At 62.5% G+C, this 56,994-nt stretch carries 55 protein-coding genes and 1 pseudogene (1 of these 56 only partly in view); 46 read left to right on the forward strand and 10 right to left on the reverse strand.

Annotation, left to right across the window (positions count from 1 at the left end; translation table 11 throughout):
- The 9 genes and pseudogenes from AC1RQP_RS39255 to AC1RQP_RS39295 all read left to right on the forward strand — a co-directional run.
- Positions 1–138, forward strand: a pseudogene (locus tag AC1RQP_RS39255) (electron transfer flavoprotein subunit alpha/FixB family protein); the annotation flags it as partial.
- Between the two features lie 87 nt (positions 139–225).
- Entirely contained in the window at positions 226–954 is a 729-nt protein-coding gene (locus AC1RQP_RS39260; protein ID WP_492942989.1) for an autoinducer binding domain-containing protein, read from the forward strand.
- Positions 955–1,140: 186 nt separating this feature from the next.
- Entirely contained in the window at positions 1,141–1,779 is a 639-nt protein-coding gene (locus AC1RQP_RS39265; protein ID WP_492942991.1) for an acyl-homoserine-lactone synthase, read from the forward strand.
- A gap of 33 nt (positions 1,780–1,812) precedes the next feature.
- Positions 1,813–2,349, forward strand: a complete 537-nt coding sequence (locus AC1RQP_RS39270) for a cysteine hydrolase family protein (protein ID WP_492942993.1) — start codon at positions 1,813–1,815, stop codon at positions 2,347–2,349.
- Between the two features lie 454 nt (positions 2,350–2,803).
- The gene (locus tag AC1RQP_RS39275; protein WP_492943128.1) at positions 2,804–3,817 is read left to right on the forward strand and encodes an ArdC family protein; all 1,014 of its coding nucleotides are present in this window, start codon (positions 2,804–2,806) and stop codon (positions 3,815–3,817) included.
- A gap of 30 nt (positions 3,818–3,847) precedes the next feature.
- A complete protein-coding gene (locus AC1RQP_RS39280; RefSeq protein ID WP_492942995.1) occupies positions 3,848–5,542 on the forward strand; it encodes a ParB/RepB/Spo0J family partition protein in 1,695 nt (564 codons plus the stop codon).
- A gap of 1 nt (position 5,543) precedes the next feature.
- Positions 5,544–5,711 (forward strand): hypothetical protein, encoded by a 168-nt coding sequence (locus AC1RQP_RS39285; protein ID WP_492942997.1) that lies wholly within the window; start codon positions 5,544–5,546, stop codon positions 5,709–5,711.
- Positions 5,712–5,876: 165 nt separating this feature from the next.
- The gene (locus tag AC1RQP_RS39290) at positions 5,877–6,029 is read left to right on the forward strand and encodes a hypothetical protein (RefSeq protein WP_492942999.1); all 153 of its coding nucleotides are present in this window, start codon (positions 5,877–5,879) and stop codon (positions 6,027–6,029) included.
- Between the two features lie 1,838 nt (positions 6,030–7,867).
- On the forward strand, positions 7,868–9,046 hold the full coding sequence (locus tag AC1RQP_RS39295) for a calcium-binding protein (RefSeq protein ID WP_492943001.1): 1,179 nt from the start codon (positions 7,868–7,870) through the stop codon (positions 9,044–9,046).
- 121 nt (positions 9,047–9,167) lie between these two features.
- Here the strand turns inward: AC1RQP_RS39295 and AC1RQP_RS39300 are convergent, their stop codons facing one another.
- From AC1RQP_RS39300 to AC1RQP_RS39320, 5 genes are all read right to left on the reverse strand, one after another.
- Positions 9,168–9,815, reverse strand: coding sequence for a helix-turn-helix domain-containing protein (locus tag AC1RQP_RS39300; protein WP_131870224.1), 648 nt, complete (start codon positions 9,813–9,815; stop codon positions 9,168–9,170).
- Between the two features lie 102 nt (positions 9,816–9,917).
- A complete protein-coding gene (locus AC1RQP_RS39305) occupies positions 9,918–10,493 on the reverse strand; it encodes a sarcosine oxidase subunit gamma (RefSeq protein ID WP_492943003.1) in 576 nt (191 codons plus the stop codon).
- Positions 10,486–13,470, reverse strand: a complete 2,985-nt coding sequence (locus tag AC1RQP_RS39310) for a sarcosine oxidase subunit alpha family protein (RefSeq protein WP_492943005.1) — start codon at positions 13,468–13,470, stop codon at positions 10,486–10,488. Before AC1RQP_RS39310 ends, AC1RQP_RS39305 begins: the two co-directional genes overlap by 8 nt.
- Positions 13,467–13,736 carry a sarcosine oxidase subunit delta gene (locus AC1RQP_RS39315; RefSeq protein WP_492943007.1) on the reverse strand — a complete coding sequence of 90 codons (270 nt, stop codon included), beginning with the start codon at positions 13,734–13,736 and terminating at the stop codon, positions 13,467–13,469. Before AC1RQP_RS39315 ends, AC1RQP_RS39310 begins: the two co-directional genes overlap by 4 nt.
- Before the next feature lie 12 nt (positions 13,737–13,748).
- A complete protein-coding gene (locus AC1RQP_RS39320; RefSeq protein WP_492943009.1) occupies positions 13,749–14,999 on the reverse strand; it encodes a sarcosine oxidase subunit beta family protein in 1,251 nt (416 codons plus the stop codon).
- 140 nt (positions 15,000–15,139) lie between these two features.
- Between AC1RQP_RS39320 and AC1RQP_RS39325 the strand changes: the two genes are divergently transcribed.
- The 18 genes from AC1RQP_RS39325 (at position 15,140) to AC1RQP_RS39410 (ending at position 32,721) form a co-directional block, all read left to right on the forward strand.
- Positions 15,140–16,033, forward strand: a complete 894-nt coding sequence (locus AC1RQP_RS39325; RefSeq protein ID WP_492943130.1) for a class II glutamine amidotransferase — start codon at positions 15,140–15,142, stop codon at positions 16,031–16,033.
- Entirely contained in the window at positions 16,033–16,728 is a 696-nt protein-coding gene (locus AC1RQP_RS39330) for a protein glxC (RefSeq protein ID WP_492943132.1), read from the forward strand. The genes AC1RQP_RS39325 and AC1RQP_RS39330 overlap by 1 nt, the downstream gene beginning before the upstream one ends.
- Before the next feature lie 17 nt (positions 16,729–16,745).
- On the forward strand, positions 16,746–18,095 hold the full coding sequence (locus tag AC1RQP_RS39335) for an FMN-binding glutamate synthase family protein (protein ID WP_492943011.1): 1,350 nt from the start codon (positions 16,746–16,748) through the stop codon (positions 18,093–18,095).
- A gap of 33 nt (positions 18,096–18,128) precedes the next feature.
- Complete coding sequence (glnT, locus tag AC1RQP_RS39340) at positions 18,129–19,427, forward strand: type III glutamate--ammonia ligase (RefSeq protein ID WP_492943013.1); 1,299 nt, start codon at positions 18,129–18,131, stop codon at positions 19,425–19,427.
- A 162-nt stretch (positions 19,428–19,589) separates the two neighbouring features.
- Complete coding sequence (locus tag AC1RQP_RS39345) at positions 19,590–20,756, forward strand: transporter substrate-binding domain-containing protein (protein WP_492943015.1); 1,167 nt, start codon at positions 19,590–19,592, stop codon at positions 20,754–20,756.
- 35 nt (positions 20,757–20,791) lie between these two features.
- Positions 20,792–21,400: an ANTAR domain-containing response regulator gene (locus AC1RQP_RS39350; RefSeq protein WP_492943017.1), complete on the forward strand. Its 609-nt coding sequence runs from the start codon at positions 20,792–20,794 to the stop codon at positions 21,398–21,400.
- A gap of 247 nt (positions 21,401–21,647) precedes the next feature.
- Complete coding sequence (locus AC1RQP_RS39355) at positions 21,648–22,904, forward strand: ABC transporter substrate-binding protein (RefSeq protein WP_492943019.1); 1,257 nt, start codon at positions 21,648–21,650, stop codon at positions 22,902–22,904.
- Positions 22,905–22,966: 62 nt separating this feature from the next.
- Positions 22,967–23,860 (forward strand): urea ABC transporter permease subunit UrtB, encoded by an 894-nt coding sequence (gene urtB / locus AC1RQP_RS39360; protein ID WP_492943021.1) that lies wholly within the window; start codon positions 22,967–22,969, stop codon positions 23,858–23,860.
- Between the two features lies 1 nt (position 23,861).
- A complete protein-coding gene (gene urtC / locus AC1RQP_RS39365; protein ID WP_492943023.1) occupies positions 23,862–25,010 on the forward strand; it encodes an urea ABC transporter permease subunit UrtC in 1,149 nt (382 codons plus the stop codon).
- 3 nt (positions 25,011–25,013) lie between these two features.
- Complete coding sequence (urtD, locus tag AC1RQP_RS39370) at positions 25,014–25,757, forward strand: urea ABC transporter ATP-binding protein UrtD (RefSeq protein WP_492943025.1); 744 nt, start codon at positions 25,014–25,016, stop codon at positions 25,755–25,757.
- Positions 25,757–26,452, forward strand: a complete 696-nt coding sequence (urtE, locus tag AC1RQP_RS39375; protein ID WP_492943027.1) for an urea ABC transporter ATP-binding subunit UrtE — start codon at positions 25,757–25,759, stop codon at positions 26,450–26,452. The genes urtD and urtE overlap by 1 nt, the downstream gene beginning before the upstream one ends.
- A 35-nt stretch (positions 26,453–26,487) precedes the next feature.
- On the forward strand, positions 26,488–27,525 hold the full coding sequence (locus AC1RQP_RS39380; protein WP_492943029.1) for an aliphatic amidase: 1,038 nt from the start codon (positions 26,488–26,490) through the stop codon (positions 27,523–27,525).
- Positions 27,526–27,602: 77 nt separating this feature from the next.
- The gene (ureE, locus tag AC1RQP_RS39385) at positions 27,603–28,136 is read left to right on the forward strand and encodes an urease accessory protein UreE (protein ID WP_492943031.1); all 534 of its coding nucleotides are present in this window, start codon (positions 27,603–27,605) and stop codon (positions 28,134–28,136) included.
- 3 nt (positions 28,137–28,139) lie between these two features.
- Positions 28,140–28,811, forward strand: coding sequence for an urease accessory protein UreF (locus AC1RQP_RS39390; protein WP_492943033.1), 672 nt, complete (start codon positions 28,140–28,142; stop codon positions 28,809–28,811).
- Positions 28,812–28,823: 12 nt separating this feature from the next.
- Positions 28,824–29,519 (forward strand): urease subunit gamma, encoded by a 696-nt coding sequence (locus tag AC1RQP_RS39395; RefSeq protein ID WP_492943035.1) that lies wholly within the window; start codon positions 28,824–28,826, stop codon positions 29,517–29,519.
- Between the two features lie 21 nt (positions 29,520–29,540).
- Positions 29,541–31,250, forward strand: a complete 1,710-nt coding sequence (gene ureC / locus AC1RQP_RS39400) for an urease subunit alpha (RefSeq protein WP_492943037.1) — start codon at positions 29,541–29,543, stop codon at positions 31,248–31,250.
- 3 nt (positions 31,251–31,253) lie between these two features.
- Positions 31,254–31,907: an urease accessory protein UreG gene (ureG, locus tag AC1RQP_RS39405; protein WP_492943039.1), complete on the forward strand. Its 654-nt coding sequence runs from the start codon at positions 31,254–31,256 to the stop codon at positions 31,905–31,907.
- Positions 31,873–32,721 (forward strand): urease accessory protein UreD, encoded by an 849-nt coding sequence (locus AC1RQP_RS39410; RefSeq protein ID WP_492943041.1) that lies wholly within the window; start codon positions 31,873–31,875, stop codon positions 32,719–32,721. Before ureG ends, AC1RQP_RS39410 begins: the two co-directional genes overlap by 35 nt.
- A gap of 95 nt (positions 32,722–32,816) precedes the next feature.
- Here the strand turns inward: AC1RQP_RS39410 and AC1RQP_RS39415 are convergent, their stop codons facing one another.
- From AC1RQP_RS39415 to AC1RQP_RS39425, 3 genes are all read right to left on the reverse strand, one after another.
- A complete protein-coding gene (locus tag AC1RQP_RS39415; protein ID WP_492943134.1) occupies positions 32,817–35,060 on the reverse strand; it encodes a nitric oxide reductase activation protein NorD in 2,244 nt (747 codons plus the stop codon).
- 68 nt (positions 35,061–35,128) lie between these two features.
- A complete protein-coding gene (locus AC1RQP_RS39420; protein WP_492943043.1) occupies positions 35,129–35,929 on the reverse strand; it encodes a CbbQ/NirQ/NorQ/GpvN family protein in 801 nt (266 codons plus the stop codon).
- A 307-nt stretch (positions 35,930–36,236) separates the two neighbouring features.
- The gene (locus AC1RQP_RS39425; RefSeq protein WP_492943045.1) at positions 36,237–36,827 is read right to left on the reverse strand and encodes a MarR family winged helix-turn-helix transcriptional regulator; all 591 of its coding nucleotides are present in this window, start codon (positions 36,825–36,827) and stop codon (positions 36,237–36,239) included.
- A gap of 152 nt (positions 36,828–36,979) precedes the next feature.
- Here AC1RQP_RS39425 and AC1RQP_RS39430 point away from each other — a divergent pair, with 152 nt between their 5' ends.
- The 11 genes from AC1RQP_RS39430 (at position 36,980) to AC1RQP_RS39480 (ending at position 46,632) form a co-directional block, all read left to right on the forward strand.
- On the forward strand, positions 36,980–37,498 hold the full coding sequence (locus AC1RQP_RS39430; protein ID WP_492943047.1) for a flavin reductase family protein: 519 nt from the start codon (positions 36,980–36,982) through the stop codon (positions 37,496–37,498).
- A 21-nt stretch (positions 37,499–37,519) separates the two neighbouring features.
- A complete protein-coding gene (locus AC1RQP_RS39435; protein ID WP_492943049.1) occupies positions 37,520–38,989 on the forward strand; it encodes a 4-hydroxyphenylacetate 3-hydroxylase family protein in 1,470 nt (489 codons plus the stop codon).
- A 16-nt stretch (positions 38,990–39,005) separates the two neighbouring features.
- Positions 39,006–39,386, forward strand: coding sequence for a cupin (locus tag AC1RQP_RS39440; RefSeq protein ID WP_135169793.1), 381 nt, complete (start codon positions 39,006–39,008; stop codon positions 39,384–39,386).
- 159 nt (positions 39,387–39,545) lie between these two features.
- Positions 39,546–40,829 carry an ABC transporter substrate-binding protein gene (locus AC1RQP_RS39445; RefSeq protein WP_492943052.1) on the forward strand — a complete coding sequence of 428 codons (1,284 nt, stop codon included), beginning with the start codon at positions 39,546–39,548 and terminating at the stop codon, positions 40,827–40,829.
- A 45-nt stretch (positions 40,830–40,874) separates the two neighbouring features.
- Entirely contained in the window at positions 40,875–41,774 is a 900-nt protein-coding gene (locus AC1RQP_RS39450; RefSeq protein WP_492943054.1) for a branched-chain amino acid ABC transporter permease, read from the forward strand.
- Entirely contained in the window at positions 41,774–42,697 is a 924-nt protein-coding gene (locus tag AC1RQP_RS39455) for a branched-chain amino acid ABC transporter permease (RefSeq protein ID WP_492943056.1), read from the forward strand. The genes AC1RQP_RS39450 and AC1RQP_RS39455 overlap by 1 nt, the downstream gene beginning before the upstream one ends.
- Positions 42,694–43,440, forward strand: coding sequence for an ABC transporter ATP-binding protein (locus tag AC1RQP_RS39460; protein ID WP_492943058.1), 747 nt, complete (start codon positions 42,694–42,696; stop codon positions 43,438–43,440). The genes AC1RQP_RS39455 and AC1RQP_RS39460 overlap by 4 nt, the downstream gene beginning before the upstream one ends.
- A complete protein-coding gene (locus tag AC1RQP_RS39465) occupies positions 43,440–44,132 on the forward strand; it encodes an ABC transporter ATP-binding protein (RefSeq protein ID WP_492943059.1) in 693 nt (230 codons plus the stop codon). The genes AC1RQP_RS39460 and AC1RQP_RS39465 overlap by 1 nt, the downstream gene beginning before the upstream one ends.
- Positions 44,116–44,799 carry a DUF2848 domain-containing protein gene (locus tag AC1RQP_RS39470; protein ID WP_492943061.1) on the forward strand — a complete coding sequence of 228 codons (684 nt, stop codon included), beginning with the start codon at positions 44,116–44,118 and terminating at the stop codon, positions 44,797–44,799. The genes AC1RQP_RS39465 and AC1RQP_RS39470 overlap by 17 nt, the downstream gene beginning before the upstream one ends.
- Positions 44,800–44,823: 24 nt before the next feature.
- Positions 44,824–46,131, forward strand: a complete 1,308-nt coding sequence (locus AC1RQP_RS39475) for an amidase family protein (protein ID WP_492943063.1) — start codon at positions 44,824–44,826, stop codon at positions 46,129–46,131.
- A gap of 48 nt (positions 46,132–46,179) precedes the next feature.
- On the forward strand, positions 46,180–46,632 hold the full coding sequence (locus AC1RQP_RS39480; protein ID WP_492943065.1) for a hypothetical protein: 453 nt from the start codon (positions 46,180–46,182) through the stop codon (positions 46,630–46,632).
- Positions 46,633–46,760: 128 nt separating this feature from the next.
- Here AC1RQP_RS39480 and AC1RQP_RS39485 read toward each other — a convergent pair whose 3' ends face one another.
- Positions 46,761–47,102, reverse strand: a complete 342-nt coding sequence (locus AC1RQP_RS39485; protein WP_492943067.1) for a hypothetical protein — start codon at positions 47,100–47,102, stop codon at positions 46,761–46,763.
- Between AC1RQP_RS39485 and AC1RQP_RS39490 the strand changes: the two genes are divergently transcribed.
- Complete coding sequence (locus tag AC1RQP_RS39490; protein ID WP_492943069.1) at positions 47,101–47,865, forward strand: Gfo/Idh/MocA family protein; 765 nt, start codon at positions 47,101–47,103, stop codon at positions 47,863–47,865. The two genes, AC1RQP_RS39485 and AC1RQP_RS39490, sit on opposite strands and share 2 nt — an antisense overlap.
- Positions 47,866–48,315: 450 nt before the next feature.
- Positions 48,316–48,849 carry a LabA-like NYN domain-containing protein gene (locus tag AC1RQP_RS39495; protein WP_492943071.1) on the forward strand — a complete coding sequence of 178 codons (534 nt, stop codon included), beginning with the start codon at positions 48,316–48,318 and terminating at the stop codon, positions 48,847–48,849.
- 65 nt (positions 48,850–48,914) lie between these two features.
- On the opposite strand, the gene AC1RQP_RS39500 is transcribed toward AC1RQP_RS39495, so the two are convergent.
- Positions 48,915–50,204, reverse strand: coding sequence for an NAD(P)/FAD-dependent oxidoreductase (locus tag AC1RQP_RS39500; RefSeq protein ID WP_492943073.1), 1,290 nt, complete (start codon positions 50,202–50,204; stop codon positions 48,915–48,917).
- A 590-nt stretch (positions 50,205–50,794) separates the two neighbouring features.
- On the opposite strand from AC1RQP_RS39500, the gene AC1RQP_RS39505 reads away from it, so the two are divergent.
- From AC1RQP_RS39505 to fabI, 6 genes are all read left to right on the forward strand, one after another.
- A complete protein-coding gene (locus AC1RQP_RS39505) occupies positions 50,795–50,956 on the forward strand; it encodes a hypothetical protein (protein WP_492943074.1) in 162 nt (53 codons plus the stop codon).
- Positions 50,957–51,216: 260 nt separating this feature from the next.
- Positions 51,217–51,840 carry a TetR/AcrR family transcriptional regulator gene (locus AC1RQP_RS39510; protein ID WP_492943076.1) on the forward strand — a complete coding sequence of 208 codons (624 nt, stop codon included), beginning with the start codon at positions 51,217–51,219 and terminating at the stop codon, positions 51,838–51,840.
- On the forward strand, positions 51,837–53,684 hold the full coding sequence (locus tag AC1RQP_RS39515) for a PHA/PHB synthase family protein (RefSeq protein WP_492943078.1): 1,848 nt from the start codon (positions 51,837–51,839) through the stop codon (positions 53,682–53,684). Before AC1RQP_RS39510 ends, AC1RQP_RS39515 begins: the two co-directional genes overlap by 4 nt.
- 5 nt (positions 53,685–53,689) lie before the next feature.
- Positions 53,690–55,186 (forward strand): bifunctional enoyl-CoA hydratase/phosphate acetyltransferase, encoded by a 1,497-nt coding sequence (locus tag AC1RQP_RS39520; RefSeq protein ID WP_492943080.1) that lies wholly within the window; start codon positions 53,690–53,692, stop codon positions 55,184–55,186.
- Complete coding sequence (locus AC1RQP_RS39525; protein WP_492943135.1) at positions 55,105–56,277, forward strand: acetate/propionate family kinase; 1,173 nt, start codon at positions 55,105–55,107, stop codon at positions 56,275–56,277. Before AC1RQP_RS39520 ends, AC1RQP_RS39525 begins: the two co-directional genes overlap by 82 nt.
- A gap of 4 nt (positions 56,278–56,281) precedes the next feature.
- On the forward strand, positions 56,282–56,994 hold the 5' portion of the coding sequence (fabI, locus tag AC1RQP_RS39530) for an enoyl-ACP reductase FabI (protein WP_492943082.1). 61 nt of this gene lie beyond the right edge of the window; only the first 713 of its 774 coding nucleotides appear in the window; the start codon lies at positions 56,282–56,284; its stop codon lies beyond the right edge, outside the window.

Consider the following 56,994-nt stretch of genomic DNA (forward strand, 5'->3'; position numbering starts at 1 on the left):
CTGGCCGGCATGAAGGACTCCAAGGTGATCGTTGCGATCAACAAGGACGAGGACGCGCCGATCTTCCAGGTTGCCGATTACGGCCTGGTCGCCGATCTCTACCAGGCGGTTCCGGAGCTGACGGAAGAGCTCGACTAAGGGTCGTTCAGCGCACCCGCTTGGCCGTGGACGCTGAAGATCCGCGGAAGGTATGAGCGCATAGTCAGGGGCTCGGCTCGATTCCAGATGAAGCGCACTGAGTACTTGTTCGAGGAGTTCGTTGATGCGCTCCAGACGGCGGAGGACGGTCACGCGTTTGAACGGGTAGCGTCGCGCGTAGCGCGTGGGCTTGGCTTCCGCTGGTTCGCCTATTTGCGCATGGGCGACGGTCAGCCAAGCCTCATCTCATCGTATCCGAAGTCCTGGACCAGCCGGTATTTTCGCCTGAACTACCAGAGCTTGGATCCGGTTGTGCAGCGCGCCCGGGCCGAGCGCGGTGTCTTCAGTTGGGACGCGCAGGGTGCGACGCCGCGGTCGAACAAGGCACAATTGAGGTTCTTCGAAGAAGCGACAACGTACGGGATCAGGTCAGGCATCACCGTGCCGATCAGAGGCGGGTTCGGCCAGATGGCCGCCTTCACCTTGGCAACGGACGATCCGCTGATGCGGCCGGACCACGTGCTCGCCGGTTCGGGCGACATCGTGCAATTTGTCGGAATCTACTTTCACGCACATCTGTCCGATCGGACGATCGCGACCTCGGTCGCAGCCAAAGAGGCGGCGCCCGTCAGTCAGCGTGAGCGGCAATGCCTCGCCTGGGCGGCTCGTGGCAAGACATTGGCGGAGACAGCGGTGCTGATGGGCATCACGCCGCGAACTGTCGAGTTTCATCTCGAGAATGCCCGCCGAAAGCTCGGCGCAGTGACCATTGCGCACGCGGTGGCGCAGGCGGTTCGCCGGGGCTTCCTACCCTAAAACGGAATTCGCAGAGCGGATGCGTCCATCCCAAAAGCTGGAGAGGCTTTTGTCTGGAAGCGGTGCCGTTCGCCTGCTAACACTTGCTTAAACTTCCTGATCCTTCCCACCGACCTGTCAAAAGCCACAGGTGTAGGACGTTCGGGTTTCTGTTCAGTTGAGCTCCCTCTCTTCATGGAGCTCCTCATGCACGTCCTGTCCCTCGACCACCGTCACGCCGGGCCGCACCTTGCGTTGCTCGCAGAGATGTTTCGCCTGCGCCGGCGGGTCTTCAAGGACCGCCTCGACTGGACCGTCTCCGTCTCCGGCGATTTCGAGATCGACATCTATGATGCGCTCAATCCCACGCGTCTCCTGGCGATCTCGGATGCCAACGACGTGCTGGGATGCGTCCGTCTCCTTCCGTCGACGGGTCCAAACATGTTGGCCGATACATTCCCATTTCTCCTCGGTGATGGCCAAGCGTCGCGTAGCGACGACATCCTGGAAAGTTCGCGCTTCTTCGTCGACACCGCGCGCGCCGGCGAGGTTGGTCGAGGCAATCTCAATCGCGTGACGTTCGTCCTGTTCGCCGCAATGATCGAGGCGATGCGCGCCAGAGGCGCGCGAGCGATTGCTACGGTCACGGATATAAGAATGGAACGTATCCTCAGGCGAGCAGGATGGCCGATTGAACGATTGGCGGAGCCGCAGCCGCTTGGACAGACCACGGCGCTTGCGGGACTTCTCTATAATTCCGACCACGCGCTTGCGGCCATGTACTGCCAAGCCGGAATCGAGGGGCCGGTGCTCGTCGTCCCCGGCGCCGAGCGCAGGGCCGCGTAATCGACAGAGCCGCCTGTGGCTCGGGATGCCCCCATGTTGGCCGACCCACACCATAGCTGCATCGTCCTGTTGAATGTCACGCGGCGCGCAGCAACGAGCGCCATTGACGCGCTCGCAGGACGCCGCCGCGCGAATTTGTCTTTGCTCTCGGCATGCCGCGCGTTCTTCGCGATTCCTCAATTTGCGATCGGCGAATACGAACAGACTCTTGTACCGGACGAGATCTCCTCGTCCCTTGAGCATGTCGATATCGACGCGCTGTCCATCTGGCGCGAAAGGCGGCTTGCCGAGCGGCTGGCGCATTTGGATGTCGGCGCGATTTTTCTAGGGGGAGCCTTTCTGGAGGAAGAGGTGTTGATCTCGGCTTTGCAAGGCGCGAGACATGGCTACGACGTCCGGCTGCTCTCGGATCTGTCGATTGCCCGCCATGAGTCTGACCGGGCGCTTGTACTCGCCCGGCTTGCCCATCATGGAATCCTCGCAACCACGCTGCGTCAGGCGTTGTTGGAATGGGCAGCATCGAAAGACGATCGAATGGTGAGCAGGAAAATTCAGGATCTGCTGTCATAGGCCGCCCCCTCAAGCTGTGCTTGCGGGCCAGGCTCTTGTGAACCGAGCCCGCTCCGCGGTCTCGGCCTTCGGCTTCGATCCCTGGCGGAAACACTCCGCTCGTGAATGAGCGGTTGCTTATGTGTCGATGCGGACATGGGGTTCAAACAACGGCGCGGCAGATCTGACGGGACGCTACAGCAGCCCTTTATTGAGCCGGCCGCAGGCGGCCGGCGCGTTTCGTTGACCCCGGTAGGCGGGGTGGGCGGCGCTCCCGTATAGCCCCGAACCGGCGCGCCGCAACCGCGCGTCCTTGCAGTTCGAAATGACGACTTCTTTCGTCGCGCGGTCATCCGCTGTCGCTCCGGCCGTTCCGGTGCATCCCGCCTCAACTGTTCGGGGCTGTCCGGTCGCTCTTCGCCGCCCACCCCGCCTTCCTGGGCAGGGCGCGGAAGGAAAGCGAGAGGAGATCGTCATGTCCAAACGTCCAACGAACAACAAAGCGACTAAGCCGAAAGCGAGCCTCTATGAGGAGATTACAGCGCACATCGTCGCGGATCTTGAGGCTGGCGTCTTTCCATGGGCCCGGCCATGGGGGAGCGGGGGCGAGAATCAGGCATTCGCGTTGCCGCGCAATGCCGTAACGGGCAAGGCCTATTCCGGGATCAACGTCCTGATCCTCTGGGGTCAGCTGTTTGAATGCGGCTTCTCTTCGCAGCGGTGGCTGACCTTCCGTCAGGCCTCGAGCCTCGGCGGCACCGTGCGCAAGGGCGAACACGGTGTCACCGTCTGTTGTGCCGATCGCTTCGTTCCCAAGCGCGAGCAGGGCGGCACGAGACCCAGAGGTCAGGAACAGCCCGCAAAGGAAGAGGCGTCCGTTCCATTCCTTCGCCGATATACCGTGTTCAATGTCGATCAATGCGACAACCTGCCGGATCACTGCATCGCTGAGCGGCCGCCGCTTCCCGAGCGCGAGATCGTGCCACAGGCCGAGGCGCTGGCCGCCGCGACGCTCGCCGATGTTCGCATCGGTGGCGCCAAGGCCTTCTACCAACCGTCGGATGATACCGTCCATATTCCGCCGCAACCTGCATTCTTCGAGCAGATCAACTATTATCGGACGCTGTTTCATGAACTCGGGCACTGGACCGGCCATCCGCGCCGCTTGAACCGCGATCTCTCCGGCGCCTTTGGCTCAAAGCCCTACGCCAATGAAGAACTTGTCGCCGAGCTGACCGCAGCCTTCGTTTGCGCTGCCCTTTGCATCAGACCCTCCGTCCGACACGCCGACTATCTGGGCTCATGGCTGAAGGTGCTTCGCGAGGATAACCGCGCGATCTTCCGAGCGGCTAGCAAGGCGAGCAAGGCCGCCGATTTCCTGCTCGCCTTCGGAGGCGACATCTCCTCCGGCGAGCACGAGGCCGCGCCCGAAGGGCTGGATAACCGGCAGGCGGCAATGCCAGCCGCCGAGATGAGCGCCGCAGGTTAGCTGCGGCCGACGCCGTCCGCGCCGCCAACGGTGTCGGCCGACCGCCGCAGCTGTTGGCCAACACACCCCATCGCCTCGCGACATCGGGCCCTCGACGAGGCCTCACCCCCAACCTGCCGAGCTCATCTTTGCAAACGAGAGGGAACGAACATGGAACTGCGCAACATCGCTCTCAGCGATCTCAAGATCGCAAGCGTCAATGTCCGCCACAGCCGGAAAGCCCCCGACATCTCCGATATCCTGCCGTCGATCCGCCCGCGCGGCGTCCTGCAGCCCCTGCTGGTCCGGCCTGACGGGGAGACGTTCGAGATCGTCGCGGGCAGGCGGCGTTACTTCGCGGCAAACAAGGTCGCCGAAGAACAGGGGACGGCAATCAGCGAGGTCTTGCTGCCTTGCGCGATCGCCGTCGGGGACAACGACGCCGACGCCCTCGAAGCATCCCTGATCGAGAATGTGGCGCGCGCCGGCATGGACGAGCTTGAGGAATACGAGGCCTTCGGCAAGCTCCTGAAACAGGGACGCAGCGTCGCGGACATCGCGCGGACGTTCGGCCAGAGCGAGCGCTACGTCAAACAGCGTCTTGCGCTCGCTTCGCTCCAAAGCGTCATCAAGGACGCCTACCGCAACGGCGACATCGAAGCCGAAGAGCTGCAACTGCTCGCCTCCGCCACGCGGCGACAGCAAAAGGAATGGGTTGCGGCATTTGCGGCCGAGAAGGACCCGACCATTGACGACGGCGCGCCACGAGGGCGGGACCTCAGGCAATGGCTGTTCGGCAGCAACCAGATCGCAATCAGCGTGGCGCGATTTCCGCTCGATACCTACAAGGGCGATGTAATCACCGACCTCTTTGGCGATTTCAGCTACTTCGCCGATGTCGATGCCTTCTGGGTCTTGCAGAATGCAGCCATAGCCGGGCTGAGGGACGAATTGGCGGGGCAGGGCTGGACGGTCACCGTGCTCGACAAGGGAACACGCTTTCCGGCATGGCAATATGACGAAGCCGAGCTGGAGGAGGGCGGCGAAGCCTTCATTGAAGTCCGGACTAACGGCGAGGTCGAGGGTCACCGAGGCTACCGGGCTTATGAAAGCCCGCACGCCGCCGGTGAAGACAGCCGGGATAGCGATGGCAAGCGCGAGACGCTCGCCGCGAAGCCCGAACTCACCAAGGTCGCCGAGAACTATCTGGCGCTGCACCGGCATGCCATCGTTCGCGCCGAGCTGCTGGCCCGTCCCGCCATTGCGCTGCGCCTTGCCGCGGTGCATATGATCGCCGGCTCTCCGCTCTGGAGCGTCAAGCCTGATCCGCAGCGCGCCGAGAAAGAAACGACCGCGGAAAGCTTAGCTGCCAGCTCCGCGCAGGTCGCGCTGACAACTGAACGAGACGCAGTGCTCGACCTGCTCCAGATCGAGAAGAGCTACTACGGCACGCTCACCCGGGGCAACGGCGATGCCCATACCGGGGCAGTCCTGTTCGCCCGGCTGCTTGCGCTTCCGGACGAGGAGGTGCTCAGGGTGATCGCACTCGCGATGGCCGAGACGCTTTCCGCGGGATCGGCGCTGACCGAGGCGGCCGGCCTCGTGATCCAGCCCCACGTCAAACGATGGTGGAAACTCGACGACGCCTTCCTCGACCTTCTAAAGGACCGCACCGCGATCAATGCGCTGGTTGCCGAGGTTCGCAGGCCAGGCGACGGCCGACGGCAACGTGACCGAGACCGCTAAGGTGCAGAAGACCATCATTCGCGACTGCTTAAAAGGCGAGGGACGGGAGCGCGTGGAGGGATTCGTGCCGCGCTACATGGCGTTTCCGCCAAGCCACTACGATCCCAACAAGGCTTTTGAAATCGCCCGGGCGTCGGAGAACATTAATGCTCTGTTTACCTCAATTTAGGCCTGACGATTCGGGCGCGGAAACCCCGTCCGCGCCCGAATCTTGCAGCGTCCGAGTCGCATCTGAGTCAATCCGATGAACAGCAAATTCCGTTAATCGAGAACCGAGCGACTCATCCTATAGCTCGATCAATTGACGGCAGTGCACTGCATCATGGAGTTTACGATGATGAACCCGTTCAAGCTGTTTCCCGAGTCGCAATCCGTAAGGCTCAGCCGGATCTGTATTGCGCAGGTCGTCGTTTGCGCTTCGGCGCTGACCTCCAACGCTGTCCTGCTTTCGAAGATCGTGCCGGCGCTGATCAACGGGTTCAACTGATCGCCCGGTATGTGACAGTAGCGCGGCGCCCTTAGAAGGGGGAAATTCAAAATCAAGAGCCGGACCGTTCCACGCGATACCGCGTTTGACGATCCGGCCTCACAGGTGGCTCGAACCACTCTCGGCCGGGACGCCTCATCGGCTTTACGCAAGCACGTTGCGTCGGCCACGGCGTCACTTGAGACTGAAAGCGGGTTAAGAGAAGAGCTACTTCTTTTTCTTCGCGGCTTTTTTCGCGGTGGTCCTCTTCGCCTTCGGCGCGGTCTTCTTCGCCTTCTTCGCTTTCTTGGCCATGTGCCCTCCGTCAATGCATCAAGCTAAAGGTGCAGTCCGGGAATCGGCATGCACGAAATGATCGTAACATCGAACCTGCGAGATTGACATCGCGGCACGTCGGCGCGCGTGTTGCCGCTTCGAGTCGCCGTATCGCTTCACAGCCTAGGCCTCAGCCATAAGGAGCGGCATGGCGGCCGCGGGCAGCTCTGATAGGTGGTGCGCGTTAGCCAGCTGATGCTAAGGATCAGCGCAAACACGCTGTCCTCGCCCTGGTCTGATGCACCGCAAGACTGGAAGAGAGCTGCCTCCGGGACAACTCAGTCGCCGCGCGCGACGGGCTCACGATAGTCCTCGTCGCTGTTCTCGCCGTGGCAGATCGAGCCCGTCCGATGTCTGTGCCCAGAGGGATGATCCGGAAGTTGGGATGGGTCTCGGCGCTCTTGCCGCAGTTCGGATGACGATAGATGCGGGCCAGTCGCCAGACCTGTCCCGCCTTCTCATCGTAGCTGCCAGCTCGTCTTGTCCCGCCCGACCGGGGTGGCTTGTCCTCTGCCGTTGCCTGCGGGGCCGACCCCCTCATGCGTGGCGAACAGACCTATGGGAAGCGCTCCGCCTGTCAAAACCTTCCCCGCCAGTTTCTTTCCCCGCCGGACAAAAGGTCCGGCTCCTCGCGGGCGCTTCGCTTCCAAAAAAAGCCGTCGGCTCAGGTGCTCCGCATGCGCTGCGCCCCGAAAGTGGGTTCGAAGGCGTTTCGCTTCCCATGACGGTCTCGCCATCGCGAGGGGATCGGCCCCTCGCGGGAACAACAGAAGAGGATAAGACCATGACAGCGATCGGATACATGATCCGTGACGGGATCAGATAAGGCCCGGTGATTGTTTCACTTTTTCAAGCGTCAGGATTGTGGATTGCCGGATTTTTACCACATCCTCCAGCCGTCAGTGCAAATTCCGAGGTCGCTGAAGGGCCAGGAGCCGATGTTCTCAGCAATCAGCGATGCTGTTAATGCTTCTCCATGAATGAGAGCACCGCTTGGTCCTAGGCGATGGGATTGTCTGACGAAACGGTATGGGAGCTTGCCGGGATCTCCACCCTCTAGCTTATAGGCAAGCACGCTTCGAGCTGATCTGCAATCCGATGAAAGAAGCGTGGGCTTCGCTCGCCATTGGACACCAGCGTGGGTGCTGTAATCATCTTCGCCATATCGCAGGTAAAAGCCGAGCGCGGCCGCTTCGGCTTGCGTCCAGTCTAACATTCTGAATCGACATGTAGCGGCAGCGCTTCAACGGAAGCATTGGCCGACAGTTGACGCGCACCCTCCAACTTCTGTCGGGATTGCAGATTGGCAAGACGCCCCCGCTCGTTGATCGGGTTTAGCCAACATGCCCTCTGTTCCTGGCAATATGTGGAATGATAGAGGCCGCGCGGCGGTCGCAATCATGTCCAGTTATCGGCGAATCTCGGTCATCAACCCGAGGTAGCTTTGGCCGTCCGAGCGAAATGCTCGTGTTTCGCGAGGGAGATCCCCGCATCTTCACGTTCTCTTTGAAATTGGAGTTGCCATGCGCCGTCTGCCCAACGACACGATCACGCTGACTATTCCGCAGCTCAGCTTTGAAACCTTGTTCGGAGATCCTGAGTTCCCGTCCAATGCGCATGGCGGCAACGATACCATCACGGTGAACGTCGACGGCCTGACGTTCATCAATCTCGTGGGCGATGCCGCAGCCCTGCTCGATCATTCCCGGGGCGGCAACGATTCACTCACGGTCAACATCGCGGGCGAGAACAACACCGTCATCGTCGACGGTGATGCTCAATCCATGTCCGGCCATTCCAAAGGCGGCAACGACACGGTGACCGGCGACAGCACGGGCTCGGTACGCAACGGCTTCACACTCTATGGCGACGCCGAGGGTGCCATGTCTGACCACGTGCAGGGCGGCAACGACACCGTCATCGGCGTGTTCGGCGGCCGGTCATTGAACACACTGGTCGGCGATGGCGGAACCATGTCCGGGGACACCCATGGCGGCAACGACACTCTGGTCGCTCTCCAGACCGGCCAGACCGGCTCGGCAATTCTGTACGGCGATGCTTTCGGCCTGACCGATAACGCGCACGGCGGCAATGACAAGCTCACCTTCACAATCGGGAGCGAAGCCCAGACCGGAGGTGGGACAATGTACGGCGATGCGGGTGGGCTTTCAGGTGATGCACGCGGCGGGAACGATACCCTCACCGTCGTCGATCTCAACGGCAATCTTCACTTCTATTCCTTCCTGCTGATCGGCGATGCCGATTCCATGTCCGGCAACGCGCATGGAGGCAACGATGTCCTCACGGGCGGATCGTACGCCGACAACGTGGTGGGCGACGCCCGCGCCTACGCTCCAGCTGAGCCAGGTTCGATAACGGGCGGCAGGGACATCCTGAACGGCAAAGGCGGCAATGACGAGATGTGGGGCGGACCGAACAGCGACATCTTCGCGTTCGAAAAGGGCTCGGGCCAGGACCTGATCCATGACTTCAATCAAGGCAATACGATCGTCGGCAGCGCGGCGGTCGAGCACGATTTGATTGACGTACAAGACTACGGCTTTGCGGATTGGGCTGCACTGAAGAGCCTGATCAGCGACGACGCCTCGGGCAATGCCGCGGTTCACCTGACGGCCAGCGATACGATAACGCTGCAGGGCGTCCGAACGGCGGACCTGCATGAGACGGACTTCATCGTCTAGTGCCATGTCAATTGCTGGCGATGGCGGTTGCCGGATCAACTCTATCGACGAACAAGCCAACCGGCACCTGCAGGAGAGTTTGCTGATGCCGCCGCTCGCTGGGGAAGCATGTTGGCGAAGATCACCCGCGTGGATACACGATGATAGACAGATACGTCATGGGCAGCTTGACGAGCCTTTCGGGACCGTGCAACGCGCCGGAATCAAACAGGATGGAATCGCCGGGCCGCAGACGGTAACTGCTATCGCCGTGCCGATAGTCGACCTCGCCAGTGAGCATGTAGATGAATTCCATGCCGGCGTGCTGGAATGCCGTGAAGGGCTCGGCGTCCTCCTTCAACGTGATCATGTACGGCTCGACGACGACGTCGCCGCCGATGACATGTCCGAGCAATTGGTAGACATGACCCACTTTGGTTCCGCGCCGCTCGATCACGACGCCCTGCTTGGCGCGCACGAATGAACAATCGCGTCGCTCTTCTGAGGCCGCAAACAACAGGCTGAGCGGGACGTTGAGCGCCTTGGCGATCGACTGAAGCGTCGCCAGTGACGGAGAAATCTGACCGTTCTCGATCTTCGACAGCATGCCGGCCGAGATGGACGACGCAGCTGATAAGTCGAGCACCGACAGATCGCCGTCCCGGCGCAACTTTCGGATCTGGGCACCCAGGGCGCGTTCGAGGTTGCGGGGATCCTGCGGTGCGTTGGAGCCGGTACGGTATTCAGGCGCCTCGCGTGAGACTGTTTTCGAGCTTTTGGCCCTCGCCATCGGATAGGTCCTTTAGATGAGATTCGGAGCATAGCCCAGGGCCGATCGGCCGGTATACCAGGATTGGACGGCACGCAGCTTCGATGCATTGCCGACAGGCGATCAGTTCCGTGCGAGCCCGAACCCTGCCAGGCTGTCATCCAGCCAGCGACGGAAACTGTCGACAAGGCTGCGGAAGACTGCAATCTCGAAAACCAGTGTACCGTCTTCCAGATCATCCAGCCGCCAGATGATGGCGCCGAGGTGCGAAACGGCTGTCACGGCGACGGCGCCCGGCGCGAATACACGGTTGTGCAGATCGATCGGAAAACCCTTCGCGAGAGCCTGGCCGATCCGCGGCCCGCTGACGCGATGAATGACATAGCAGTCGGTCTGATCGGTCACCGATGCAGCATCGCCGACAGCCTGCTTCAACGAGACGGAAAATCCATTGCCGCCATCGTCCTGCGTCGCGAGCCAGGTCGTGGGCCCGATTCCGAGAAAGGCAACATTGCCGGATGCGCTGCGGCGCGGACCGGGAACGAGATCGATTCCATAGGCGGTCTTGACACGCTGTTTCAATTGCTCGTCCGCGCCGCGCCGAACCATGATGGTCGCGTAGCCGAGATCATTGCGTATCGATACGATGACGCCCGGGTTGGAGGACGCCGCAAAGCCATGATTGAGACGATCAGCCACGCAGCCGCGCTCCTTCCGGATCATAGAAGACGGGAGAACATATCTCGGCCTCGAAATCGGCACCTCGCAGAGGGTCGACGACCCGCAAGACCTGTCCCACGCGTTCTCGGCCGCATGCCAGCAGAGCCAGCGCAATCCAATGGCCGAGCATCGGCGAGAATGCCGACGATGTGACGTATCCCTGATCGTTCTCGAGCTTGACGGCTGCACCGGGCGAGAGCAGGTGAGCGCCGTTGCGCAGGCGTTGCCGGCGATCAATCGGCTTCAACCCGATCACGGCCGGACGGTCCGGATCGACGAGTCCGGGCCGACGCGCAAGCACCTTGCCGATAAAGTCCTTCTTGCCCATCATCCGGCCGAGCCCCAGATCGTGCGCGGTGGTGGTGCCGTTCAGCTCGTTGCCGGCGATGTGTCCCTTCTCGATACGCATCACGCCAAGCGCTTCGGTGCCATATGGAGTGAGGCCGTACCCGGTGCCGGCCTCCATGATCGCGCGGATCGTCTCGTCAGCAAAACGCGCCGGGACCGCGAACTCGTAGCCAAGCTCGCCCGAAAAGGAGACGCGGAACAGCCGCGCCGGCCGCCCTCTCCAGCAGAAATCCGCGCAGGCGAGATACGGAAATGCGGCATCGGATATGTCGATCGCGCCGCCGAGCAGACGATCCAGAAGATCGCGCGCACGCGGTCCGGCAATGGAGAATTGGGCCCACTGCTCGGTGACGGAGATGGCCTGGACGTCGAGCTCGGGCCAGAGCACCTGTCGGGCGTGATCGAGATGCTGCATCACCTTCGCTGCGTTCGCCGTCGTCGTCGACATCACGTAGTGATCGGGCGCAAAGCGGGCGCAGGTACCGTCATCCATCGCGATGCCGTCCTCGCGCAGCATCAGTCCATAGCGCACCTTGCCGACGGGCAGGGTGGAGAAGGTGTTGATGTAGATGCGATCGAGGAAGATACCGGCATCCGCGCCCTGGACGTCAATTTTACCCAAGGTCGAGACGTCGCAGACGCCGACGGCGCTGCGCACGGTCCTGACCTCGCGAGCCACGGTTGAAAGCCAGTCCGCTTCGCCCGCTCGCGTGAACCATTGCGCGCGCCGCCACGGGCCTGCGTCGACGAAGGTCGCGCCGAGCTGTTCGGCCCAGCGGTGGCTCGGCGTCAGCCGGACTGGACGGAAATCCTGGCCGCGATGACGGCCGGCGAAGGCGCCGATCGCGACCGGCGTGGCGGGCGGTCGCGCGATGGTGGTGCCGACCTGCGGCATCGGACGATCCGTGAGCGCCGCCATCATGGCGTGACCGATGACGGCTGCCATCTTGCCCTGGTCGGTGGCCATGCCGAGCGTGGTGTAGCGCTTCAGATGCTCGACCGACGTAAAGCCCTCGCGAGCGGCAAGCGCGATGTCGGCCTGCGTCACGTCGTTCTGGTAGTCGACGAAAGCCTTCGATCGGGATGCTGCGGCTTGCCACAGCGGCTCGCCGGAGATGCTCTCGTCGTCGACGACGAATTCAGGCCGGGCGCCGGATTTGAATCCGGCGGCATCCGCACTGGTCGCCCCGGCAGCCGTCCCTTGTTTCAGCGCTTCCGCCAGCGTCAGTGCGCCGCTCGCGGCGCCGATGACGACGAGATTCCGCGGCAGATCGCCGGGCAGGAAGGCCGAGCGTTCCTCGGACCAGCGCGGACGACCGCCGAGATGGGTCGAGAGCGCGAGGTTCGGATTCCAGCCGCCGCTGACCGCAAGCAGGTCGGACTCGATCGCGATGTCGTCGCCCTTATTGGTCCGCACGCGAATTTGGCTGAGACCATGTGCGCCGCGTGTGTCGACGACGTGTGCGCCCTTCAACAGTCTGGCGCCGATCGTCTGGCTGGAGGCGACCAGCGATGGGGAGATCTCGGATCGTGCATCGACAATGGTTTGGACCTTGACTCCGGCACGCGCGAGGTCGAACGCCGTGCGCCAGCCGTCGTCGCAACTCGTGAACAGGGTCGCCGCCTTGCCCGGCGCCACGCCGTAGCGATTGAGATAGGTGCGCACCGCGGAGGCCAGCATGATTCCGGGACGGTCATTGCCGCCGAACACGATCGGCCGTTCGATGGCGCCTGCCGCAAGAATGGATCGCTGCGCCACGATCTTCCATAGGCGCTGCCGCGGCTGGTGCGCGGGGGGAACGGGCAGGTGATCGGAAACGCGTTCGAGCGCGCCGAAAGTGCCCCCGTCATAGGCGCCGAAGATTGTGGTCCGCAGCATCATTGTGACGTTCGGAAGTGCGCCCAGCTCCTTGGCGGCATATTTGGCCCATTCAACGCCTGAGAGGCCGTCGATCGTGTGGACGTCGTTGTTCAGCCGGCCGCCGGGGATGAAGTCATCATCCGCGATGATGACCCGGGCGCCCGCTCGTCCCGCTGCCAGCGCCGCAGCGAGACCGCCGGGGCCACCGCCGATGATCAGCACGTCGCAAAAAGCGTACGCCTTCTCGTACTGGTCGGGATCAGGCTGCAGGCTGGCCCTGCCGAGGCCGGCGGCACGTCGGATCAGAGGCTCATAGACCCGCTCCCAGAACGAAGCGGGCCACATGAAGGTCTTGTAGTAGAAGCCGGCGACAAACAGGGACGATAACAGCGAGTTGACCGCACCGATATCGTAACGCAGCGATGGCCAGCGGTTCTGGCTCCGGGCCTCGAGCCCATCGAACAGCTCGACGGTGGTGGCGCGTGTGTTCGGCTCACGACGTGCGCCGCTCCGCAATTCGACCAGCGCATTCGGCTCCTCGGAGCCGGCGGTCATGATGCCGCGCGGACGATGATATTTGAACGAGCGGCCGACGATCCTGACGCCGGACGCGAGGAGAGCGGATGCCAGCGTATCGCCCTGAAAGCCCTGGTAGCGCTTGCCGTCGAAGTGGAAGCGCAACGCTCTGCTGCGGTCGATCAGACCGCCGTCGATTCGGTTGGGTTGCGGGGCGCTGATGTCGCTCATGCACGGACCCGGTCGCGGGCAAAGGTGGCTTTGGTGATTTCATGGGTTCTGATATTGCGCTCGACTTCCAGCCAGCTTCGACAGCCGGATGCGTGATACCAGAGTTCGCGATGCAGGCCGGACGGATTGTCCCGCAGATAGACCGCTTCGAAGAATTGGCGGCCGGCGTCGGGGGCGTCGGCAGCCGGCCGCGGGGCGCTGGCATCGCCAAGATAGGCGAATTCGCTGACGTCGCGATTGCCGCAGAACGGGCAGGGAATGCGCATGCCGATCGACCTTCAGTGCAGATTGGGTTGGGCGCCCTGGCCCTTTTCATCGAGCAAATGGCCGCTCGCGAAACGGTCGAGCCGGAAGGCGCGTGCCACTGGATGCGGCTCGTCGCGGGCAATCAGATGGGCGAAGCACCAGCCGGATGCCGGCGTGGCCTTGAACCCGCCATAGCACCAGCCGGCATTCAGATAGAGTCCGTCAAGCGGCGTGTGGTCGATGATGGGCGAACCGTCCATGGACATGTCCATGATGCCGCCCCATGAGCGCAACATCCGCAACCGTCCGATCATGGGCATCAATGCCATGCCGCTTTCGCAGACATCCTCCACGGTCGGCAGATTGCCGCGCTGCGCATAGGAATTGTAGCCGTCGATGTCGCCGCCGAACACGAGGCCGCCCTTGTCGGACTGGCTGATATAGAAGTGTCCTGCGCCGAAGGTGACGACGCCCGGAATCAACGGCTTGACGGCCTCGCTGACGAAGGCTTGCAAGACGTGGCTTTCGATCGGCATGCGCAGGCCGGCCATGGCCGTCAGCCGCGAGGTATTCCCGGCAACCGCAAGCGCGACCCTTGGTGCGCGGATGGTCCCGCGCGTCGTTTCCACGCCGACGACGCGATCGCCCTCACGGATCATCCCGGTAACTTCGCAATTCTGGACGATGTCGACGCCGCGGTCGCTGGCCGCGCGCGCATAGCCCCATACGACGGCGTCGTGACGGGCCGTTCCGCCGCGTCGCTGCAGCAGGCCGCCCTCGATCGGAAATCGGGCATTGTCGAAATCGAGGAACGGCAGCATGCGCCGGACGGCGGTCCGGTCGAGCAGTTCGGCGTCGACGCCATGCAGCCGCATCGCGTTGCCGCGGCGGGCTGCGGCGTCGCGTTGCGCATCGGAGTGGAACAGGTTCAGCACGCCGCGCTGGCTCACCATCGCGTTGTAGTTCAGATCTTGCTCCAGGCCCTCCCAGAGCTGCATCGAGAATTCGTAGAAGGGATTGTTGCCGGGCAGCAGGTAGTTCGAGCGGATGATCGTGGTGTTGCGGCCGGCATTGCCGGAGCCGATCCAGCCTTTTTCCAGCACGGCGATGTTGGCGATGCCGAAATGTCTCGCGAGATAGTAAGCCGTCGCAAGGCCGTGCCCGCCGCCGCCGATGACGATGACGTCGTAGGACGGTTTCGGGCTGGCGTCGCGCCAAGCCGCCGTCCAGCCGCGATGGCCGAGCAGGGCTTGATGAGCGAGACTGAAGATCGAGTAGTGCATGGACAGGATCGCATTGGGGTTGATGGAAGCCGAGCCTGGACCACACTATTCCATATTTCCTGACAAGAAAACATTGTTCTCTATAGTTGACAGCCGTCCGCGCGAAACGTTATGCATGGTTCGCCCGATGGAGAGCAGGCATGTGCGGTATTGTCGGTCTATTCCTCAAGAACCCGGGGCTGTATCCTGAACTCGGGTTTCATCTTGCGGCCATGCTCGGCGTGATGAGCGATCGCGGTCCCGACAGCGCGGGGTTTGCGGTCTACGGCAGTCAGCAAGCGGATCACGTCAAGCTTACGCTGCGCGCAGCATCGGCCGCCGAGATTCGCGAGGCGGTGGCGGCTCTCGGCAAGGCGGGCGCGGGCGATTTGGACGCCGTCTTTCACGACACCCACGCCGTGGTCTCGGTGCCGTTGGCGCGTGAACAAGAGGTGCGGTTGTTGATCGCGCGCGACGGTCGCGTGACGCTGGCCGGCGTGGGCGCCAGAATGGAGTTGTTCAAGGAGGTCGGGCTTCCGGAGCAAGTAGCCAGGCGGTTCGAACTGTCGGGAATGAGCGGCACGCACGGCATCGGTCACACCCGGATGGCGACCGAATCCGCCGTCACGACGCGTGGCGCGCACCCGTTCTCGACCGGAAAGGACCAGTGTCTGGTTCATAACGGCTCGCTCTCCAATCATTGCGGCGTACGGCGTTTGCTCAGCCGGGAAGGGCTGACGTTCGAAACCGACAACGACAGCGAGGTTGCCGCGGGTTTCCTCACCTGGCGCATGCAGCAGGGCGCGTCGCTTGAGCAGGCATTGACGGACAGTCTCGCCGATCTCGACGGGTTCTTCACCTTCGTGGTCGGAACCGAGAGTGGTTTCGCGGTGCTCCGCGACCCCATCAGTTGCAAGCCAGCCGTCATGGCGGAGACCGACGATTATGTCGCGTTCGGATCGGAATATCGCGCGCTCGCCGTACTTCCCGATGCCGGAAGGGCGCGGGTCTTCGAGCCGGAGCCGGCCAGGGTCTACGCATGGGAATTGCGCTGATGCGTTCGGTCGATCTCGAGGAAAGCAGCGTCCGTGAACTGAATGGCGAATTGCATCGGCTCACGCCGGAGACGAACGAGACGCGATGGGTGATCGAGCATCCGCAAGGCAAGCATGCCATCGCCTGCGGTCTCGATGCCCCCGTGACCGTCGAGGTGAAGGGGCATGTCGGCTACTACTGCGCCGGCATGAACAAGCTTGCCACCATCGTCATCGATGGAAATGCCGGCGTCGGGGTTGCCGAGAACATGGTTTCCGGCGAGGTCCGGGTGAAGGGCGACGCCAGCCAGGCGGCTGGGGCGACCGGCGTTGGCGGGTTGTTGGTTATCGAGGGCAATGCGTCGGCGCGTTGCGGCATTTCGATGAAGGGCATCGATATCGTCGTGAAAGGCTCGATCGGTCCGATGAGTGCGTTCATGGCGCAGGCCGGCACTCTCGTCGTGTTCGGCGATGCCGGCGAGGCGCTCGGCGATTCCATCTACGAGGCGCGGCTTTTCGTGCGCGGATCGGTGGCAAGCCTCGGTGCAGACTGCATCGAGAAGCCGTTGTCGGACGAGGACAAGGTCATTCTTCGCGGAGTGCTGGAGAGGGCGGGGCTGCCGGCCGGTTCGGACGGCGGCCCAGACGGTTTCCGGCTCTATGGATCGGCCCGCAAGCTCTATCATTTCCACATCGACAACGTCGATGCTTACTGAGGCAGGACGGCTTCCCGATGAGCGCACAGAGTCCGAAAGCCGCCACCCCGCCGCGATTTTCCGCGACCTTCGATCCGCAGGCCATCGCCGAGATCCAGCGCGCGGCAGCGACCGGCATCTACGACATCCGCGGTGGCGGCGCCAAGCGCAAGCTGCCGCATTTCGATGACCTGCTGTTTCTCGGCGCGTCGATCTCCAGATATCCGCTGGAGGGTTATCGCGAGCGCTGCGGCACCAATGTCGTGCTGGGCGGCCGCTTTGCCAGCAAGCCGATCGAGTTGAAGATTCCGATCACGATCGCCGGCATGAGCTTTGGTGCGCTGTCGGCGCCGGCGAAAGAGGCTTTGGGACGCGGGGCGTCCGCAGTCGGGACCTCGACCACGACCGGTGACGGCGGCATGACTGACGAGGAACGCGGGCACTCGTCGATCCTGGTCTATCAATACCTGCCGTCGCGCTACGGTATGAACCCGGACGATCTCCGGCGCGCGGATGCGATCGAGATCGTGATCGGGCAGGGAGCCAAGCCTGGCGGTGGCGGCATGCTGCTGGGCCAGAAGATCTCGCCGCGTATCGCCAGGATGCGGACGCTGCCGGAAGGCATCGATCAACGCTCGGCCTGCCGGCATCCGGATTGGACCGGACCGGATGATCTCGAAATCAAGATCGAGGAATTGCGCGAGATCACCGACTGGGAAAAGCCGATCTACGTCAAGGTCGGTGCCAGCAGGCCCTACTACGATACGGCGCTCGCGGTGAAGTCCGGTGCCGACGTCGTTGTTCTTGATGGCATGCAAGGCGGCACCGCCGCGACGCAGGATGTGTTCATCGAGCATGTCGGGTTGCCGATCCTCGCTGCAATCCGGCCCGCGGCACAGGCTTTGCAGGATCTCGGCATGCATCGCAAGGTCCAACTGATCGTATCGGGCGGCATCCGCAACGGCGCGGATGTGGCCAAGGCGCTCGCGTTGGGAGCGGACGCGGTCTCGATCGGGACGGCCGCGCTGATCGCGATCGGCGACAACGATCCCGGTCTCGAAGAGGAGTATCGGAAATTGGGCAGCACTGCAGGGGCCTATGACGACTGGCAGGACGGACGCGATCCCGCCGGGATCACGACGCAGGACCCGGAGCTTGCCGCACGGCTCGACCCGGTCAAGGCCGGCCGGCGTCTTGCAAACTATCTCTCGGTGCTGACACTCGAAACCCAGACCATCGCCCGTGCTTGTGGCAAGAGCCACGTGCACAATCTTGAGCCCGAGGACCTCGTGGCGCTGACGCTCGAAGCCGCGGCGATGGCGCGCGTCCCCTTGGCCGGAACTTCGTGGATACCGGGTCATCACGATCCGAAGACGGATCTGGCGTGAACCTGCTCAACGACGAGTAGCCTGGAGACAACGATGTCGACGAAGCTTTCGGATATAGCGCGCGAGAAGGGGATCAAGTACTTCTTAATCTCCTATGCCGATCTGTTCGGCGTGCAGCGGGCCAAGTTGGTGCCGGCTGCGGCGATCGACGGCATGGCCAAGAACGGCGCGGGATTTGCCGGCTTCGCCACGTGGCTCGATATGACGCCTGCCGATCCGGACCTGTTTGCCGTGCCGGATCCCGATACGCTCATCCAGTTGCCATGGCGGCGCGAGGTCGGCTGGTTGGCCGCCGATCCCTGGATGAACGGCAAGCCGGTTGCGCACGCGCCGCGCAACGTGCTCAAGCGCAAGATCGCGGAGGCTGCGGACGCCGGCCTGACGATGAAGACCGGCGTGGAGTGCGAGTTCTTCCTGCTGACCGAGGATGGCCGCGAAGTCTGCGATACCGCCGACCGGCAGACAAAGCCTTGCTATGATCAGCAGGCCCTGATGCGGCGCTACGATGTGATCAGTGAGCTCTGCGACGCCATGCTGGAGCTGGGCTGGCAGCCCTATCAGAACGATCATGAGGATGCCAACGGCCAGTTTGAGATGAACTGGCAGTTCGACGAGGCGCTGGTCACGGCCGACCGGCATGCTTTCTTCAAATACATGGCGCGCTCCATCGCCGAGAAGCATGGCCTCCGCGCGACCTTCATGCCGAAGCCATTCATCTCGCTGACCGGCAGCGGTTGTCATGTGCATGTGTCGCTGTGGAAAGGTGAGCGAAACCTGTTCGAGGACGAAGGCGGCGACCTCGGCGTTTCCGAGCTCGGCTATCATTTCCTCGGCGGCGTGATCAATTCGGCCGACGCTCTGGCCGCTATCCTCAATCCTTCGGTCAATTCTTACAAGCGTATCAACGCGCCGCGAACGGTTTCGGGCGCGACCTGGGCGCCGAACTCGGTCACCTACACCGGAAATAACCGAACCCACCTGATCCGAATTCCCGAGGCCGGCCGTTTCGAGCTGCGGCTCGCCGACGGTGCCGCCAATCCCTACCTGCTGCAGGCCGCGGTCCTATCCGCCGGACTCGACGGCCTCAGCAACAAGCGAGATCCCGGAAAGCGGCTCGACATCAACATGTATACCGACGGGCACGCCGTGACCTCGGCCAAGCGGCTCCCGATGAACCTGCTCGATGCCTTGCGAGCGCTCGAACATTCGAGCGTGCTGCGGGATCATCTCGGGGAGTTCGTACCGGCCTATCTCAAGCTGAAGCATGAGGAGTGGAACGACTACGCCCGCCATCTGACCCAATGGGAGCGAGACAACACCCTGGACTGTTGAGGTCCGAACGAAATGCGTCGTGTCCAAGGTCGTTGCGGGCCGTGAACCGGGCGTTGACGTCATCCCCATTATTCATCATAGACTGGAGATGCAGCAGGGGCGCGATATGGCACCGCGAGAAGAGGGGCGGCGTTGACGGATGCAGCCAACGATCGTGATTTGATGGTGTCAGCCAAAGACCATTCGGACAGTTGGCGTGTTGGCGTGCTGTTCTCGCAGACCGGCGTGACGTCGGCCATCGAGCGCACGCAGCTGAATGCGACCTTGCTCGCGATCGAAGAGATCAATGCCAATGGCGGAGTCCTCGGCCGACCGGTCGAACCCGTAATCTACGATCCCGCTTCCGATCCGAAGAAGTACCGCGCCTTTGCCGAGCGGCTGTTTCAGTTCGATCGCATCAGGATCCTGTTCGGCTGCTACATGTCCAGCACGCGTAAGGCCGTGCTTCCGGTCGTCGAAGGCCACCGCGGCCTGTTGTTCTATCCGACGCAATACGAGGGGTTCGAGTATTCGCGCAATTGCATTTACACCGGCGCGGCACCCAACCAGAACTCGATCCAGCTTGCACGTTTCCTGCTTTCCACCTACGGCAACCGCTTTCTGCTCGTCGGTTCGAACTACGTCTATCCCTATGAATCGAACCGGTTGATGGCGGACTTCGTCGTGCAGAGCAAAGGCAAGGTGCTCGACGAGATCTATGTGCCGCTGCAGGCCAGCCAGGGGGATTTCGACAAGGTCATTGCGCGGATCAAGAAGACCTCGCCGGAGGTGATCTTCTCCACCGTGGTGGGGTCCGGCACTGCGGCGTTCTACAGTGCCTATCGGGCGGCAGGCTTCGACCCCGCGCGCATGCCGATAGCAAGTCTCGCCACCAACGAGGCGGAAGTTGCCGAAATGGGCGCGGAGGTTGCCGAGGGACACATCACCGCGGCACCGTTCTTCGAGACCCTGTCCTCGGCGGCTGCGCGGCGTTTCGTCTCGAGCTTCAAGCAAAAATACGGAGACGACGCGCCCGTGACGGCCGGCGCCGAAGCGTCCTACTTCCAGGTGCATCTGGCGATGCGTGCAGTCGGAAAGTGCGGCTCCGACGATCCGGAACAGGTGCTTGGCAATCTCAGGGATTTCGAATTCGATGCGCCGCAGGGAAGAGTGCGTGTCGATCCCGAAAACAACCACACCTATCTTTGGCCGCGGATCGCGCGGCTGGATCGAAACGGCCGATTTCAGGTCGTGTGGAATCCAGGTGTGCGCGTGAAACCGGATCCCTATTGTGTCGTGCAGAGACTCGACGATTGGTCCGTCGATGACCAGCAACTCATTCGTCCATGATCCCCATGGTTGCCTAGTTGGACGGAGAACCGGGCGTGGCCATTCAAATTCTCCGCGATCTGCGTGGTCTGAGGGTTCATGTCGTGCATCCGCCGGATTCGGAGCGGACCAAGCTGGTCGAGCATCTGCGTCGCATCGGTTGCATGGTGGAGATGCAGTGGCCGGTGCCGGAAAGCTGGCAGGAAGGGGCCGACATCGTTCTGCTCGCGATCGAGCACGACATGCGGACCGAAATGCAGCGCCTGTTGAAATCCGACGTCAATCGTCGGCCGACCCTGATCGCCGTCGTGTCCTACGAGGATCCGTCGACGCTGCAACTCGTGCTCGAGTTCGGCGCCGTCGCCGTCATCGAGCGTCCGATCCGGCCGTTCGGCTTGTTGACCAACATCACCATTGCGCGCAGCCTTTGGATGGAACGTCGTGAAGCCGACAAGCGTGTACGCAAGCTCGAACGCAAGCTCGCGGGCATTCAACGTATCCAGAAGGCCAAGGCGATCCTGATGGATGGCCAAGGATTGAGCGAGGCTGATGCCTACGAAAGCATCCGGCGACAAGCCATGTCGAAGCGCTTGTCGATGGACGACATGGCCTCCGCCATCATTCACGCAAACGAGCTGTTGCAATATCGCGCCAAAGGTGATTAGCTTTCGTCCGTCGTGAAGAGAAAATCTATCGCGACTTTGCCGAACCATCGATGATGCTGGTTCGGCTCCGGCTGAGCAGCCCGAAGGACCCGCGAGGGTCCGTCGGGCTTTTTTGTTTTTCGGGGCGCGTGGTGTTGTCGCCACCTTCGTGTGACGACGCCCGCTTGAGTCTTGGCGATTGTCCGACGGAAGCAGCGTACTTCGGTGCGATCGGAGATCTGTGTCTGAAGCTAATGGGGAGTGTGCAATGGCAGTTGATAGACGTAAATTTCTGAAGGGCAGCGCTTTGGCGGGCGGCGCGTTGATCACATCCCCCTGGGTGTTTTCGACGGGCGCTCATGCCGCGGGCGAGATCAAGGTCGGCGTGCTGTTCTCGCTGACCGGCGGGTTGTCGATCGTGGAGAAGTCGCTGCACGATGCCACTATGATGGCGATCAGCGAGATCAACGCGGCGGGCGGCGTCAAGGGCATGAAGATCGCGGCGATCGCGGAGGATGGCGCGTCGGATCCGAAGACCTACAACGAGAAGGCTTCGAAGCTCGTCATCCAGGATCGTGTGCCGACCGTTTTTGGCTCCTATACGTCGGCCAGCCGCAAGGCCGTGCTGCCGGTGTTCGAGAAACGCAACAACCTCTATTTTTACCCGACTTATTACGAAGGCTTCGAGTGCTCGAAGAACGTCGTCTATACCGGCGCCGTTCCGAACCAGCAGCTCTCGAATTTCATTCCCTGGATCATCAAGACGCTCGGCAAGAAGAAGTTCTTCATCGTCGGATCGAATTACATCTATCCGCGCGAGATGGCCAAGGTCTCCAAGATTCTGATCGAGAAGAACGGCGGCGAATGGGTCGCCGATGAATATCTCGAGCTTGGCCATTCCGAATGGGGTTCGATGGTCAACAAGATCAAGAACTCGGGCTGCGACGTCGTGCTGTCCAACGTGGTCGGCGACTCCGTGATCGCATTCTACCGCGAGTACAAGAACCAGGGTCTCACCCACGACAAGCTTCCGATCTGCGCGACCGTGACCTCCGAGATCGAGATCGCGGCGATGGGCGCCGATTACGCCGTCGGCTCGTACACCTCGTTTCCCTACTTCCAGGCAATCGATACCGACCGCAACAAGGCCTTCATCGAGCGTTATCGGGCCTTCGTGAAGGATCCGAAGGCGGTGACGCACCACGCGCTGGAATCGTCCTATTTCCAGGTCTTCCTGTGGAAGCAGGCGGTCGAGAAGGCCGCCGAGGTCACGCCGGTTGCGATCCGCGAGGCTGTCAAGGGCCAGGAGTTCGACGCGCCCAACGGCCACGTCAAGATCGAAGCAGAGAACCTGCACACCTACCTGACCCCGCGCATCGCGCAGTGGCAACCGGACGGTCAGGGCAAGATCATCGACGCCTACAAGGAGCCGGTGATGCCGCTGCCCTATGTCGCCTATGGCGAGACGCCGACGAACCTCTTCTGCACGTCGAAGGGGCTCGACGCAAGCAAGCTGAAAACCTGACGTCAAGGAAACCCCATCCATCGCGCGGTCTTCCCGTGCGATGGATGATGAGGTGTGTTGCCATGCTCGAAGTTCTGTTCATCGGTCTCAGCCTGGGCTCGATCCTTCTCCTGGTTGCCCTCGGCCTTGCGATCACCTATGGCGCCATGGGCGTTATCAACATGGCGCATGGCGAGATGGTCATGGTCGGCGCCTATGTGACGGTGCTGTCGGGCCTTTGGCTCGGGACAAACATCTTCGTTGCAATCCCGCTCGCTTTTATCGTGACGGCGCTGCTCGGGCTTTTGATCGAGCGCATCGTGGTACGCAAACTGTACGGGCGGCTGCTCGACACCCTGCTGGCGACCTGGGGCGTCGCGATCCTGATCCAGCAGGCCGTGCGGCTGGAGTTCGGGCTCTCGTTCTTCGGCATTCACATCCAGGGACTTGGCCCCGGCCTGCAGAATGTCGATGTACCCGGGATATTGCAGGGAACTCTTCATGTTGCCGGTGCCGATATCAATCGCTACCGGACCTTCATCATCCTCGTTACCGCGGTCCTTGCGCTCGCCACCTGGTTCCTGATCTACCGCACCGTCGCGGGCACCCAGGTCCGCGCCATCATCCGCAATCCGAAGATGGCCGCAGCCTGCGGCATCGATGTCGACCGCGTCAACGCGCTGACCTTCGCGTTCGGCTCGGGCCTTGCCGGCGTCGCCGGCGTGATGATGTCCGGCTTCAAGACGGTGTTTCCGGACATGGGCACGCCGATGGTGGTCGACGGCTTCATGGTCGTCGTGATGGGCGGTGTCGGCAGTCTGCTCGGGTCGGTGCTGTCGGCCGGAATTCTCGGCGAGATCAACGGTGTGGTTGCCGCCGGGACCAACGATATCCTGGCACGCGCGGTCGTGTTCGGTGTGGTGATCGCGATCATCATTCTCAAGCCGAAGGGCCTGTTCGCCCTCAAGGGGCGCTGAGATGTCGTCGCAGCGCCGCATCGACTGGGCGATCTACGCCGGCTTCGTGATCCTGATCATGCTGGTGCCGCTGGTGATGGACCCGTTCTGGCTGAATCGCATCGCCAAATACCTCGTGTTCGGCATGCTCGGTATCGCAGTCGCGTTGTCCTGGGGCTACGCGGGCATCCTCAACCTCGGCCAGGGACTGTTCTTCGGCGCCGGAGCCTACATGCTGGCGATGTCGCTGAAGCTGGCCAGCGCCACCAGTCTGCAGCAGGGCTCCGACAAGCCGGTGCCGGATTTCATGCTGTGGAACGCCGAGCCGGGAGCCAAGACCGAGCTCTGCTGCATCACCAAGGCCTCGTTCCTGTGGCTGCCATTTCAGAGCCAATGGTTCGGTTTTGCCATGGGTCTGATCCTTCCGGTCCTGATGGCGGTGGTGGTCGGCCTCATCGTCTTCCGCAAGCGAATCTCCGGCGTGTTCGTTTCCATCATCATGCTGGCGCTGGTGCTGCTGGTCCGGCTGGTGATGATCGATGCCCAGCCGGTCACGAACGGCTTCAACGGCCTGACCGATCTGGGCTGGTTCAAGATCGGCGAGTTCGAATTCGATCCCTATATCGTGCCGACCTATTACCTGATCGCGGGTTCGCTGAGCGTGGTGCTGCTTGCAGCGCGGCTGCTCATCGACACCCGCGCGGGCGTGATCCTGCAGGCGGTTCGCAACGACGAGAACCGTGCCCGCTATCTCGGCTTCGACGTGCCGGCCTACCAGACCTTTTTCTTCGCGGTCTCGGCGGCCATCGCGGGCTTCGCCGGCATGCTCTATGTCATCGTTTCGGAATTCGCATCGCCGACTTTCATGGATTTGAGCTTTTCGATCACCATGGTGGTATGGGCCGCGGTCGGCGGCCGCGCCTCGATCCTCGGCGCCTGCATCGGCGCAATCGCGATCAACATGATTTCGGCGACCGTCAGCGAGACCGAAGGGTTTGCAGAGGCCTGGAAGGCCATCATCGGACTGATCTTCGTGCTGGTCGTGCTCTATCTGCCGCGCGGGATTGCAGGCCTTGCTCACGACCTGATTGATCGCGCGGTCACGCGCAAGACGCCGGGTGCGTCGCCCGCGCTGCGTGTCCGCGACGCCACCTCACAGCTCGCGGAGTAGCCCATGGCGCAGGCAGCATTGACCATCGACGGGCTTGGCGTCGACTTCGAGGGCTTCAAGGCCGTCAACGGCGTGTCGTTGATCATCGAGGAGGGGGAGTTGCGGGTTCTGCTCGGCGCGAACGGCGCCGGCAAGACCACGCTGATGGATCTGATCTCGGGCAAGACCAAGTCGACCGAAGGCCGCGTCTTTCTGCATGATACCAACATCACCAATTGGGAGGAGCATCGGATTGCGCGCGCCGGCATCGGCCGCAAGTTCCAGATTCCGAGCGTGTTCAAGGAGCTCACGGTCCGCCGCAATCTCGAAGTGGCGAGCTGCAGGAACCCCGGCGTATTCGCCAATCTCGGCTTCGGCTTTCCGGCCAAGGCGAAGGTCGACGAGGTGCTGGAACTGATCGGGCTGGCCGAGGAAGCCGACCGCGTTGCGGCCTATCTGAGTCACGGCCAGACCCAATGGCTGGAACTCGGCCTTTTGATCACGCAGGATCCGAAGATCATCCTGCTGGACGAGCCGACCGCCGGCATGACCCAGGCGGAGACGCACAAGACCTCCCTGATCGTCAACAACCTCCGGGGCCGCCACACCATCATCGTGGTCGAGCACGACATGGCCTTCGTGCGCGAGATCGCGGAACGCATCACCGTGCTGCACCTGGGCCAGGTTCTCGCCGAGGGTAGCGTTACGGAGATCGAGACGAATTCGAAAGTGAAGGAAGCCTATCTCGGTTCGAAGGGGATTTCCTGATGCTGGCGTTCTCGCATGTCGATAGTTTCTACGATCGCAGCCACATCCTGCACGACGTCTGCCTCGAGGTGCCTGACGGCGAGGTTACGGCGGTGCTAGGACGAAACGGCACGGGCAAGACCACGCTGCTGAAGACGCTGATGGGCCTGACCGACCGGATAGACGGGCAGATCAGGCTGAACGAGCGTGAGATCGGCAAGGAGCCGACCTTCCAGCGGGCGCGGGCCGGCATCGCCTATGTGCCGCAAGGGCGCGAGATCATTCCGGATTTCACGATCCGCGAAAACATCCTGATGGGCTCGTTCGCCCGGCATGACGGCAAGCGCGAGATCCCGGAACTGGTCGCCGAGCTGTTTCCCTATCTGATGAACAATCTGACTCGCAATGGCGGCGTGCTGTCGGGCGGGCAGCAGCAGCAGCTCGCGATCGCCCGTGCGCTTGCCGCCGATCCCAAGGTGATCCTGCTCGATGAACCGAACGAAGGCATCCAGCCGTCGATCGTCGAGGAGATCGAGAAGATCATCATCCGCCTCAATCGGGAGGTGGGCCTCACCGTGATCCTGGTCGAGCAGAACGTCTCGTTCGCGCGCCGCGCCGCGCATCGCTTCGCCATGATGGAGAAGGGACGTGTGGTCGTGGCCGGCGCGATTTCCGAACTGACCGACGAGATGGTTCACCGCCATATGGCGGTGTGAGCTGAGGCTGCAAGAACTTCTTAAAGGAGAGCAAGATGCTGCACGGTGATATCACGTCAAGCAACGACACGATCGGCGTCGCCGTCGTGAACTACAAGATGCCGCGCCTTCATACCAAGGCGGAGGTGCTCGATAACGCCCGCAAGATTGCCGACATGGTCGTCGGCATGAAGACCGGTCTTCCCGGCATGGATCTGGTGATCTTCCCGGAATACTCTACTCACGGCATCATGTACGATTCCAAGGAGATGTACGAGACGGCCTCGGTGATCCCGGGCGATGAAACCGAGATTTTCGCCGAGGCCTGCCGCAAGGCCAAGGTGTGGGGCGTATTCTCGCTCACCGGCGAGCGCCACGAGGAGCATCCGAACAAGGCGCCGTACAACACCCTGATCCTGATGAACGACAAGGGTGAGATCGTCCAGAAATATCGCAAGATCATGCCCTGGGTGCCGATCGAGGGCTGGTATCCCGGCAACTGCACCTATGTCTCCGAGGGCCCCAAGGGGCTGAAGATCTCGTTGATCATCTGTGACGACGGCAACTATCCCGAGATCTGGCGCGATTGCGCGATGAAGGGCGCCGAGCTGATCGTGCGGTGCCAGGGCTATATGTATCCGGCCAAGGACCAGCAGGTTATCATGGCCAAGGCAATGGCTTGGGCGAACAATGTCTATGTGGCGGTCGCCAACGCCACGGGCTTTGATGGCGTCTATTCCTATTTCGGCCATTCCGCGATCATCGGCTTCGACGGCCGGACGCTCGGCGAATGCGGCGAGGAAGAGTACGGCGTCAACTACGCCCAGCTGTCGAAGTCGCTGATCCGCGATGCCCGCAAGAACGGCCAGTCGCAGAACCATCTCTTCAAGCTGGTGCATCGCGGTTACACGGGGATGATCAATTCCGGCGAGGGTGATCGCGGCGTTGCGGCCTGCCCGTATGATTTCTACGCCAAGTGGATCGCCGATCCGGAAGGCACGCGGGAGATGGTCGAGTCCTTCACGCGCACCACGGTGGGGACCGAGGAATGTCCGATCGAGGGCATCCCGAACAAGAAGGTGGCGCACCGCTAGGACGCCTATCGTCGGTGGCAGCGGATTGATATCCGCCGCCCATCCTGCCTGATCATGAAATTCGCGAGGTATCTGCGATGCTGCGCATCGAACGCGTGCTGGGGAGCCGGGTCGAGCCCGCTTTGTCCGAGGCGCTTCACCGTCTTGAACATGAGGGGGCGGTCGATATCGCCAATGTACCGGCGACCGATCTGGCGCGGCGGCGTCTCCTGATCACCACGCGCGGCGGTGAAGAGTTGGCGATCGCCTTGCCTCGTCATGAAAAGCTCTTCGATGGCGCCGTGCTGCTGCTGGAGCCCGACCGTGCGATCGTGGTCCGCGCCGCAACCGAGCGCTGGTTGCGATTGGAGCCGCGCTCGATCGCCGACGCCGTGGAGCTCGGCTACCACGTCGGCAATCTGCACTGGCGGGTGCGGTTTGGCGGCGAGGTGCTGCTGGTCGCACTGGAAGGCCGGCCGGAAGACTACACGGCGCGCCTGGAAAACCTGATCAGCGCCCGCCGGGTCGGGGTCACGATACTCGATGAAGATACTGCGGATGCGGTCGAAGCCCTCGAGCCGCCGCAGCCTGGCGGCGCCCGCGGTGGCCATCACCATCATCACGATCATTGAGTCATGCTCCCGGTTTTGCAGGCGATCTGGCAGGCGGACGGCGCGTTTCCCAGCGGAGCCTTCGCGTTTTCCTATGGGATCGAGGGCGCTCTCGCGCTTGGCCGCGACATGACTTTGGGCGACTTTGAGGCATTGGTCGCTGCGATGTTGAAGCAGCGCTGGGCCAGCTACGACAGGGTCGCATTGCTGTGGTCGTATCGTGCTGGGGGCGATCTGGAAGCCATCGCGGCGGTCGATCGCGAGGTCGAGGCCTCCACGCTGATCGAGTCGTTGCGCACGGGCTCGCGCCGCAATGGGGGGGCCTATCTTGCTTCGCACGCACGGCTGGGGCAGCCACTGGCAATCGCGCTACGCGATGACGTGCAGGCGGGGAATTGTCTTGGACATATCGCCGTCATGCAGGGCGCGGTGTGGTCGGAGCTCGGGCTGGACGAGGCGCTGGCGCAACTCTGCTCCGGCTATACGGCGGCGTCCGGCGTGATCACCGCCGCGATCAGGCTGGGTGCGATAGGCGCGCTGCAAGGGCAGGGCGTGCTGCAGCGATGCCTGCCGCTGATCGAGCAACTCGCTGCTCAGGAGGTTCCGGATGACGTCGAACTGTCCAGTTTCGTGCCTTTCCTCGATATTGCCGCGGCACGGCACGCCCAGGCCGATCTGCGGCTGTTCGCCAATTGAGGGTGATTTCGAATGCTGCTGACGCCAACCGAACTGGAGCGACTGACGATCTTCAATGCCGCCGAGCTGGCGCGCCGCCGCCGCGCCCGCGGACTGAAGCTGAACTATCCGGAAGCCGTTGCGTTCATCACCGACGAGATCCTGGAGGGCGCGCGTGACGGCCGCTCCGTCGCCGACCTGATCGGCTATGGTTCGACCGTCCTGTCGTCTGCGGACGTGCTGCCCGGCATCGCCGCGATGATGGATATCATCCAGGTGGAATGTGTCTTCCCCGACGGTACCAAACTCGTCACGGTGCACGAGCCGATCCGGCCCGCCCCGGGCACGGAGGCCGACACCGAACGTCCGGGTGTCGTGTTGGCGCAGGACGGCCAGATCGCACTCAATGCCGGACGACGCACACTGACCTTGACTGCAGTCAACACCGGCGATCGCCCGATCCAGATCGGCTCGCATTTTCATTTCTTCGAGGTCAACAAGGCGCTCGAGTTCGATCGCGCCAGCGCCATCAACATGCGGCTCGACATTCCGGCCGGCACGGCGGTGCGGTTCGAGCCGGGTGCCTCGAAGGAGGTCAATCTGGTCGAGTTCGGCGGCGACCGGCATTTGACCGGACTTAACAATCTCACCGATGGTGCGGCGTCCGATCCCGGTGTTCAAGCGGCGGCGCTGGCGCGAGCCCGTTCGCGCGGCTTCAAGGGCGCCTGAAATCTGGAAGGAGACTGCTACGTGGCGATGATCGACCGGCGTGACTACGCCGCCCTCTACGGCCCGACCACGGGCGATGCCGTCCGGCTCGGCGATACCTCGCTGTATGCCGTGGTCGAACACGACCATGCGGTCTATGGCGACGAATGCCTGCATGGCGGCGGCAAGACCCTGCGCGACGGCATCGGCATGGCCGGGATCACCAGCGCCGAGGGCGCGCTCGATTTCCTGCTCTGCAACGTGCTGATGATCGATCCCGTGCTCGGGATCGTCAAGGGCGACCTCGGTATCCGCCATGGCCGTATCGTCGGCTTCGGCAAAGCCGGCAATCCCGCCATCATGGATGGCGTCGATCCGAACCTGATCGTCTCCACCGGCACCACGGTACGGGATTGCGAGGGGCTGATCGCGACCCCCGGTGCCATCGACGTTCACGTGCATTTCGACAGCGCAGGCCTGGTCGAACATGCGATCGCGAGCGGCATCACCACCATGATCGGCGGCTCGCTCGGACCGATCACGGTCGGCATCGATTCCGGCGGACCGTTCAACACCGGAAAGATGCTGCAGGCCGCCGAGGCCTGGCCGATGAATTTCGGTTTTCTCGGCCGTGGCAATGCCCATCGGGCAGCGCCGATGGTCGAGCAGCTCGAGACCGGCGTGATGGGGCTGAAGCTGCACGAGGATTGGGGTTCGATGCCGGCGGCGATCGACACCTGCCTCGAGGTTGCCGATGACTACGATTTCCAGGTTCAGATCCATACCGATACGCTGAACGAATCCGGCTTCGTCGAAAATACGCTGGAAGCGATCGGCGGCCGCACCATTCACATGTATCACACCGAGGGCGCCGGCGGCGGTCATGCGCCCGACATCATCCGCGTCGCCGGCGAAATGCATTGCCTGCCGTCCTCGACCAATCCGACCAATCCCTACACCGTCAACACCTTCGACGAACATCTCGACATGACGATGGTGTGCCACCACCTCAATCCGGCGATTCCCGAGGATGTCGCCTTTGCGGAAAGCCGCATTCGTGCCCAGACCATCGCGGCCGAGGACGTGCTGCACGACATCGGCGCGATCTCCATGCTGGGCTCCGACAGCCAGGGCATGGGCCGTATCCACGAAGTCATCTGCCGGACCTGGCAGCTTGCCTCCAAGATGAAGGGCCAGCGCGGCGCGTTGCCGGAGGACAAGCCGGGCTTTGGCGACAACGCGCGTATCAAGCGCTACATCGCCAAATATACCATCAACGCCGCCAAAACGTTCGGTATCGCCGACCATGTCGGATCGCTGGAGCCGGGCAAGATCGCCGACATCGTGGTGTGGCGGCCGGCCTTTTTCGGCATCAAGCCCGAGCTCGTCATCAAGGGAGGCTTCATCGCCTGGGGCGCGATGGGAGACAGCGCAGCGTCGCTGATGACATGCGAACCGATCCTGATGCGGCCGCAATGGGGCGCGTTCGGCAAGGCCGCGTCGGCGCTGTCGGCCTGCTTCGTTCATCCTCTGGCGCTCGCGCGCAATCTGGGCGCCGAACTCGGGTTGGCGAAGAAGCTGCTGCCGGTGCAAGGCACACGCAAATTGAGCAAGCGAGACATGCTGTGGAACGACGCATGCCCGCACATCACCGTTGATCCGGAGACCTTCGACGTGTTCGTCGACGGTGCGCTGGCAACTTGCGAGCCGGCCCGTGAACTGCCGCTGGCCCGCCGCTACATGTTGAGGTGAGCCATGCTCCATGCCCTGCGTGTATCTGACAACGAGGCCCGCGGCGGCGCCAGTGCGGCGCGGGTCGGAATCGGCGGCCCGGTCGGCTCCGGCAAGACGGCGCTGATCGAGGCGCTGATCCCGGTGCTTCAGCGGCGCAACATCGACTTTGCCGTCGTCACCAACGATCTCGTCACCAAGGAGGATGCCGAGCGGTTGCGGCGATCCGGACTGATCGATCCTGCCCGTGTTTCGGCAGTCGAGGCAGGCGCCTGTCCGCACACCGTGATCCGTGAAGATCCCACACTGAACATTGCTGCGGGGGACGAGCTCGAGGCCCGATTCCCGGGATTGGAGTTGATCCTGTTCGAATCCGGCGGCGACAATCTCGCCTCGACCTTCTCGCTCGATCTGGTCGACTGGTGGATCTTCGTGATCGACGTCGCCGGCGGCGACGACATTCCGCGCAAGAAAGGGCCCGGCCTGCTGCGTTGCGACCTGCTTGTCGTCAACAAGGTGGATCTCGCGCCCCATGTCGGCGTCGATCTCGATCGCATGCTGGCGGATGCGCGGCAGGTGCGGGGCGCGAAACCGGTGATACCGACCAATTTGAAGAGCGGCGTCGGTGTGGAGGCGGTCGTCGATGCGATCTCTGCTGCAGTCCTGTTCCGGGTCTGAGACCGGACGCTCGCTCGACGGCGCGTTGGTCGTCGATCGCGCTGGCGGTCGCAGCGTCTTGCGTCGTCAGCAGATCGGCTATCCCCTGCATATCACCCGCGGGTTCTATCTCGATGCGGCCAGGCCCGATCTGCTCACGCTCTATCTGCAATCCGCCTCGGGCGGTCTGTACGCCGGCGACCGCATCAAGCTTGACGTGTGCGTTGGTGACCAAGCCGCGTTTCACATGACGACCCAGGCCGCGACCGTCGTGCATGACGGCCGCGCGAGCGGCGCGATCCAACGACAAGCTGTGAGGGTGGAAGAGGGCGCGTTCTGCGCCTTGACCAGCGATCCCTATGTGCTGTTTCCTGGTGCCGATCTTACCTTGGAAACGGAAGCGGCGGTTTCCGACGATGCCGTGCTGTGTCTCGCCGATGGTTTTGCGGTCCACGATCCCAAAGCGAAGGCGAGGCCGTTCGCGCGCTTCGAGAGCCGGTTGAACGTATCACGCCCGGGCGGCAGGTTGCTGATGAAGGACATCGGCGCGATCGACGGCGACGAAACGCGCAACGGGGCGCTGGGCCCGATGGCCGCTGTGGCAAACTTCGTGCTGATTGCGCCGCCGGACCGATTGCCGGCATTGGCCGACATGGAGCAGGCCGCCGGCCGCTGTGGCGCGCTGGCCGGATGTTCGCTGGCGCCGAACGGTGCAGGCCTCGTATCGCGTATTCTTGCCCCGGATGGCGGTGTGTTGGCACGTGCACTCGACGCGTCGTTCCATGTCGCAGCCCATGCTGCACTCGATGCCCCCCTGGCGCGTCGAAGGAAGTGATGCCTGTTCCCATTTTCCGGTTCGGCGAGCTCTGGGATACCGAAGTCCCGGTCGTTCCGGGGGGCGATGAAATCCGCAACGGACGGGAGCCATTCTCAGCGCCGCGCCAGACGGAAATAGAGCTCCGACAGCCGTGCCGGCAGATTCTCAACCCGGGGCACTAGCATAGTGTTGCCGCGTCCGAAGATGCGCGGGGCGGAGGCGATGCCGGCTGTGCCGAGCACGACGCCATAGGCGTCGACGCCGCGACTACGGAGATCGACCGCTGCGCGTCTGGCATCCTCGACGAGATCGAGCGAGTCGGAGACATCGATGTCGGACGGCTCCCCGTCGGTGAGCACGATCAGAAGCTTTCGGCTGGTCGAGGTGGTCGCCATCACGTTGCCAGCATGGCGCAATGCCGTGCCGAGCCGGGTCGACAGGCCGGAGCTGAGCCCCGCCAGCCGCGCCCGGCAAGGCCGGTCGTAAGCCTCATCGAAGCCCTTGATACTGGTCATTCTGATATCCTCGCGGCCGTCGGAGGCGAAGGCAAGCAGGCCGAAGGGGTCGCCGAGCTGATCCATGGCCTCGGAGAGAACCGCAACGGCAAGGCGTTCGATATCGAGAACGGTTGCGCCCGATGGTAGTCGGTCGCATGTCGACTGAGAAATATCGATCAGGAGCAGCGCGGAGAGATCGCGATGCACTGATTTCGATGAGCGGAACACGCGGGGGTCGGGCTCCTGGCCGCTGCGCAACGCGATGCCGGCGTCCAGCATCGCATCGACATCGAGATCGTGCCCATCATGCTGCCGCTTCAAGCGTACGATGCGGCCGATACGGAGGCCACGCACCAGGCGCGCGACGTGGTTGCGCACGGCTCCCGCGCCGTCGAGCGCGTCTTCGATCGCATGCGGATCGCCAGTCTTGGCTGCGACCTCGCGTACGACGGTCCAGTCGGGCCGTTCGATGCCATGGACTCGGTCCCATTCCGGATAGCGCGCGATGACCGTGCCGCGGTCATCGGGCGCGACGGGGCGACCGCGGCCGATCCCGGCCTCGGCGTTGCCAGGCTCGGCCTGCTGGTTGCTGCCGTCAGCACTCTCCTGTGCGTCCACGCGCATGGCATCGATGAACAGGTCCAGCACGTCGTCTGGGGCCTGCGGGCCTTCGTCGAAATCCCACAGTCCCAGGCCATCGTCGCGGTACACCGGTTCGACCACATAGGTCCTGGCATTGAACTGCACCCGCATCTGGCCGAGGTCGTTGCCGAGCAACGTGCCGATCTCGCGGCTGATCGCGGAATCCTCGATGCGCGGCAGCGCGGCTGCGAACAGCGCGCGGCCTTTGGCGACAAACCCGTCATCGTCGACATGGGCCGGATCGAACAACGCATGCGCCAGCCGCGCCAGCAGCACCGTCGCAGTCGCCACGCCGTCGGGCGCGGCGACATGGTAGGGCGCCCATAGCCGGCGCAGCCCGGGCAAGGCGCGCATTGCGAGTGTCTCGACGCGCGCATCCTCGATCAGGTTGACCAGGGCGACCTGCAGCGGCTTCAACGTGCCGATTGGAAAGCGGGCACGTCCGAGCACCAGATGAGCCTGCGCATGCGCTGCGGCGGCGCGAAACAGTGCCCGGGCGGCAGCGCCTTGCACACCGCGATAGGATTCCGGCAGCCGGATGATCGGACCGGCAATGGTGCTGCGGCGTTGCGGCTTGTCCGTGCTGTCGCCAGCCATGCCGCGCAGCAACGGCAGCCCGCCCCACAAGGCGGTGGTGAAGGCCTTCAACTCGGCCTCGATATCGGGAAAGCCGACGCCGCCGGGATCGCGGGCGATCATGCGGCGCGCCAGATCATCCTGCAGAGAGAAGAAGGCAAGACGGCGGTTGCGATCGCCGGCAGCTGAGCGCAGGCCGGCGGCGATGAAATCCTCGAAAGCCTCGATCGTGCCGGGCAGGAGGATTTGTCTCATGCGGCCTGCGGCCGGTAGCACGGACTCTGGCGCCTGCCGCGCCAGCATCTCCATCGCGCGCCACCATCGCGACAGCGCCGCACCTCCGAAGCTACGACGCGCGGCCGCCAGCGCGTTCAACGATGCGGTTGCGGCGGGCGCACCGGCATGGCGGCAGATTTCGGCGCCGATTTGCGCCGCGCCTAGTAGAGGTGCAATCTCGCGCGTCGACGCGTCATTGCGGCTCGCCTCCCAATAGGCGATCAGGCAGGCAGGGCCAGCATTGACGTTGACGAGTTCGAGCACTGCGCCGGCCCAGGCTTCGAGTTCGGAAGCATCGAATTGCTTCGAGAGCGTGTCCCACGTCGCCAGAAAAAGCGGCCGCAATGCCTCGCGCTGACGCATCATCAAATGTAGCCGCCGCGCGACGCCTTCCGGCTCGGACCGCACTTGCAGCGCGGCAGATGGCTTCGCGCTCACGGAACGCATGCAGCGATGGCGTCGGTGAGCGCCGCGCGGATGTCGGGATTATCCGTGATCGGCAGCACGATGCCGGCTCGTACGGCAGCGGTCAGCGGCAGGCCTGCGCGGACCATGCGTCCCGTGTGGATCAGCATCCGGGTCGATGCGCCTTCGTCGAGGCCGTGTCCCTGCAAATTGCGGGAGCGCTCGGCGATCCTGACCAGAAGGGTCGCCAAATCACTGTCCGCACCGCTTTCACGGGCAATGATCGTGCTCTCGGTGGACGGTGGGGGATAGCCGAAATCGATCGCGATGAAGCGCTGCTTGGTGGACTCCTTCAGGTCCTTCACCGCGCTCTGGTAGCCGGGATTGTAGGAGATCGTGAGCTGGAATTCGGCGTGCGCCGGCACGATCTCGTTGTGCTTCTCCAGCGGCAGGATGCGCCGCGCGTCGGTCAGCGGGTGGATCACCACGGTAGTGTCCTGCCGCGCTTCGACGATTTCGTCGAGATAGCAGATGCCGCCGTGACGGACGGCTTGCGTCAGAGGGCCGTCATGCCAGACGGTGCCTGATGGTTCGAGCAGATAGCGACCGGCGAGGTCGGCAGCGGTCATGTCCTCATGGGCCGCGACCGTGATCAGCGGCTTGCCGAGCCGCCACGCCATGTGTTCGACGAACCGGGTCTTGCCGCAGCCGGTCGGTCCTTTCAGCATCACTGGCAGGCGCTCACAGTAGGCGGCCGTGAAGATGTCGACTTCGGTGGCCTGAGGCTCGTAGTAGGGCTCGGTGTTGATCCGATACGCATCAAGCGGCATAAGGTGCTCCGTTGGGTGAAGGAGCGACGCCTTGAGACTCAAAGCGTCGTCGCCCTTCAAGCATAGGGTGTGGCAGCCTTTGCCTGGGGAGCACGCTACGGCCCTGGAGCATGCAGGATGCGCGCAATAGGCGCTTCAATCGCGATTAGAGCCGAAATACGCAATCAAGACAAGCACGTCCTGCGATTGCTCTGCCACCAAGTTCACCACTCGCGGGCATGCGGCTCCGTCGAAAGCTTCTCTCCATATGGGCAAGGGAGCTAAGAAGCGCTCAACGCGTTGGTCTGAATAGTCACGACCTCGGGCTTTACCGGCCTGTTCGTTTTTTCTTGCGGCCTCTTTGCTGCTCGATGCGGTAAGCTTCGCTATCTTGCGAGGTGAGCGTCGCCCGAACGTGCTCGGCGAGCTTTAGCGCGCTATTGGCATTTGACGCAAGACGAGAGAGCATTTGCGAGAGGAGTTTGAACTCCTCGCGCGTCAGCATTCCAAACAGTGCGTCGTTGACAGGGCGTTGCAGAGTGGCAAGACGGATCAACAGGCTCATTCCGTGCTGGGTGAGGGCAAGTTGCACCCGCCGTCCGTCCTCGGGGTGGGGCGTTTTCTCGAGGAAGCCATCGGACACCAGTTTGTTGATCTCGTTGGTGACGAAGGCGCCGCTCAAGTAAAGCCGTTCGGCGACCTGATTCACGCCCATCGGTTCTTCCGCAGTCGAATTCTTGATCGCGATCAGGATCAGATACTGGGTAGGCGACAGGTCGACGAAGCCTGCGAATATTTCACGGCAGGCCTCCAGGCTGCGTCCGAACGCGAAATAGTCGTAGAGGAGGCCGCGGAGTGTGCGGTCTCCGTCCTTGTCGAGCAGCTCGGGTTTCGACGCCGTCAAGAGTGCATCGTTCACGCGGTCAATCTCCCCGCCAAATCATGGCATTGCGAGCTTGCTTAAAAAGCACGCATGCGCCCGCCCAGCAAGTGGGCTTGACATTCTAAAATAGCTTTGTCAGAAAGCTACTCGAGAATTATAAATCAGGACCGGGCAACGAGGCAGTGTCCATGGAGGATCGTGCATTCAGGCGTGCTCTCGGCGAATTCGCCACCGGGGTTGCGGTGGTGACCGCGCGCGGGAAGGGCGAAGAGCTTATCGGCATGACCATGAGTTCGTTCAATTCCGTCTCGCTCGATCCGCCGCTCGTTCTTTTCAGCGTCGACCGCAAGGCGCGCAGCCTGCCTGCGATGCTCGAAGCCAAGGGTTTCGCCGTGAACATCCTGGCGCGTGACCAGGAAAACATCTCCAACCAGTTCGCGCGCGCTCTCTCCAACAAATGGGACCAGGTGAGGACGTCGGTCGGCCATGCCGAGGCGCCACTGATCTCGGGCGCGATGGCTCATTTCGAATGCGCGCCCTACGCAGTCTACGAGGGCGGCGACCACGTCATCTTCGTCGTCCGTGTCATTAGGCACGCGAGCCGCGCCGAGGACGCTGCTCCCCTGATCTTCTTTCGCGGTCGATACCGCGATCTCGTCGATGAGACCGAGCGCGAGCCAACTTGGCCGCTTCCCATTCACTACTAGTTTCGAACCGGAGAAACTGCGATGCGCAGCGCAAAGGAATATCTGTCGGGCCTGAAGGACGGCCGGACCATCTACATCAACGGCGCCTCGGTCGGCGATGTCACGACGTACCATGCCTTTCGCAATCTCGCGAGCTCCATGGCGGGCCTGTTCGACTTCGCGAGCGCGCCGGAGAACGCGGAACTGATGACGTTCGACACGGGCGCGGGTCGCGCCAACCGCATCTGGCAGCTTCCGACCTGCTATGCCGAACTCGTGACGCGGCGCAAGGCGCTCGAAGCGTGGGCCTCGCTGCATGCCGGCTTCATGGGACGCGCCCCGGACCACGTGGCGTCCTGCATTTCCGGGCTCTACATGGGGCTCGATGTCTTCAAGGCCTATGATCCCGCCCGCGCCGGTGCGCTCGAGAGCTACTACCGCTATGCTCGCGACAAGGACCTCTATCTCACCTACGTCATCATCAATCCGCAGGCCGATCGTTCGAAGGGGGCGGCCGAACAGGCCGATCCGTTCCTCACCGCCGGCGTCGTCGATCGCGACGCGGAAGGGATCACGATCCGCGGCGCCAAGATGCTCGCTACCGGCGGCGTGGTCGCCGACGAGGTCTTCGTCACCACCATCCAGCCGATGCGTCCGGGCGAAGAGCGTTATGCGATGTCCTTCGCGATTCCGATGAACACGAAGGGCCTCAAGATGCTGTCGCGCAAATCCTACGAGGATGCCGCCGGCGCAGTGTTCGACAATCCGTTGTCGAGCCGTTTCGACGAGAACGACTCGGTTCTCTATTTCGACGACGTGAAGGTGCCCTGGGACCGTGTCTTCATCGAGGGCAACGTCGACATGTGCCAGAAGCAGTTCCACGCCACGCCCTGCCACGTCTATCAGAACTACCAGGCGATGGTCCGCTTGAGCGTCAAGCTCAAGTTCCTGACCGGCCTTGCGCATCGGACCGCCGACATGAACGGCGTCACCCAATTTCCGCAGGTGCGTGAAATGCTCGGCCAGCTCGCGGCCGAGACCGGCATGGTCGATGCGCTGGTGGCGGCGATGGAGGCCAAGGGCACGCAGGTTGGTCCATATTTCATCCCGGACCGGCACACCCTCTACTCCGCGCAGGTGCTGACGCAGCAGCTCTACGGACACGTCATCAACACGCTCCGCGAGCTCGCCGGCGGCGGCATGATCATGCTGCCCTCATCGGTCGCGGACTTCGACAACCCCGAGATCGCGGCCCTCATCGGCAAGACCCAGCAGTCGCCGAAGGCCAATTCGCATGACCGCGTGAAGTTCTACAAGCTCGCCTGGGATGCCGTCGGCTCCGAGTTCGGCTCGCGCCACCAGCAGTACGAGATGTTCTACGCCGGCGCGACCTTCGTCACCAAGGGCCACTCCTATCGCACCTACGACTGGGCCGGCGCCGACCGGCTGGTCCAGACCATGCTCGATTCCTACGACCTCAACGGCGTCTCAAGCGCCAGCAAAGCCGCCTGAACCAGGGAGCCAACACATGCCTGTCAACAAGAAGCACGACGAATTCTACACGCTCGACATGGCGAGCGGCTGGGAAACGCCGGCGGGCTATCCGGCTGGTATCCAGCAGAAGATCATCGCGGGCGGGTTGGACGAACAAAACCGGCGCGGGACGCGGACCCGGCTGCTCCGTTTCGCGCCCGGCGTCTACACAACCGCGCCGTTCTCCCACGAGTATTGGGAAGAGGTCTATCTCGTCTCGGGCGATTTGATCGTCGGCAACGATGCGAAGGGTGAGGGCGGCAAGAGCTTTCCGCCGAACACCTATGCCTGCCGCCCGCCGCACGCGCCGCATGGCCCGTTCAAGTCGGTGAACGGCTGCCTGCTGCTGGAGATGCACTATTTCGATCCGGTGTGATGCCGGATCGCCGCCGCACAACATCATTCGATCAGCACAGGGGGAAGAGAAATCATGATGTCTAGAGGTATCTCTGTCGTAGTTGCGCGTTGCCTGTCGTCACTTGAAGGGTTCTTCAGGCTGGATCGCGGTGGGCCGCAGGGCAAAGTCCGATGGGCGGTGGACGGACTTGCCGGGGCGCTCGCGCTCGGTGTGGTAGCCGCGACGCCGGTCGCTGCGCAGGACAAGCCGAGCGCGTTGGGACTGGGCATCTTCACGTTCACGTCGGGGCCTGCCGCAGCCTACGGCATGCCGGGCAAGAACGCAGCCGACCTCATGATCGACGAGATCAACGCAAAGGGCGGCATAGGTGGCGTGCCGGTCGGCGCGACCTATGTCGATGAAGCACAGGGCGCACAGGGTGTGATCGCAGAATATCGTCGGCTCGCCGGCGACGCGAAGAACCAGGTGATGGTCGCTGCCCTGTCGAGCGCGAATTGCCTGGCGCTAGCGCCGCTTGCGGAGCAACTCGAGGTCCCCACCGTGGGCTGGAACTGCGATACCCATCAGCTGCTGATGGACGGCAAGAGCAAATATGTGTTTCGCCCGAACGGCAACACCGTGCCGGAATTCATCGCTTACGCGATCTACCTGCTGGACCGCAAACCCGACGTGAGGACGGTTGCGATCATCAATCCGGACTATGCGTTCGGCCACGACGCAGCGAAGATCTTCACCGCGGCGCTGAAGGCCCTGAGGCCGGACGTCGAGATCGTCGCCGAGCTCTATCCGAAGCTGGGCTCGCCGAACTATCAGACCGAGATTTCTCGCCTCGCCACCGCGCGCCCGGACGTCGTCTTCTCAAACCTTTGGGGCGCCGATCTCGAGAACTTCGTTCGTCAGGCCGCACCGCGTGGGATATTCACCTCCAGTCAGGTGATCCTTGCGCTCGGCGAGACCGTGCTGCAGCGAGTGCCCTTGCCTGACGGGGTGATTGTCGGTGTTCTCGGCGACGGCTGGTGGATGTCGCCGGACGCCAAGGCGAGGTCGGAAACGGTAAAGTTTGCCGAAGCCTACAAGGCTCGGTTCGGCGAGTATCCGGTGTTCCCGTCGATCAAGATGGCCAACGCGCTGATCTACGTGAAGGCGGCCTATGAGGCCGCGATGCAGAAGAACGGCGGCAAATGGCCGACGCGTGCCGAGCTCGCCGATGCCATGAAGGGCAGCAAGGTCGAGACCCTGACCGGCACCGCGCAGACGCGGGCCGACAATGACGGCCTCGTCGACCAGATCGTCGGCGTGACCGTAAAGACGTCGGCGCAGCAATTTCCCGTCATTGGCGACATGGTCCGCTACAAAGGCGACAACCTGATGCCGCAGGCAGGTCAAGATCCGCTGGCCTGGATCGCCACGCTCAAGCCCGAGTTCGCCAAAAGCCTGCCGAAGCCGGGAAGCTACAAATAGGCGGGGATGAGGTTCACTGATTTCGATGACGGAAGGCATAGACAGATGTTGAATGCAGTCATCCCCTTGCTGCTGGACAGCCTGGCGAGCGCCGCGCTGATCTTCTTCGCGGCGGTCGGCCTGACGCTCGTCTTCAGCGTGCTGCGCGTCCTCAATGTCGCCCATGGCAGCCTCTATTCGATCGGCGGCTATGTCGCGGCCTCGATCTGCCTGTTCATCGCCAGCCGGCAGCTCAACCCGTATTGGTCGTTCCTGGCGCTCCTGTTCAGTGCGGTGTGTGTCGCGGCGATATTCGGTCCGTTGATCGAACGGGGCCTCATCCGCTGGACTTATGGCAAGTCGGAGGCCGTGCAGATCCTGATCACGTTCGGGCTGTTCCTCATCCTGGAGGATCTCCAGCGCGTAGCCTTTGGCGTGCAATCTTTCTACGAAGACGCGCCGATGCGACTGCTCGGCACCACCTCAATCGGTAGCGTCGTCTATCTCAACTACCAGATCCTCCTGATTGGGATGGCGTTCCTGGTTGTGATCGGCTTGCGGCTTCTGATCAACCACACCCGGCTGGGGCGCCTGATCACGGCTGTGGTCACCGACCGCGAGATGGCGCAGTCGATCGGCATCGACACCAACCGGATCTTCATCCTGGCGTTTTCGCTCGGCGTGTTTCTCGCCGCATTGGGCGGTGCGCTCGCGACGCCGACCTCGGGCATCGCACCAGGTCTCGGCGCTGACACCATGGTGCTCGCCTTTGCGGTTGCGGCGATAGGCGGTCTCGGACAGATCGAAGGAGCCGCATTGGCCTCGCTGATCGTGGGCCTGGCGCGCGTGCTGGCGATCTATCTTGCTCCGTCACTGGATGCCGTCGCGCCTTATGCGGCGATGCTTGTCGTTCTCCTGATCCGTCCCTATGGCCTGTTCGGATCGGTGGCGGCGCGGAGGATATGATGCCAACGATCATTGCCGCCGCGGCGGTCCTCGTCCTCGCGCTGCTGCCTCTGGCCGCGCCCTGGCTTCAATTCGTCCTAACGCTTGCCATAGCCAAGGGGTTTGCGGCGCTCGGCGTCGCCGTGCTGCTCCGCGCCGGACTGATCTCGATCGGTCATGCGATGTTCTTTGCCGCGAGTGCCTATGGCGTCGCGTTTCTGGCGCGCGCCGGCATCAACGACCTTGGCCTGCTGCTGATTCTGTCGGTGCTGGGCGGAGCGCTCGTTGGCGCCGTGGCCGGATCGTTTCTCGTCCGCTATCGCGCGATCTTCTTCGCGATGCTGAACCTCGCGGTCTCCATGGTGTTCTACGCGTTGTGCGCCAAGCTCTACGGTGTCACCGGCGGGACCGACGGCATGCCGGTGCCGGTCCCGGCGGTTTTCGGGATGGTGCTTGGCGAGCCGGCCTTCAAGAGCGTGCTGTTCTATCTCAGCCTGGGGCTGATGGTGCTCGTCGGTCTGGCCGTGCAGCGCTACCTGAACAGCCCGCTCGGTCACGCGCTCTCGGCCGTCCACACCAACGAGATCCGGCTCGAATATCTGGGCATCCCGGTCTGGGCGGTTCTGCTGATCGCCTATGTCGTCTCGGCGGCGCTCGCCGCCCTTGGCGGCGCGATCGCCGGCTTTGCGATCGGTCGCGTGGTCCCGGATTTCGCGTTCTGGACCGCATCCGGCCACCTCGTGCTCATCGCCGTGCTCGGCGGCATCGGTGGGGTGCCGGGCGCGTTCATCGGTGCCTTGTTCCTGGAATTGCTGCACAGCGCGGCGGTGACCGTCACCGATTCCTGGAATTTGATCGTGGGCGTGACACTGATCATCGTGATCATGTTCATGCCGCAAGGGGTCTATGGATTGTTCGCGCGCAAGGAGGCGACGAGCCTATGACGCGTCCCATCCTGGAAGCAAAAGGCCTCCACGTCTCATTCAACGGCGTCAAGGCCGCCGACGACGTCAGCATCGCGATCCATGACGGCGAGTTCCTCGCGATCATCGGTCCGAATGGATCGGGCAAGACGACGCTGCTCAACATCTGCACGGGCTACATCCGCCCCAAATCGGGCAGCGTGTTGCTCGACGGCCACGACATCACCCACCTGTCGCCGCGTGCCATCGCGCGCCGCGGCGTCGCCCGCGCATTCCAGATCCCGCAACTCTTCTCCGCACAGCGTGTGATCGACAATATGATGCTGGCCCTGGCCGCTACCGATGGTCTGTGGAGCGCGGTGAAGCCGCTCGAAACGGCGAGGCGGCGCGAGGAGGCGAGGGCGTTGCTCGACCTGGTCGGGCTCGCCGACGATGCCGACCGGATCAGCAGCACGCTTCCCGAAGGACATCGCAAGCTGCTGGATATCGCGGTTGCGCTGGCCCTGAAGCCTCGGTTGCTATTGCTTGACGAGCCGACCAGTGGCGTGAGCGCCCTCGAACGCTTCCCGCTCATGGAGGCGCTCATGGGCGCGCTGCGCCAGCGCCGCATCACGGCGCTGTTCGTCGAGCACGACATGGACGTGGTCGCGCGTTACGCGAGCCGCGTCCTGGTATGGAACGCCGGCAACATCATGGCCGAGGGCCGGCCCGACGAGGTGTTCAGTAATGCGCAGGTCCGCCAACGTGTCGTGGGGGTTGCTTGATGCTCAGGCTCGACAAGGTCAGCGTCTCGATCGAGGGCGTTCGCGTGCTGCGCGCCGTCAGCTGCGAGATCATCGCGCGCAAGACGACGGTGTTGATCGGCCGCAACGGCGCCGGCAAGACCACGACCCTGCGCGCAATCATGGGCCTCGTCGCGCTTGATGAGGGCTCGGTCTGCCTCGATGCCGACGATCTCGGCAGGAGGCCCGCCCACACCCGCGCCCGGGCCGGGATTGGCTATGCGCCGGAGGACCGCCGCCTGATTCCGGAGCTGAGCGTGGAGGAGAACATTCGCCTTCCGACCTTGGCGCTGAAGCTCGACCGTGCCGAGATCGCGCGCAGGCTCGACGAGATCTTCCAGCTGTTGCCCGAATTGCACGTGATGCGTGCCAGGCTGGCCGGGGGCGTGTCCGGGGGGCAGGGGAAGATGGTCGCGCTGGGGCGTGCGCTGACGGTGGCACGTAAGGTGCTGCTGCTGGACGAGCCGTTCCAGGGTCTAGCACCGGCCCTCGCGCTCGACTACGCGCGAACGCTCGGCGAATTGCGCAAGCATCGGCCCGAGCTTGCCATGCTGATCACCGAATCCTCGCCCGCGCTGCTCGACCGAATCGCCGACAGGACGCTGCAGATCGAGCGCGGCGAAATCCTGACCACATCGACCAAGGATAGGGAATTCCATGTTGCTGCGATTTGAACGCCTCGCAAAGGACCGGACCGATCGTGTCGGGGTCGAAATCGACTCCCTTGTCATCGCTGGCTGGGCGGGCAGGGACGCGGCGGCGATTGAGCACCATATCGAGGAGCTGGCTGCGCTCGGCATTCCGCGTCCCTCGACCACGCCGCTCTACTACCGCGTCGCGGCGCAAACATTGACCCAGGACAGTCGGCTAACAGTCCTTGGGCCGGACAGTTCCGGCGAGGTCGAACCGGTCATCGTCGCCATGGCTGACGGGCTTTGGGTTGGCATCGGTTCGGATCATACCGACCGCAAGGCGGAGGCGTCCGGCATCGCTCTTTCGAAGCAGCTCTGCGGCAAGCCAATCGGCCCACAGCTCTGGTCATATGCCGATGTCGAGGGGCATTGGGATCAACTGGTCCTTCGCTCGTGGGCGACGATCGAAGGGAAACGGATTCTCTATCAGGACAGTCCGGTCGCCTCGCTCAGGACGCCGCGCGATCTCATTCTTCGCTACACCGGGACAGACATGGTACCGGCCGGCACGCTGATGTTCTGCGGTACGCCGGGCGCGATCGGCGGCATTCGGCCTGGGACGCGTTTTGAGATGGAGCTTAGGGATCCGGTCCTTAACCGGTCTCTGACGCATAGTTACGACGTCGACGTCCTGCCAGTCGTCTCCTGAATTCCTCCTCCGAGGCGCCGTGTCGTGACAGCAACGCAGGACCGATCGCATTCTCCCGCCGTAGCACGGCTGGAGGCGGCACTCGCGAGGATCCATTCAGAGGAAGCAAAAAATGTCTTCACGGTGGTGTTCGCAGACAGCGCCCGGTGGGAGGCCGAGGCCGCGGATCGGCGCGCCGCTGCCGGAACGCCCCGCGGTCCGCTTGATGGCCGCATTGTTTCGGTGAAGGCGTTGTTCGCCGTTGCCGGCACGGTCACGAGCTCCGGGTCTGCCGTCCTGCGCGACCTGCCACCGGCGGTTGTGGACGCCGAGGTTGTGAAACGGCTGCGGGCTGCGGGTGCTGTCGTCATCGGCAAGACGCAGATGACCGAGTTCGCCTTCTCTGCGCTGGGTACGAATTCGCATGACGGAATGCCGGGCAATCCTCAAGATCGCGCTCGCGTTCCTGGAGGCTCTTCATCGGGCGCCGTGGTCTCGGTGATTGACGGCATGGCAGAGCTCGCCATCGGCAGTGATACTGGAGGTTCTATTCGAATCCCGGCCGCGCTGTCGGGCGCGGTGGGCTTCAAGCCGACCAGCGGATTCGTACCGAGCGGCGGCGTGTTCTCGCTGTCATCCACGCTGGACACGATCGGTCCGATCGCCTCGAACGTCGAAGACTGCTTCGTGGCTGATCAGGTGCTTTCAGGTGAAGGTGCGCCGTCGCGGCTGCGGCCCGCATCCCCCGGCACGTTCCGCCTGAACGTTGCCCGCGGGCGCCTGTTCGATCGATGCGAACCCGAGGTGCTCGCTGCGTTTGAGAAGGGTCTGGACCGCCTTCGATCAGGCGGCTTGCAGATCAAGGATGTATCCATCGAGGCTGCGCTCGATGAGGTCGCCCAGATCGACAAGATCGGCACCTTCCCGTCGATCGAGGTCGGAGCAACGCTGCGCAGTTTGGGTGTCTCGGTGCTTGATCGGGTCGATCCTCGAACGCGAGTCCGCATCGAGGCCGGCGCCGGAATTCCCGCCACGGACTATGTGCGCATGATGCGGCTCCGACGGGCGGCGATCTGGTCGTTCGAACAGTCTTTCGGCAACAATGAGGTGTTCGTCCTGCCGACGACGCCGATCCGGGCGCCGCTGATCTCTTCCATTACGGAGGATGCGGCGTTCCATGAGCTGAACGGTCTCGTGCTGCGCAATCCGCGCGTCGCCAACTTGCTCGACTGCCCGTCGATCTCGCTGCCGCTTTCCGTCGATGAGCTTCCGATCGGACTGATGCTTGTCGGCCGCAGGAATTCTGACCGGCGCTTGCTGGAGATTGCATCGTGCATCGAAGCAGTGCTGTAGCCCTAAGGGCTGCTCGCTGCCGAATGCATCTCGCCTGTGAGCGTAAAAATGAAGAGTGAGGGGTTCTGGATTGTGGTCCCTGCCATCGCAATCATCATGTTCATAAACCATCCTTGTATCGATGCTGGTCCGACGTGCGCTGTCCAATACTTGACTGTCGACACAACAGAACACGGGAAGCGAAAGCGGAGCCGGTTCGTATACAAGATCATGATCGCCGCGTCGTTGCTAACGATAGCAGGGCTCGGTGCGCTGGCGGCTCTCAGCGCGTCGGTAGCTGAAAAAATGCTGGATCGAGATGCTTGCTCAGAGAACAGGCTTATCGGTGAAGGGGCTGCTGACAGAATCACGGCTTGGCTGGAATCGCGCCGCCACTTGCTTGAGGCGCTCATCGCAGATGAGATCGAACTGAGCGGAGTGGCGGGATCGGAGGCCGATCCGTCAGCTTCGGTCGAAGACGCTCACGAACACCTTCTGTCCCGTCCACTTCGGGCGACCTGACGGCATCCACATTAGGGAGCCAAACCTGCAAATGGCCGGGGGGTACGACCCTCGAACGCGTGGTTGGTACCAAGTCGCAGCCGCAGGAAAGCAAACGATCGTTGCCAAGCCTTAACGTCATCGCCGATTCATCCAACGCTGCTGCGCATAGTAATCGTTACGTCAAAATTGCCGGAATGACACCCAACGCCTTTTGCGGGCAAGTTCCATCCGGTGGACGATGCCAGCTCGATGGCTTGCTGGATGTTTTTGCCACGGAACCCGGCGCGCTCGATAAAGCGCCGGAAGAGTCCGGGCGCTTTTGCGATGATGGTATTTCGCTTGGGCACGACCACCATGTCCGCGCGCCGCTCGATGCCGGCCACAATGTCGCGCACGACTGCTTCGCGCGAAATCATTTTCCAAAGGCCTTTGTCATTTCCACCCCACAAGGCACAGCCTGCGGGATCGGCCACTACGTCGTCCATCATGATCCGGATTGCAGTCGTCGGCCTTGGCAAGATAGCTCTCGATCAGCACTTGGCTGCAATTGGCGCAACGCCCGAAATCAATATAGGTGCGGTGGCAAGTCACCAAGGATCCCTGCCGGGAATTCCGTCATTCGCCACGTTGGACGACCTGTTAGCTCCGGACGTCGAGATCGACGCGGTCTCGTTGTGCACTCCGCCTCAAGTCCGTCGAGGTCTGGCTGCGACGGCGCTCTTCTCCGGCAAGCACGTGTTGCTCGAAAAGCCACCATGCGCCACAATCAGCGAGGTGAGCTATCTGAAGACAATGGCGAGCGAAAGGCAGCTTTCATTATTCGCCACGTGGCGCTCTCGCTATGCTCCCGCAGTCGAGACTTTACGTGCTATCCTTCAAAGCCGTCAGATCGTATCAGTGAAGATCGATTGGAGAGAAGACGTCAGGGTGTGGCACCCCGGGCAGACCTGGATTTTTGGCGCCGGCGGCCTTGGTGTCTTCGATCCCGGGATAAATGCGCTCTCGATCCTGACGGGAATAACGGGTGAGCCCCTTTTTGTGACAAGTGCGATCCTGGATTTTCCAAGTAGTAGGCAGGCTCCCATAGCGGCGACCGTGGAGCTCACCGACGAACGAGGCATTCCAATCGTTGCTCATTTCGACTTCTTGCATCCTTCCCAAAGGCTGGCGGCACCGCATGCCAGCGCAAATGCGCCGTTCAGAGCGCCTCCTCGATCAACTTCTGAGTTCGTCCCTGCCATCCGGCAATGATCTTACCAGGGATGGTGGCTTTCTTTTCACGAACGATCAGACGTCGGATTCTGCAGGGCAGCAATGCGGTTGACAAAATAGAACGGTACCGTATCGTTTATCAAGCCGCATTTTTGATCCTTCGTCGGGAGCTTGGCTCATGCCTGCCGTAGGCTCCGTTCACCGCAAATGAATTGCAAATCTTTCGTTTGCAAGTATACGGGCGGCCGCCTGGATCACCCCGAGTTGGACGCAGCACCAGCGGATCTGAACTGAATGGAGGATCCCAATGCATCGCGCCTGGAAGTGGTCCGCGACTTGCGGATTTCGCCGACAGGTTCTTGGCGGGCTCGGATTTTTCGGTTGGCACGTTTGACTCCGGTGAAACCGGCCATTGGGTCGTGAGAATCCAAGCCGTGTCGATTTAGATTGTTCGCTAGAAGCTGAGCTCACTGGAAGAGTGTGTCAAAGATGACTGCCATGAATGCCAGAATGGTGTTGCTCATTGACGGCGCAAGCCTTCATGCCGCGACTAAGATGTTAGGCATCGATGTCGACTTCAAGCGTTTTCGCGGGGAATTCGCGACCAAGGGCTCGCTGCTGCGCGCGATCTATTATACCTCGACTGTCGACAACGGAGAGGTGCCGCTGCGACCGCTCCTGGACTGGCTGGGATATAACGGCTTCAAGGTGGTTGCAAAGCCGATCAAAAGATTCGCAGATGCGTCCGGCCAGCTCACGATCAAGACCAGTATCTCAGTAGAACTCACGATTGATGCAATCGAACTTGCTCCGCGGCTCGATCGTGTCGTTCTGATCTCGGGTGACGGCGATCTGCGCGCCTTGGTCGAGCTTCTGCAACGCCGCGGTGTCCTTGTCACCGTTGTTTCGACGATTTCAATGGTCTCCGACCGATTGCGAAGGCAGGCCGACGAGTTTATCGATCTCGCGGACCTCAGGTCCAAAATTCAAAGCGAGAGCCCCCGCCGCAGGCCGGCCAGGTAGCCAGGATGGGAGAGGGGGCTTCGACGGTCAAAACCGGGGAGTGTCAGAAGATCGCTTAGGCTCGCCTAATCCATACGCATCGCCGGTTTGACTTGGCGGTTCAAAGTGTCGGCGAGCCAAAGGAGGCTGCCGCGCAGCCATCCGTTGAGACGCACTTGATGTTCGCGATAAAGCAACGCATGGCCGAGCTGCGCGGCCCGACCGCGGATAAAGCCCCCGTCAAAGAAACCGAACTGGCCAAGTGACCCGAATGCATCAAAGCCGCCAAGCGACACCAGCGAGCCGAAGTCGCGATATTTGAAGCTGGACGTGACATCACCACCGAGCATTCGCGGCAGGTTCCTGATCATAAACCGTGCCTGTTGGCTGGCGACTTGCGCTGTCGGCGGCAGCGGTCTGTCTTGTCCCGGCAGGGTCAGGCTTGCACAGTCCCCGAGGGCAAAGATGTCGCGATCGCGCGTGGCTCGAAGAGTCGGACTGACCACGAGCTGACCGCCGCTGGTCTTTTCCAGTCCATCGATGCCGTTCAGGACATCCGCGGCCTTCACGCCCGCTGCCCAGACCTTGAGCTCGCATTCGACGATGCTGCCATCTTCCAATCGAAATCCTTCCTCGTCAGCGCCGGCCACATGCGCGTTCAGGCGTATTTCGATCCCCAGGCTCTCGAGCCTTTGCCTCGCAGCAGCGGAGATGCGTTCGGGAAATGCGGTCAGAAGCCGCTTGCCGCGATCCAGGAGGACGATTCTGATCAGATCAGGAAGCCGCTTGATGCCATAACTGCTCGCAAGCTGCGCCAGCGCGACGAGTTCGGCGGCAAGTTCGACGCCGGTCGCCCCGCCGCCGACAATCCCGATGCGCAGCTTCCTGCTCTTCGCGAGACAGCGAAAGACCCGTAACCGGACCTCTTCGTTAAAGGCGACGGCTTCGCCGCGCGAATCCAACCGCTTGCAATGCTCGAGAACGCCAGGCGTGCCGAAATCGTTGGCCTGGCTACCGACGCTCAGGATGAGCGTATCATACGGAATCTCGCGGGGGGGCACCAGCTCCTCTCCTGACCTCGATTTCAGAGGCGCGAGACGCACCCGGCGGGAGGCTCGATCTACCGCCGTTGCCTCGCCGAGTTCGTAGGCAAAGCCGCTCCGGTGCGCCTGGGCCAGATAGGCGGCCTGTTGCTCGGACAATTCGCGCGTGCCAGCCGCGATTGTGTGCAGCATAGGTTTCCATACGTGAGCAGGCTCGCGGTCTATCAGCGTGACCTCGAGAGCATGCGTCGAGGTTCTCTTGCCCGCCAAATGCCTGGCAACGTCGAGACCCGCTATGCCGCCGCCGACGATCACGAGACGATGTGCTTTCATCAGAGTTCTCCTGTTGAAAAGGTCGTGCCAGCAAGTCCCCGATCGATGTGTGGAAATAAAGCATGCCGTATCAAATTCGTTCCGGACTGGGAGGGAGGTGGGAGGAGATCTGATGATGACGGCAGAGCCGACCCCGCCACAAATGTCAATCCGTTAGCGAGCAACGTTGCGCTCGGAAATTTGAAGAAATCAAATCCAGTTTGGCGGTTGACTAAAACAAAACGGTACCGTACCGTATACGGCGTGAACATAAGCCTCGAAACTGCCAGTCAATAATTCGTGCTGACAGGGGCAGCGTGAGGTTAACCTGCATAACTGTGCTGACCGCTGACCTCGTCTGCCGCGACCGTGCCTCCTCCCAGGCAGCCCCCATCGGTCGGTTTGTGGTCGGCTACACGACCGGCCTGGATTGCCAGGCCGGTCGTGCTTTTCCCTGCAGCGGGGATGTGACGCATCGAGATCGGGAAATAGAGGGATCAGTCTCGGTCGCTCTTGATGTCGGAGGTGGCTTTCTGTGCGGGGCTCGTGAGAAGGTGGCGTCCTGTCGCCAAAGACGTGCGTAATTCGTGCGCAGGCAGCCGAGCGTTTCGATGGACGTACAAATCGCAAAAGCCAACATCGAGCTCTTCAAGAGGCTGTTGACGGTCGAAACGGACGAACAAAAACGCAGCACATTGGAGCGCCTTCTCGCTGAGGAACGATTGAAGCTCACCGCTGCCCTCAACCGCGAGAACGAGAAGAAAAAGCGATAGCCTGCCGGCGCTCGCTGCGGGATTGGCGCGGTCCAGGCTTTCAATGGTGCAACAAGACGGTGGCTTGTGCGACCGTCATGCTCTCTTCTTGTCGGGCCGAAATAAAGCAGGTGCATGTTGATGACCTGTTGTGACGAAAGTTGATCCAGGTCAATGTTCGGTGCGCCAGGTCATCTACATGTGGGTCAACACTGGTTGACCGAAATGATCGATCGAATGTACATTCGGGACACCGCAATCGCAGTTGTTGGAGAGCATCCATGTCTCGGCAGGCGGTAGCTCGAAAGCTCGAAATTTCGACTCGCGATCGCATTCTGAATGCTGCGGTTACGCGATTCTCGCGATATTCATACGAGGAGACGGGATTGCGAGACATCGCCGCTGATGTCGGGGTAGATGTATCTTACGTGCACCGCTGCTTCGGTTCGAAGAAACAGCTCTTTACTGAGGCCGTTCAGGCGGCAATCCAGCCCCTTCACTTTCCGGCCGGCGACACGCGTAACCTTGCTCGCTCCGTCGCTCGGCAATTTCTTACCCGCGAAGCCGCTCGTGCCCGCGGCAATGTCGCTCCGCTGGACATTATTGTTCGCTCGCTCGCAAGTCCGGAAGCATCGCGGGTCGTCCGTGACTTCATTCTGAAGGATTTTGTGAGCCCGCTTGCCGAGAGGCTAGGACAAGCGGAAGCCGCCAATGCCACTTTGATAGCGGCATTTTTGGCGGGCGTAAGCATCCTTAGAAATGTGCTGCGCGTCTCTCCCTTGCTTAAGGCTAAGCCTGATGAGTTCGAGACGCTGATCGCAGATGCCGTCGAGCAGATGATGAAAGCGGCCCCTGCTTCCCCAGGCAGAGATGCGTCAGGAAGATCAAGAAGGAGCCTGCAATGAATGGTACGGCATCTGTTGTGCCGATGAACCGTCCGGTTGCCTCGGTGCTGAAGGTGATCTCGGATCCCCAGTCGTCCCAGGCGCGACCCAAGGTGTGGGCGCCAGAAGACGAAAGCGTCGGAAGTGAAGCGTTCCGATCAATCGATCGGATGCGGGAAGCGCTTGCCGCTCAGTTGAGCGGGGGTCTTTCGCCAGCCTCACTTGCGCTGGCTTTCTTCGACTGGTCGATCCACCTTGCGTCGGCTCCCGGCAAACAGCTGGAGCTTGCGGATAAGGCATTCCGCAAGACGGGACGGCTTTTGTCTTATCTTGCTGCGGCGAGTGCCTATCCAGACCGTCCTCCCTGCATCGAGCCGCTTCCTGGCGATGATCGATTTCGTGACGAGGCATGGGAAAGGCAGCCGTTCAATTTCTGGGCTCAGGCATTTCTGCTTCATCAGCAGTGGTGGCACAACGTCACCCATGAAGTGCCCGGCGTAACACCCCATCACGAGGACGTCGTCTCCTTTGCGGCGCGCCAGTTCCTCGATGTATTCGCGCCGTCCAACAATCCCTTCACGAATCCCGCGGTCATTGCGAGGGCGACCGAGACCGGTGGAGCGAACTTCGTGCAGGGTGGTCAAAATTGGCTGGACGACGTAACCCGGCTTGCTGCGCGGCAGCCACCCGTGGGCACCGAGCATTTCATCGCCGGGAAGGATGTCGCGGTGACGCCGGGCAAGGTCGTCTACCGGAATCATCTGATCGAGCTGATTCAATATGCGCCGGCGACCGAGACGGTGCAGGCCGAGCCGGTACTCATCGTGCCGGCCTGGATCATGAAATACTACATCCTCGACTTGTCACCGCAGAATTCGTTGATCCGATACCTCGTCGGACAGGGCCACACCGTGTTCTGCATCTCGTGGCGCAATCCGTCTGCGGAAGATCGCGACCTGAGTTTGGACGATTACCGGCAATCGGGGGTGATGGCGGCAATGGAAGCCATCAACGCCATCGTTCCCGACCGCAAGATCCACGCAGCCGGTTACTGCCTTGGAGGGACACTGCTGTCGATCGCAGCCGCCGGCATGGCGCGCGCGGCCGACGATCGATTGGGCTCCGTCACGCTGTTCGCGGCACAGACGGATTTCACCGAACCCGGGGAGCTTGCTCTCTTCATCGACCCCAGCCAGATGCATTTTCTCGAAAGCATGATGTGGAACAGAGGGTATCTGTCGGCCGACCAGATGGCGGGCGCCTTTTCGCTTCTGCGCACCAACGATCTCATCTGGTCGCGTCTCGTCCATGATTATCTGATGGGCGAGCGCACGCCGATGGTCGATCTCATGGCGTGGAACGCAGACTCGACCCGCATGCCCTATCGGATGCACGCGGAATATCTCCAGCGGCTGTACCTCGACAACGAACTTGCAGCTGGGCGCTTCATGGTCGGTGGCCGCCCGGCGGCGCTCCAGAATATTCGTGCACCGATGTTCGTCGTCGGGACAGAACGCGACCACGTCGCGCCATGGCGGTCGGTCTACAAGATCCACTATCTCACTGACACGGATGTCACCTTCGTGCTGACGAGCGGCGGGCATAATGCCGGCATCGTCAGCGAGCCCGGCCATGGAAGGCGGCATTTTCGCATTGCCTTGAAGCGGACGACCGATGCCTGCCTTGGCCCCGAGGAATGGGCCGCTGCGACCGCGCCGAAAGATGGCTCATGGTGGGTCGATTGGGTCCAATGGTTGGCCAGCCATTCTACGGCAGCACGCGTGTTGCCGCCGACGATGGGAGCCGCCGCAGCAGGTTATCCGCCACTCGAAGAGGCGCCGGGCACCTACGTGTTCCAGCGGTAACGAACATGGATGAGGCCTTTTTGAGGAACCGGACGTTTGACCAGCTGCAGCCGGGCGATACCGCCTCGTTGGTGCGGATCGTCGGGCGCGACGACATCGACCTGTTTGCCGCGGTCTCGGGCGACGCTAACCCGGCGCATCTGGATGCGGCGTTTGCCGCCACGGATCTGTTCGGTCACATCGTCGCGCACGGCATGTGGACGGGTGCGCTGATCTCGGCCGTGCTCGGCACGAAGCTGCCCGGTCCGGGGACGATCTATCTCGAGCAGGACCTCAAATTCCGCAAGCCGGTTGCTCCAGGCGATACCATTACCGCGACTGTGACCGTCCGGGAGAAGCGGCCGGAAAAGCACATTGTGCTCCTGGAGACGATCTGTACCAACGCGAAGGGCGATCAGGTTCTTACGGGTACGGCAACGGTCATTGCTCCCGTCCAGACCATCGAGTGGCCGCGGGCGACATTGCCCGATGTCTCACTCCGCCGACATGACCGCTACGATGCTTTCGTAAAGCAAGCCAGAAGCGGGCCCGCGGTCAAGGCCGCCATCGTGCATCCATGCTCGCCGGAGGCCATCCTGGCTGCCATGGAGGTTCGACAGCAGGGGCTGCTCGATCCGCTGCTGATCGGACCGGAGGCGAAGATTCGCTCCGCCGCCGAGGCAGCGCAGGTCTCGTTGGACGGCGTCACGGTCGAGGCCGCCCCGCACAGTCATGCGGCCGCGGCGCGGGCGGTCGAACTCGCGGTTGCCGGCAAGGTCTCGATCCTGGTGAAAGGCAGCTTGCACACTGACGAGTTGCTGGGAGCAGTTGTGGCGCCGGGTTCGGGGCTCCGGACGGAGCGGCGGATCAGCCATGTCTATGCCATGGATGTGCCGGCTTATTCGAAGCCGCTGCTGGTCACCGACGCGGCTGTCAATATCCGGCCGACGCTGGAGGAAAAGCGCGACATCTGCCAGAATGCCATCGATCTTCTGCATGTCTTGGGCGTGGAACAGCCGCTGGTCGCAGTGCTCGGCGCCGTTGAGACGGTCAATCCAAAAATGCCGGCAACACTCGATGCGGCTGCGCTGACTGTCATGGCCGCGCGCGGCCAGATCAGCGGCGCCAAGGTCGATGGACCGCTTGCCTTTGACAATGCGATCAGTGTCGATGCGGCGAGGACCAAAGGCATCGTCTCGCCGGTCGCAGGTCGTGCCGACATTTTACTGGTCCCAGATCTCGAGGCCGGCAATATGCTGGCCAAGCAGCTGATCTACTTTGCCGGCGCGACCGCGGCCGGTCTCGTGCTTGGTGCGCGTGTTCCGATCGTGCTGACCAGCCGGGCGGACCCTTTAACGGCACGCATCGCATCAGCGGCGCTGGCGAAGTTGGTAGCGGAGCCGCGCGACATGAAAGCACTGCGGCCGTCACGAGTGCCGATCTGCTCCTCACCTTCAACGCCGGCTCGTCGACGGTCAAGCTCGGCCTCTTCGAACTCGGTGCGTCCGGCGCTCGGCGGCTAGCCAAAGGCGAGATCGATTATCGCAAGGCGCCGCTCAGCCTCCGCATGACCGAAGGGCCCGTCGCGTTGGACGTCGAGCTGACCGCCAGACCGTCCGACGATCCGCACGAGGTCATGGAGGAGACGTTTGGCTGGCTGGCAAAGCACTTTGACATGAGCCACGTCGCTGCGGTCGGCCACCGCGTCGTTCATGGCGGGGACAGCTTTGCCGGTCCGGTGCGCATCGAGGATGCAACGATTGCGGCCATCGATGCGCTGACGATCCTGGCTCCACTGCATCAGCCGCAGAGCGTACGCCTCATCCGGGCGATCCGGCACCTTCGACCTAGCCTCACCCAGACCGCCTCCTTCGATACAGCGTTTCACCGAACCAACCGCGACGTCGTGCGACGGTTCGCCATTCCCCGCGCGCTGCATGATCAGGGACTCAAGCGCTACGGCTTTCACGGACTGTCTTACAAATATATCGCCGGCGAGCTGGCACGGCGCGTGCCCGAGATCGCTGCCGGCAAGGTCGTTGCCGCACATCTCGGCAGCGGGGCCAGCATCTGTGCGCTCGAAGGCGGGGTGGGCCGCGACAGCAGTATGGGGTTCTCGACGCTGGACGGCATCCCGATGGCGACCCGGTGCGGTGCGCTGGATCCCGGCGTAGTCCTGCATCTACTGGGACCGATGGCGCGTTCCCGCCACGAACTGGAACAGATCCTCTATCACCAGTCCGGCCTGCTCGGGGCATCCGGCGTCAGCGCCGACATCCGCGAGCTTCTGGCAAGCGATACCGCCGACGCGCAAGAGGCGATTGATCTCTTTACCTTCCGCATCGCCGGAGAAATCGCAAGGCTCGCGGCGACCCTCGGTGGGCTCGATGCCGTGGTCTTTACCGCGGGTATCGGCGAACATCAGCCGCCGATACGGGCCGCGGTTTGTGAGCGGCTGGCGTGGCTTGGCCTTCGGCTCGACACGGCGGCCAATGCGGCAAATGCCGAACGGATCAGTGCTCCCGCGAGCCGCATCGCCGCCTTCGTGATTTCGACCGACGAGGAGCAGGTCATCGCGGACGAAGCGCTTGCCGTGCTAAGCGAGAAGGAATGAGGCGATGACGGCCATTGTCGATCTTGCCGGTAAACGCGGGCTCGTGATCGGGATCGCCAACGATCACAGTATCGCTGCGGGCTGCGCAGCGGCATTCCGCCAGGCGGGATCCGATCTTGCAATCACTTATCTGAACGGCAAGGCCGAGCCCTTTGTGCGACCTGTTGCCGAATCGCTTGGCGCGCCGATCTTCGTTCCATGCGACGTGCGCATCCACGGTCAATTGGAGGCCGTGTTCGAGACAATCCAGAAACGATGGGGCCGGCTCGATTTCCTGCTGCACTCGATAGCCTTCGCGCCACGCGAGGATCTGCATACGAGCCTCACCAACTGTTCGGCCGACGGCTTTGCGCTGGCCATGGACGTTTCGTGTCACTCTTTCATCCGGATGGCGAGGCTTGCCGCGCCGCTGATGAGCGACGGCGGCTGCCTTTTGACGGTGAGCTTCTATGGCGCCGACCGTGTGGTGGAAAACTACAATCTGATGGGCCCGGTCAAGGCTGCGCTCGAGTCGAGCGTGCGCTACATCGCGGCGGAGCTCGCTCCACAGCGGATCCGGACCCATGCGATCTCTGTCGGACCGATCAAAACCCGTGCCGCTTCCGGCATTGACCGTTTCGACGAGCTGCTCGACGACATCCGCGCACGGACGCCGGCGCACCGGCTTGTGGCGATTGAAGAAGTCGGCCGCGTCGCCGCTTTCCTCGTCAGCGGCGC

It is taken from the genome of Bradyrhizobium sp. GW821-FHT13H06, from assembly GCF_058803975.1.

Bases quoted from the DNA above. Each gene is read 5' to 3' on its own strand.
- AC1RQP_RS39260 (WP_492942989.1), top strand. From the start codon at position 226: ATGAAGCGCACTGAGTACTTGTTCGAGGAGTTCGTTGATGCGCTCCAG.
- AC1RQP_RS39265 (WP_492942991.1), top strand. From the start codon at position 1,141: ATGCACGTCCTGTCCCTCGACCACCGTCACGCCGGGCCGCACCTTGCG.
- AC1RQP_RS39270 (WP_492942993.1), top strand. From the start codon at position 1,813: ATGTTGGCCGACCCACACCATAGCTGCATCGTCCTGTTGAATGTCACG.
- AC1RQP_RS39275 (WP_492943128.1), top strand. From the start codon at position 2,804: ATGTCCAAACGTCCAACGAACAACAAAGCGACTAAGCCGAAAGCGAGC.
- AC1RQP_RS39290 (WP_492942999.1), top strand. From the start codon at position 5,877: ATGATGAACCCGTTCAAGCTGTTTCCCGAGTCGCAATCCGTAAGGCTC.
- AC1RQP_RS39295 (WP_492943001.1), top strand. From the start codon at position 7,868: ATGCGCCGTCTGCCCAACGACACGATCACGCTGACTATTCCGCAGCTC.
- AC1RQP_RS39300 (WP_131870224.1), bottom strand. From the start codon at position 9,815: ATGGCGAGGGCCAAAAGCTCGAAAACAGTCTCACGCGAGGCGCCTGAA.
- AC1RQP_RS39310 (WP_492943005.1), bottom strand. From the start codon at position 13,470: ATGAGCGACATCAGCGCCCCGCAACCCAACCGAATCGACGGCGGTCTG.
- AC1RQP_RS39315 (WP_492943007.1), bottom strand. From the start codon at position 13,736: ATGCGCATTCCCTGCCCGTTCTGCGGCAATCGCGACGTCAGCGAATTC.
- AC1RQP_RS39320 (WP_492943009.1), bottom strand. From the start codon at position 14,999: ATGCACTACTCGATCTTCAGTCTCGCTCATCAAGCCCTGCTCGGCCAT.
- AC1RQP_RS39325 (WP_492943130.1), top strand. From the start codon at position 15,140: ATGTGCGGTATTGTCGGTCTATTCCTCAAGAACCCGGGGCTGTATCCT.
- AC1RQP_RS39330 (WP_492943132.1), top strand. From the start codon at position 16,033: ATGCGTTCGGTCGATCTCGAGGAAAGCAGCGTCCGTGAACTGAATGGC.
- AC1RQP_RS39335 (WP_492943011.1), top strand. From the start codon at position 16,746: ATGAGCGCACAGAGTCCGAAAGCCGCCACCCCGCCGCGATTTTCCGCG.
- glnT (WP_492943013.1), top strand. From the start codon at position 18,129: ATGTCGACGAAGCTTTCGGATATAGCGCGCGAGAAGGGGATCAAGTAC.
- AC1RQP_RS39345 (WP_492943015.1), top strand. From the start codon at position 19,590: ATGGTGTCAGCCAAAGACCATTCGGACAGTTGGCGTGTTGGCGTGCTG.
- AC1RQP_RS39355 (WP_492943019.1), top strand. From the start codon at position 21,648: ATGGCAGTTGATAGACGTAAATTTCTGAAGGGCAGCGCTTTGGCGGGC.
- urtB (WP_492943021.1), top strand. From the start codon at position 22,967: ATGCTCGAAGTTCTGTTCATCGGTCTCAGCCTGGGCTCGATCCTTCTC.
- urtC (WP_492943023.1), top strand. From the start codon at position 23,862: ATGTCGTCGCAGCGCCGCATCGACTGGGCGATCTACGCCGGCTTCGTG.
- urtD (WP_492943025.1), top strand. From the start codon at position 25,014: ATGGCGCAGGCAGCATTGACCATCGACGGGCTTGGCGTCGACTTCGAG.
- urtE (WP_492943027.1), top strand. From the start codon at position 25,757: ATGCTGGCGTTCTCGCATGTCGATAGTTTCTACGATCGCAGCCACATC.
- AC1RQP_RS39380 (WP_492943029.1), top strand. From the start codon at position 26,488: ATGCTGCACGGTGATATCACGTCAAGCAACGACACGATCGGCGTCGCC.
- ureE (WP_492943031.1), top strand. From the start codon at position 27,603: ATGCTGCGCATCGAACGCGTGCTGGGGAGCCGGGTCGAGCCCGCTTTG.
- AC1RQP_RS39390 (WP_492943033.1), top strand. From the start codon at position 28,140: ATGCTCCCGGTTTTGCAGGCGATCTGGCAGGCGGACGGCGCGTTTCCC.
- AC1RQP_RS39395 (WP_492943035.1), top strand. From the start codon at position 28,824: ATGCTGCTGACGCCAACCGAACTGGAGCGACTGACGATCTTCAATGCC.
- ureG (WP_492943039.1), top strand. From the start codon at position 31,254: ATGCTCCATGCCCTGCGTGTATCTGACAACGAGGCCCGCGGCGGCGCC.
- AC1RQP_RS39410 (WP_492943041.1), top strand. From the start codon at position 31,873: ATGCGATCTCTGCTGCAGTCCTGTTCCGGGTCTGAGACCGGACGCTCG.
- AC1RQP_RS39415 (WP_492943134.1), bottom strand. From the start codon at position 35,060: ATGATGCGTCAGCGCGAGGCATTGCGGCCGCTTTTTCTGGCGACGTGG.
- AC1RQP_RS39420 (WP_492943043.1), bottom strand. From the start codon at position 35,929: ATGCCGCTTGATGCGTATCGGATCAACACCGAGCCCTACTACGAGCCT.
- AC1RQP_RS39430 (WP_492943047.1), top strand. From the start codon at position 36,980: ATGGAGGATCGTGCATTCAGGCGTGCTCTCGGCGAATTCGCCACCGGG.
- AC1RQP_RS39435 (WP_492943049.1), top strand. From the start codon at position 37,520: ATGCGCAGCGCAAAGGAATATCTGTCGGGCCTGAAGGACGGCCGGACC.
- AC1RQP_RS39440 (WP_135169793.1), top strand. From the start codon at position 39,006: ATGCCTGTCAACAAGAAGCACGACGAATTCTACACGCTCGACATGGCG.
- AC1RQP_RS39450 (WP_492943054.1), top strand. From the start codon at position 40,875: ATGTTGAATGCAGTCATCCCCTTGCTGCTGGACAGCCTGGCGAGCGCC.
- AC1RQP_RS39455 (WP_492943056.1), top strand. From the start codon at position 41,774: ATGCCAACGATCATTGCCGCCGCGGCGGTCCTCGTCCTCGCGCTGCTG.
- AC1RQP_RS39460 (WP_492943058.1), top strand. From the start codon at position 42,694: ATGACGCGTCCCATCCTGGAAGCAAAAGGCCTCCACGTCTCATTCAAC.
- AC1RQP_RS39465 (WP_492943059.1), top strand. From the start codon at position 43,440: ATGCTCAGGCTCGACAAGGTCAGCGTCTCGATCGAGGGCGTTCGCGTG.
- AC1RQP_RS39470 (WP_492943061.1), top strand. From the start codon at position 44,116: ATGTTGCTGCGATTTGAACGCCTCGCAAAGGACCGGACCGATCGTGTC.
- AC1RQP_RS39480 (WP_492943065.1), top strand. From the start codon at position 46,180: ATGAAGAGTGAGGGGTTCTGGATTGTGGTCCCTGCCATCGCAATCATC.
- AC1RQP_RS39490 (WP_492943069.1), top strand. From the start codon at position 47,101: ATGATCCGGATTGCAGTCGTCGGCCTTGGCAAGATAGCTCTCGATCAG.
- AC1RQP_RS39485 (WP_492943067.1), bottom strand. From the start codon at position 47,102: ATGATGGACGACGTAGTGGCCGATCCCGCAGGCTGTGCCTTGTGGGGT.
- AC1RQP_RS39495 (WP_492943071.1), top strand. From the start codon at position 48,316: ATGACTGCCATGAATGCCAGAATGGTGTTGCTCATTGACGGCGCAAGC.
- AC1RQP_RS39500 (WP_492943073.1), bottom strand. From the start codon at position 50,204: ATGAAAGCACATCGTCTCGTGATCGTCGGCGGCGGCATAGCGGGTCTC.
- AC1RQP_RS39505 (WP_492943074.1), top strand. From the start codon at position 50,795: ATGGACGTACAAATCGCAAAAGCCAACATCGAGCTCTTCAAGAGGCTG.
- AC1RQP_RS39510 (WP_492943076.1), top strand. From the start codon at position 51,217: ATGTCTCGGCAGGCGGTAGCTCGAAAGCTCGAAATTTCGACTCGCGAT.
- AC1RQP_RS39515 (WP_492943078.1), top strand. From the start codon at position 51,837: ATGAATGGTACGGCATCTGTTGTGCCGATGAACCGTCCGGTTGCCTCG.
- AC1RQP_RS39520 (WP_492943080.1), top strand. From the start codon at position 53,690: ATGGATGAGGCCTTTTTGAGGAACCGGACGTTTGACCAGCTGCAGCCG.